Raw genomic sequence first — 56,398 nt, 5'->3', positions numbered from 1 at the left:
AATGGGTGGAAATCATCCCAAATAAATGTAGAAAGTTAAATACAGAACGTTAAGCGTAAATGTTAGGCATAAATGGCTTGGTAAATCTGTAACGCATCCTGCATTTGCATTGCTCTCGGGTTGTTTTGCAATAAACGGCTTTGCAGCATCGCATCTTCTGCCAGTTGTGGCAGCATGTTTTCTGCTATGCCTAGGGCACTGAGTTTTAACACCAAGCCACTTTGATCTAAATGATTTTGTAAATGATCAATAAACAAATCACATAATCCATCTGTGCAGCCTTTACTGCGTGGGTCTAACCAACACATCAGTTCTGCATAATACTGTTTGGCTGCAGGCGCATTAAATTTTAAAACTTCGGTTAGTACCAATGCATTGCTATGCCCATGTGAAATATGGAAATGTCCGCCTAAAGGATAGGCAAGCGCATGTACCGCAGCCACAGGAGCATTGGCAAAGGCTTGTCCTGCCAGCATTGAACCAAACAGCATGTTTTGCCGTGCTTGCATATTGCTGCCATCTTCAAGCACTAATTTTAAGTTTTGATCAAGTAAACGCAGCGCATGTTTTGCCAGAAAATCTGAATACGCATTTTTTTTGATTTTAGAAGTATAGGCTTCAATGGCATGTACCATCGCATCTATACCTGTGGCTGCGGTAATCTGTGCAGGTAGATGACGGGTAAAATTGGCATCTAAAATGGCAACATCGGCATATAAAATAGGAGAAACAATGCCTGTTTTACTGGTTGCACCTGTGGTGACAATGGAAATAGGTGTGACTTCTGAACCTGTGCCTGCTGTAGTGGAAACTAGAATGAGCGGTAAACGTGGTGCTTTCGCATTGCCGACACCGTACAAGTCTGACAGTTGTTGAGTTTGTGCAGGATGACTCAGCACGGCAATAATTTTGGCGACATCCATCGCACTACCCCCACCAAAACCTAATACAACATCAATATTTTGCTGTTTGGCAAAATCAACTGCTTCTAACACAATCTGTTCTGCGGGGTCGGCTTGCACATTCGAGTAAATGGCATAGTCCAGTTGCAGTTGCTTTAAAATTTCTAAAATAGGTTGATGTAATTGTTGTTGTAAAATGCCAGCATCGGTGACCAATAACAAACGCTTATAACTCTTTTCGGTTAAAACCGTTTTTAGTTCAGAAATTGAACCCAATCCAGAAATAATGTTGCCAACTGTTTGAAATTGAAAATGCTGCATCGTCTTTATTCCTAATTTTTATACTTAATTCAACATTATTGTAGGGTCACGATATAGGATTCATATCATAAATAACTTAACATAAGACTCTTAAAAATAAAGTAGCTTTGAGGTTGTTTATGTCATCCAAAACGCCATATAAGGTGTTATGTGTTTGTTTGGGAAATATTTGCCGCTCTCCAACGGCAGAAATTGTACTTCGACATTTTTGTGATGAACAACAACTCAATGTGTTGGTAGATTCTGCTGGAACCAGTAATTATCATCCAGGCAAAGCCCCAGATTTACGCAGCCAAAAACATGCGTTCAAACGTGGTTATGACTTATCTACATTGCGCGCGCGTCAGTTACGTATACAAGACTTTGTCGAGTTTGATTTGATTTTGGCGATGGATTTTGAAAACTTAAGCAATATTCAATCTTTAATGCGCCGTGCTGAAGCTGAACTGGGCAGTTTGCGCGCTGAAATAGCCTTAATGAGCGAACACGATCCGCATTATACGCAGCAAGAATTACCCGATCCATATTATGGCGAAGCCGATGGTTTTGAGCGGGTGCTCGATCAATGCGAGTCGAGTAGTCGCGCATGGGTGAAAGTTTTACAACAACAATTTGAATTGAAGGTTTAAGTCATGCACATTCAACACAACATGCAACTCAAACCGTTCAATACGTTAAATTTAGATGCAACTGCATCGCATTATGTCAAAGTTGAAAATATCCAAGATGTGCAGGATGCTTTGGCATTTGCTCAGACAGAACAGTTAAATGTGCTGATTTTGTCGGGTGGTAGCAATATGTTATTGCCTGAACATATTCATGCCTTGGTCATGCACATGGATATTCAGGGCATCGAAAAATGCGCTGAAGATGATGCAAGTATTACCCTAAAAGTTGGTGCAGGACAAGTCTGGCATGATTTTGTGTTATGGAGCACGGAACAAAAATTATATGGTCTGCAAAATCTGGCTTTAATTCCAGGTTTGGTCGGCGCTTCACCTGTGCAAAATATTGGTGCTTATGGCGTTGAAGTCGGTGAGTTTATTGAATCTGTGCAGGTCTATGATCGTGAATGCCAACAATTCAGCTCAATTGTTGCTGCAGATTGTCAGTTTGCCTATCGACACAGTATTTTTAAAGATCATCCCAACCGTTACATCATTACCCATGTGACTTTTAAACTGTTAAAACAGGCTGCGTTAAAATTAAATTATGGCGACTTAAAAGCTGCTGTAGGCGATGAGCAAACTGCTGAAAATCTGCAGCAACAAGTCATTCAAATTCGCCAAAGTAAGCTGCCTAATCCTGCAGAATATCCAAATGTAGGTAGTTTCTTTAAAAATCCTGTGATTTCGACTCAGCAATTTGACCAAATTGCAGCACAATTTCCAAATTTACCCCATTACCCACAGCCGAATGCGCAAGTTAAAATTGCAGCAGGCTGGTTGATTGATCAAGCTGGCTGGAAGGGAAAACAACTGGGTGTGGTGGGTATGTTTCATAAACAAGCGTTGGTTTTAGTCAATTATGCCGATGCCACTTTGGCAGATGTGCAACACACCTATCGTGCTGTGCAGCAAGATGTTTTGAGTCGTTTTGGTATTTCACTAGAACCTGAACCTGTGTTATTTGATGAAACAGGTTTGATTCGTGCACATCAACCGGTAGGTTAAGTGAAGATGAAACAGAATCATTGGATGCTCAGATTGGTACAAATTGCTGCCGTGCTATTTGTATTGTTTGCAGCGTTCATGATTTTTATCTATTCACCTTTTTATTCTACTTTGGTGGTCAAAACGCTGAACACTTTGGTACCTGTAGAAGTGAATCAAGTGGCAGCAAAAAGTCAGCAAATGGCGGCTTTTAGTGATCAAGACAGCTTGGAACCCGGTTCAGATTTATGGATTGCCCGACAAGCTTATTTGAAGCTGATGGAGCAAGAGATTCAATCTGAAAATTCGAAAAATTTAACTTTAATTCAGGCTCGTTATAAAGCCTTACAAGCGCTTATTTTAGAAGAACAAACGCAAAAAAAATTAGCATCTGAGCAAGAGTTGCCGCAAGTCCCATTGTTGGTGTCTAATGCAGCTTCTGAAGCAGTTGTAGAAGACCCATCCGAAAATGTAAAAGCCTTGCTCAATTTGGATAGTCATGAAAATCAGGTACTCATGGAACAATACTTGGAGTTTTTAAGCACTCATAAAATTGCCGAAACCGAAAGTGAGCCTGTAGATGAAGAAATCTTTAAAGATATTGCTTTAATTCAGCAACAAAATATTCCAAAAATACCTGCAAACTCTAAACCTTATGCGATTGTGGTTTTAGGTGGTGGCTTAACTTTAGATGATAATGGCAAAGATATTGTGGTCAATGACTACACACGTTTACGTTTAGAAACGACCCTAGCGGTGGTAAAACAATATCAATTGCCGATTGTACTGAGTGGTGTAGAAGCACCTTATATGCAGCGTTGGTTAAAAAAATATGATGTCGAAGCAAAATTATTAGAAGATCGCAGCATGAATACTTGTGAAAATTCACGTTTTAGTTCTTTATTATTACAAAAAAAAGGGGGGGCGCCGACAGTGATTTTGATTACAGACCGTTATCACATGCCACGCACCCGCCGTTTATTTGCTTTGAATGGAATTGAAACGATTCCAGTCGAGGCTCCCATGCCGACTCAACTGACTGCATGGCGTCCAAGTGAACAAAACTATGATCATAGCCGCCGTGCCAATTATGAAATGCTTGCCACCATTCGGGATGTCTTGATTGGTTCTAGCGCATGTCGCGAGGTGCCATAATGCCTGATATTCCATTTTTAAACCCAAGCGTGTTGAAGCAATTAGATTTGCCAGTGCCGAGTCGGGAAACCACACCACAAATTCTACAACCTTTAAATTTGAATCGTGGTTTTGAACCGAGTGTTGAGTTACAAGCCTATCGACAGCTTTATGGTTTTCATTTGTTGGACTGTGAACATTGGCAAGGCTATGTGCAAATGCCGTTGTTTAAATTGCATGTGCAAATTTTTCAACCCGATTTAAGCAAAACCAAATTTGATCAGGTGCAGGGCACGGTATTTCTACTGCATGGCTATTTGGAACATAGCGGGATTTATCAACCTATCGTCAAAGAATTATTAGAGCAGGGCTTTAGTGTTTTGACTTATGATTTGCCCGGACATGGATTGAGTGATGGTTATCCTGCCAACATCAAAAATTTTGATCATTATCAGCAAGTATTACATGCGGTTTATCAATATGTAAAAAATGCCGATCAATTGCCAAAACCGTGGTTGGGCATTGGGCAAAGTACAGGTGGTGCAATTTGGATGCATCACTTGTTGGAATTTGCTCAGCGCCGTGAAAATCCATTTGTAGAACGTGTGTTGTTGTTATCGCCTTTGATTCGTCCTGCAAAATCGGCATGGTGGCATAACTCTGTTGGTTTGGGCATTATCCGTCGGATTAAGCGTGAAGTGCCGCGACATTTCCGACGCAATAATCATAATCCTGAATTTTTACGCTTTGTGCGTTTAAAAGACCCGCTGCAACCTAGAATGATGGGCATGGATTGGATTTTAGCCATGTCTAAATGGATGTTGGAGATGGAAGAACGTCCAGCTTGCCGTATTCCTGTTTGGTTGGCACAAGGGGCGCAAGATCAAACCGTAGATTGGCGCTACAACATTGAGTTTATTCGGCGTAAATTCCGCCTGCAAACCTTACTCATGTTAGAAGAAGGCTCGCATCAATTAATCAATGAACGTGCGGATATTCGTGCGGCTTTAACAGGGCTGATTCCTGCATTTTTACATGCACATAGCTCTAAGACTTATTATTAATTTATCAACCATCTTTTAAATACGGCTCTACATTTGCTTTGATGCTGTTCTCGGCATCAAAGCATATTTATGCTGCGCTGCTCATTAAAATGTGAAGCGATTTCTAAAATAAAATAGTACTTCACATTTATTTTTTATTTCATGCTCGAGTTTCATGTTTCAGTGCTATGCTCATGTTTATAAAATAAGCTAAATTTGAAAAACTCCTTAATTCTAGGGATAGTGTTTACATCAAAACGATTGATATATTTACAAACATAATCAAGGGGATGAATGATGGCAGAAATGGAAGCGATATTACCCGTACCGGTTTTAATTGTTGAAGATGAGCCTATTATTCAGTCACGTCTTAGAAAAATTTTGCATGATATTGGCTATCAAGATGACATGCTATTTTTCGTGAGTCATCTTAAAGCTGCAATGACGTGTATAGAAGATCATCCGATTGCTTTAGCTTTAGTCGATTTAGGCTTGCCCGATGGCAATGGTAAAGAACTAATCGAACAATTACATTTTAGAGATCCAAGCGCATTAATTTTGGTGATTTCTGCATGGAGCACCCAAGACAGCTTATTTTCTGCAATTCAAGCAGGTGCAACAGGCTATGTGCTTAAAGAACGTGATGATGCTGAAATTATTATCGCAATACGCAGCATTTTAAGAGGTGGTGCACCGATAGACCCATTTATCGCCCGTGAAATTTTATCGCAAATTTCACATCAAAAATTACCCGTGCTGACCGAAGATTTATCAGATCGCGCCGATGCTCAAGCATTCAACTCACATTATGAACAGCTCACCAATCGTGAATTAGAAATTTTAAATCTGGTGGCGCAGGGCTTAAGTAACCGTGAAATTGCTGAGCAATTATTTGTGTCGCGTTATACCGTTGAAAGTCATATTAAACATATCTATCGGAAGTTGTCGGTCACTAAACGCACTAAGGCTGTCAGTACCGCTAGAACTTTAGGTCTTTTATGATTCAAAGGCTTTGGCAGTGTGGTTTGGGCGTGTTGTTATTGTTCTGTGCGTGGCAAAGCTATGCGCAGCAAGTGGTGTACCCAATTAATCAGTACTGCAATGTGCATGTACTTTCAATCAGCTCTGCCAAAACAGCATCACATAATAAAAAACCTGAAACGGGTTGGGAAAATGTTCAACTGCCCGACGTTTGGGATGATCGCTGGAAAAATTATAATGGTGGGGCGTGGTACAAAATAGAGTGGGAGTGGTTTTGTGAGCGTGATCATCGTTTAAATCAACCCATCGTTTTTGCACTGAATTTTTTAAATAGTGCAGGGGCAGTTTATCTGAATCAAGATTTACTTTGGGCAAGTCAACATTTAGAAGAGCCTTTGTCAAAAAACTGGAATATGCCACGTTACTGGATTTTACCTATTTCAGGCTTAAAACAAGGTAAAAATCAAATATTGGTCTATGTAAATGGATATGCATTTCAAAATGCGGGTATAGGAAAAATAAGTTTTAATAATGTGCATAACAATATTGAACAGCACCAGCAAAGTATATGGAATAAACGTACTTTATTTGAAATTAATGCGATTTTATCTGCCACTTTAGGCATTTTATGTTTGGTTATTTGGCTGTTTTTACGCCGTGATCAGAGTTTTGGTTGGTTCGCGTTGAGTTGCATGTTCTGGTTATTATTTATTTCTCATTTTTTAACCACAGAAACCTTTCCATACCCAAGTGTATTGGTGGCATCTCAAGCCAATTTAAGCTTTTTTATCCTCTATGTTTTAGCTTTTAGTCTGTATTTAATTAGGTTTGTCAATCAACGCTTGCCAATATTGGAAGAAAGTATTTTTATTCTGAGTTTAGCGGTAATCGTTTGTGTGTTTTTAACACCCTTAGATTATGTCAAACTGGTATTTGGGATTGTCTTTTTAAGTTATGCCAGCTTACTAGTCGTGGTTTATTTTTATTTGGCGTATTTAGCGTATAAATCCCCAAAAACAGAAGTATATCTGCTGCTATTTTGTTTAACCTTGATTGGCTTTTTTGCGGGTGTAGATGTATTTCGTTTAAGTAATGCGGCAACGGCAAGTTTATATCAGCCATTATCACCGTATACCTCGCCAGTAATTACTTTATTTATTGCGATTATTTTAGGCATGCGCCTAAAAAGAAATATTCAAAAAATTGAGAAATTTAATCAAGATTTAGAGCTTAAAGTTTTTGAAGTCAGTGATGATTTAAAACGCAGTATGTCAGAAAAGCATTATTTAGAATTGGAAAATGTGCGTTTGCAAGAGCGGATTCATCTATCGCATGATTTGCATGATGGTTTGGGTGCATCTTTGGTACGTTCCATGATTATGGTCGACCAAAGCGAACAGAACATGAGTAATCAGCAGTTCTTATCTATGCTGAAATTACTGCGTGATGATTTACGTCAAATTATTGATAGTGGTTCTTCCATTGGTTCTAAAGTGCCTGAAAATCCTAAAATTTGGGTTGCGCCAGTACGTCATCGTTTTAGTCAATTGATGGATGAAATGGATATTCATTCCAAGTGGGATTTTCCAAATGAATGGGTGATTGAGCCGAATTCGTTACAGTGCTTAACTTTGATGCGGGTATTAGAAGAAAGTTTAACCAATGTGATTAAACACAGCCAAGCCAAGCATGTATCCGTCAGTATGCAATTTGTACCGCCTAAGCAATTGGTACTTAAAATTCAGGATGATGGTGTAGGTTTTGAAGCCAATAGCGTGCTTGAACATGGCATGAGTATTGGGATGCGCAGTATGAAAATGCGTTTAGAACGGGTTGGAGGGCAATTAAAATTAAATTCGACACCTGGCTATACGTTAATTCAGGCAGTTTTAACTTTAGATCCCGCTTATCTAAATTCCCCAAGATGAATTGATCATCTTGAGGGGGCTGAAACGAATATTTTAAGCGTCTTCAGCAGGTAACAACATTAAAATGGATTCATTGAGCAGTTGTACCAAATCTTCCAAAATATTTGCGTCGTAAAGGTTTTCATCGAGCAGCACGCGTTCACCATTGGCAATTTTTTGCAGCGTAGGGATAGATGCTTCTGCGACACAAATCGCTTCACCATTCGCCCAAAATAAAACTTCATCTAGCTGATTTGCATAAAGTAGGCGAGAGGCGGGTTCCAACATGATTTGATAACCCTGATCTAGCGCATCTTCTAAATCGCCTACACCTATTTCATCTACTTCAGGAATATTTTCAGGATATTTCGGTTCAGACATTAAGCTTAAAATCGCATCATCCAACACCGATGAGTTTTGTAAACGCGCCCACAATTCTGCTTTCAGATAATCCAATTCTGTCGCAGTCATTTCGCCAATTTGGGTATTTTTTTTACGAACAAGGTCTTGTAGTGGCGTGCGTAACATTTCATCGGCAGAGAATTTATCGCTCACTCGATCCATCATTTCACTAATATTCGGCATGCGGAAACCGAACGAGAACGTCAGACAATCATCTTCCGCCACGCCATAATGTGCCAAACCCGGTGGCACATAGAGTAAATCGCCAGGTGCAAGAACTTCATCAAAATTGACCTGCATTTCAGGCAATAATTTTAACGGTTGTCCTGCGACAAATTCAGTTTCAGCATCACACATTTGCCCAAGTTGCCAACGACGATGTCCATAGCCTTGTAGCAAAAACACATCGTAGAAATCAAAATGCTGACCTACAGAGCCGCCTTTAGGGGCATAAGACACCATTATGTCATCACGTCGCCATTGCGGAATAAAAGGAAATTTTTTCCAAAGTTCAGCGAGATCAAAAGAGTAATGATCAACGGCTTGTACCAATAGCGTCCACAACTTTGGCATTTTTTGAAAATCAGCCTTAATGAGCGGTGATGATTTCACAGTCCATTGATTTGGATCGCGATCTTTTTGTTTGATTAAACGGGCAGTCACATCTTCTTCAAGTGCCAGTTCCATTACATCACTAGGTTCAAGTAGGTTGGCAATTTCTGGGAGTGCATTGCGTACCAAAAGTGGTTTTTTTTGCCAATATTCACTTAGGAATTGTTCTGCGGTAATTCCGCCCAAAACATCTAAAGGTTGCGACATAAAATAGCCTAAGCAAGTTTTATCAATAATCTCAATATTGTCTGATTTGTCGCTGCAAAGGGCAAGGTGATTTATAGTCTTTATAAATATTCACGGCTGTTAAATTACACAGTTTTAAACTTAAGGAACCTGAATATTCAGCATTCTTAACATGCGGCATAACTGAATCATCGGCAGACCCATCAAAGTAGTTTGGTCATTGCCTTGCATGGCTTCAAACAGACTAATACCTAAACCTTCGCACATAAAACTACCTGCACAATGTAGCGGTTGTTCCTTTGCAACATATCGTGCAATTTCATTGTCGGTTAAGTTGCGGAATTTAACGGTGTAGTGTTCTACAACTGTTTGTTCAAAGCCTGTAGATTGCTGCTGCACACTCAGCGCAGTGCTGAAATAAACCGTTTGACCTGAATTGGCTTGTAATTGTTGTATGGCTTTTTCTGAAGTGAGCGGTTTACCTATAAAAATATCTGGCTGCTGTTCACGCCATGCCACTTGATCTGAACCAATTACAATCGCATTAGGATATTGCTGCGCAATATAGTGTGCCTTTTCAAAAGCCAAGCGTTGCGCTAAATCATCTGCGTGCAATTCACCCTGCGCAGATTCATCAATATCAGGAGAAATTGACTTATAAGCCAAATGCAGACGATTCATCAATTGCTGACGGGTTTGGCTGCTAGACGCTAAAATAATTTCAGGATGTTGCATCAGATCATCACACCGCATAATCCATCAAAATATCTAAAGGCACATAAGACAATACGGACTGATGACAGGCTTGAATTTTAATTGGTGGCGCTTGACCTGCCTGATAGGCTTCAACCCAACGAGTGACGCAAATACACCAAAAATCACCCGGCTGTAAGCCGTTAAAACCAACTTCTGGCACTGGCGTAATTAAATCATTGCCAATTTTTTGCGAGAAATTTAAAAAATCAGAGGTCATTTGCGCACAAACGGTGTGCTGACCTAAATCGGTTGGGGCGGTATGACAAAAACCGTTACGGAAATATCCAGTAATAGGATCAAAGCAACAACTGGCGAGAGGTTTGCCCAAAACATTTAAACGATTGATATTTGGATCGGGATGAATAGACATAAGTGCGAGAAAGATGGTAGCTTTTCTCTATCATAATCAAAACTTTTGCTTTAAACAGCAATTCTACAAAAGTTGCTAACCTTTTTCTGCATAATCATTTAAAATCGTGGCGTTTTGATATCAATAAAGTGAGCTATACATGAACTTTCAGCGTATGACTGACCTCGATTTAGCAGGTAAGCGTGTCCTTATTCGTGAAGATTTAAACGTACCTGTTAAAAATGGTGTGATCACCAGCGATGCACGTTTACGTGCGGCATTGCCAACGATTCAAGCTGCTGTTGCCAAAGGTGCAGCAGTGATGGTGTATTCTCACTTAGGTCGTCCTGTTGAAGGTGAGCCAAAAGCTGAACAATCTTTAGCACCTGTAGCTGCGTATTTAACCCAAGCATTAGGTCAAGATGTTCAACTGATCACTGACTATTTAGATGGTGTAGACGTTGCTCCTGGTCAAGTCGTTTTATTGGAAAACTGCCGTTTTAACCACGGTGAAAAGAAAAACAACCCAGAACTTGCCGCTAAATATGCAGCATTGTGTGATGTATTTGTGATGGATGCATTTGGTACCGCGCACCGTGCAGAAGCCTCTACTGAAGGCGTTGCACGTTTAGCACCAGTGGCAGCAGCAGGCCCATTATTGGCTGCGGAATTAGATGCTTTGGGTCGTGCCTTAAAAACACCTGAAAAACCAATGGTGGCGATTGTTGCAGGTTCTAAAGTATCGACTAAGTTAGATGTATTGACTTCATTGTCTGATATTTGCGATCAATTAATTGTAGGCGGTGGTATTGCCAATACTTTCCTTGCTGCAGCAGGCTATAACGTGGGCAAATCATTATGTGAAAATGATTTGATTGACACTGCCAAAGCAATTGCCGCAAAAGTTTCTGTACCACTGCCAACCGATGTTGTAGTTGCAGATGCCGCTGAAATTAATTTTGAAGATTTCTTGGGTTCATTGGCAGCAGCGAAAGCAACTGTGAAAAAAGTTGAAGATGTTGCAGACAACGATATGATTTTAGACGTAGGCCCAGAAACTGCAAAAGCATTTGCTGAAATTTTAAAAACTTCAAAAACAATTCTTTGGAATGGCCCAGTGGGTGTATTTGAAGTTGATCAATTTGGTGAAGGTACGAAAGCACTTTCATTGGCGATTGCAGAATCTGCAGGTTTCTCTATTGCAGGCGGTGGTGACACTTTAGCTGCAATTGACAAGTATGAAGTTGCAGACAAAATCGGTTATATCTCTACAGGTGGAGGTGCATTCCTTGAATTTGTAGAAGGTAAAACCTTACCTGCAGTTGCGGTATTATTAGAACGCGCTTAAATCTAGAAAATTTATCAATAATTTTTAAAAAGGTTGACTTCGGTCAACTTTTTTATATTTATGTCATGCCGTAGTCATCAAAATGTCATAAATATGCAATAAACTGTAGTAAATGAATGACCTAACTGTAGGAAATGACGATGATTCAAAAACTAACACTTGCTGCTTTAATTGCTGCATCTTTAGCCTTGACTGCTTGTGCAAAAAAAGAAAGCGCACCTGCGACTGAAACTGATGCATCTTCTGCAGTTGTAGATAACGCTCAAGTTACACCAGAACAACAAGCTGCAATCGACGCAATTGACCAACCAATCTTGGATGAAGGCAACACCGATATTCCTGAAGACGTTGCAAATGCACCTGCTGACGTTGCGACTGCAGACACAGAAGTTGCTGCTTCTGAAGCGCAATAAGTGCTGAAAAACGACAAATTGTAGTAATTTGTTTAAAAGTCCCTGCTTTTGCAGGGACTTTTTTTTGAAAAAGGCGATTTGTTGCTGAATTGAAACAAATCACAGGGTAGAATAACCAACATTATTTGGGAGGATATTATGGCTCTTATTTCATTGCGCCAGCTCTTGGATCATGCCGGTGAACATGCTTACGGCGTTCCAGCGTTTAACGTCAACAACTTAGAACAAATGCGCGCAATTATGTTAGCCGCAGATGCAACCAATTCACCTGTAATTGTTCAAGCTTCGGCAGGTGCGCGTAAATATGCAGGTGCGCCATTCTTGCGTCACCTGATTTTGGCTGCAATTGAAGAGTGGCCACATATTCCAGTGGTTATGCACCAAGACCACGGTACAAGCCCTGATGTATGTCAGCGTTCGATCCAACTAGGCTTTTCATCAGTAATGATGGATGGTTCTTTGGGTGAAGATGGTAAAACACCAACGTCGTATGAATACAACGTCGAAGTGACGCGTCGTACTGTGCAAATGGCGCATGCGTGTGGTGTATCGGTTGAAGGTGAGATTGGCTGTTTAGGTAGTCTTGAAACAGGTATGGCAGGTGAAGAAGATGGCGTGGGCGCAGAAGGCGTACTTGACCACTCTCAATTGTTAACATCTGTTGAAGAAGCACGTAGCTTCGTTGCAGATACTAATGTGGATGCTTTAGCGATTGCTGTTGGTACTTCGCACGGTGCATACAAGTTTACTCGTCCACCTACAGGCGATATTCTTGCAATTGACCGTATTAAAGAAATTCATGCTGCGTTGCCAAATACACACCTTGTAATGCACGGCTCTAGCTCTGTACCACAAGAATGGTTGGCGGTGATTAACCAATACGGCGGTGACATCAAAGAAACTTATGGTGTACCTGTTGAGCAATTGGTTGAAGCAATTAAGCATGGTGTGCGTAAAATCAACATCGATACAGATTTACGTTTAGCTTCTACTGGTGCAATGCGCCGTATGATGGCAGAACAACCAAGCGAATTTGACCCACGTAAATTCTTCGCAAAAACTGTAGATGCAATGAAACAAATTTGTATAGACCGTTATGAAGCATTTGGTACTGCAGGTAATGCAGACAAAATTCGCCCAATTTCTTTAGAGAAAATGGTTGAACGTTACAAATAATTCTTAATTTAATTAAGAACTCGAAAGCCCACAGTCCTTGTGGGCTTTTTACTGATGAGTCCACAACTTCCAATCAAGAACAAAAACAATCCTCGAGCGTGTCATGGAACTGATTGTAGCCGCAGCCTTTTGTAGTGTACTGGTCTCTATTTTATTAAAAGTCTGCAAAACGCAGGGTTTTAACCCCATGCAGATGATTACATGGAATTATGTCAGTGCCAGTGTGTTGTGTTTTTACTGGTTTAAACCCAACTTGGGCACGATCTCAATCCAACATACGCCGTGGTGGCTCATTATTAGTTTGGGTGTGTTGTTGCCCAGTGTCTTTTTAGCATTAGCAAAATCGTTGGACAGCGCAGGTATTTTAAAAACTGAAATTGCACAGCGTTTGTCAGTGGTTTTGTCTTTAGCAGCCGCTTATTTTATTTTTCAGGAAAATTTTAGCCAACTGAAAATTGTGGGAATCGCGCTTGGGATTATCGCGGTCTTATGTATTTTGTATTCGCATCGTGCTGCAGGGCAGTCTGCTAAAGCGCAACAAGGCATCTTATATTTGAGCTGTGTTTGGCTGGGTTATGCACTGATTGATGTTTTGCTTAAATACAGCACAGGTTTAGGACTGCAATTTGCAGTTGCGCTGAATTTGATGTTTGTATGTGCTTTTGTTTTGGCGATGGCTTATATCTTAATCCGCGATAAAAGCATGGGCAGTATGCAAAATATCAGTGCAGGTTTAATTTTGGGTGCACTGAATTTTGCCAATATTGCCTTGTATGTCAAAGCTCACATGCTGCTCAAAGACAGCCCTGCAGTGGTATTTGCAGGGATGAATATTTTAGTGGTGCTATTTGGCGTGATCAGTGGAGTATTGTTCTTTAAAGAAAAGCTGAAAAGCACGACCACTATTGGGCTAGGCTTGGCATTGCTTAGTGTGCTTTGCCTCGCTTATGCCATGACGGTTTAAGATAACTCAACATAAAGCGAAAAGGATGTCGCAATAAATCTGCAGTTTCTGCAAGACCATGCAGCATTGTGGTTCTATCGCAGATCGGGCAGCGCAGGGTTGGATAGCTTGGTTTGGCTTGATATAAATACAGTTTTTTACAACGTCGGCATTCTAGTTTTAGCGGCATTAAATTGAGCATCATACACCTCATTTTTATTTTTGATAGAGATTGAGTACAGATTGCAAATATAGATAAAGCAAAATTCAGACCAAAAAATAGGGACAAATTTTGTCCCTAGTGTTATCGCATGTTTGTTTTACAGTTGCGTGAAAATCTCGCGTTTATCAAGGCGTGATTTTGGCAGTTTGGCATTAAAATCTTGTTCACTACGATAGCCTAAACACAATAAAACCGAAGGAATCAGTCCTTGCTCAGTTAGTTGCAGTTCTTGAGTTAAAATTGCTTCATCAAAACCACCAATTGGCGTTGCGTCAATTCCTTCAATGCCTGCAGCCAAAAGCATTTGTCCGAGTGCAATAAAGGTTTGATTTTCTGCCCAACGCTGAATATCGCCTTTTTCATTGCGGTAGTAATCGACATAACCTGTGCGGCTGTCTTTCTGACCTTGTTTAGCGGCTTCATCTTTAAAGCGTCCACTAGCAGCATCCTGATTAAGCAGGTTTTCTAAATGTAATTCGCTAATGTCAGCTTTGGTGCAAAATAAAATGGTATGCGAAGCATCTAAAACTTTAGGGGCGTTATAGGCGTACTTTCCAACTAAAGCTTTAGCAATACGTTGTTTGGCTTCAGGGCGATCTGCAATAAAAAAATGCCACGGCTGAATATTAATGGAAGATGGTGCTAAACGCAGAATTTCTAATAAACGCTCAAATTGTTCTGCAGGAATAGTGCGACTCGCATCATAGGCTTTGGTCGTATAACGAGTTTGTGCAACGTTGAGCAAATCCATGAATCATCTCCATTTAAAGACTATATTTGGGGCAGGTGTGCGCCAAAAGCTTAACATGCCTCGCTATGCTAACGGAATGAATCCATGTGCTATTTATGCGGTTAAGATGAGATGAGCACGACATAAACATCTTTAAACTTAGTGTTAAATTCAATCATGCAAGACGTTTTCACTATTGGTTGTTTATAGCAAATAGGCGTTAAATATAAACTTGAGCATGGTGCATCCCAAAGGTGTATGGATGGAATATATCAATTATTTTAAGCGTAAATTAAAAACTCAGCAGCAAATTGGCTTATGGGTAGGTTTAGCAGATGCGTATGGCACTGAAATTGCCGCCAATGCAGGCTATGACTGGCTTTTAATTGATGGGGAACATGCACCGAGTGATTTAAGAACCACTTTGTCACAATTACAAAGTATTGCGGCTTATCCCTCTCAAGCGGTGGTGCGCCCGCCGATTGGCAGTGTGCAACTCATTAAACAACTGTTGGATATTGGCGTACAAACTTTGCTGATTCCTATGGTTGAAAGCGTTGAACACGCTGAGTTGATGGTCAAAGCGGTACGTTATCCACCTGAAGGTATTCGCGGCGTAGGCGCAGCTTTAGCACGTGCAACTCGCTGGAACAGTATTCCAAATTATTACGCGACAGCGCATGAAAATATTTGTTTGCTCATTCAAATTGAATCGGTCACAGGTTTAGAAAATCTGGATGCTATTTTACAAGTCGATGGGATTGATGGGGTGTTTATTGGTGCGGTGGATTTATCTGCCACGATGGGTTATGAAGGCAATCCGAACCATCCAGAAGTACAAGCCGCTGTGGTCGATGCGATTCAACGGATTCGTGCAGCAGGCAAAGCAGCAGGGATTTTATCGACCCAACATGAAGTGACACAAAAGTATTTGGATTTAGGCACAGAATTTGTGGCAGTTGGGGTAGATACCAGTGTGTTGATGACTTCGCTGCGTGAGTTGTTGGCTAAATATAAAGCTGATGCCGAAGTGATTAAAACGGAAGGTGGGTATTAATCTGCTAGCTGAAGAGATTTTGGCTAAAGAGGTTTTAGTTAGCTATGTTTAGCTAAGTACCTTTAGTGTTGTATCTATTATTTTTATGTAAAGATGTTGCGCTTAATAGTTCCAATGACTCAGTTGCCAAGTTGCTAAGGCTTGATTTGGTTCAACTACTAAAATTTGTGCAGCATCTGCGCGCCAATCGCCTAATACAATTCTAGGTTTGCCGTGTTCATTGTGAATATTTGGACGATGCGTATGCCCATGAATTAACACATCTGCATGCTGCAAGGCTTGTGACACAGCATCTGCATTTACGTCCATGACGTCATAACTTTTGACTTGATTGGCTTGCTGACTTTTTTTGCGGAAACCTTGTGCAAGTTTTTGCCGAAAAGCCAAAGGTGTTTTCTTTAAAATCCCTAAAATGATGGGATTGCGAATGATTTTACGGAATTTTTGATAGGACACATCATCGGTACACAGTGCATCGCCATGTTCTAAACGTACCTGTTGAGAACCAATATGCAGCGTGTACACATCGGGCAGGAGTTGTCCTGAAAACTGATCTAAAAATTTCTGACCCAAAGCGAAATCACGATTGCCGACAATAAAGTAAATTTGATTACCTGCTTGGCTAAATTGCTTTAAACGTGCAACAACTTCATCGAGCCACGCTGCGGTGTAATCATCGCCAATCCATGCATTAAACCAGTCGCCTAAAATATACAGTTGGGTGTTTTTATTTTGATAAGCGTCTAGCAAATCTAAAAACCCCCGAACAAGTCGAGGGTGATTTGGTGACAAGTGTAAATCTGCGATAAACAGATAGGTCACGAATTATTCCTTGGAATCTCCCGAAATCCCTCTTTTAAAAGAGGGATTTCTCCTCCCTAAACGAATTTTAAAGCAGTACTTTAAAATGATGTGCGTAAGCGAGGTCGGGTAAGATTCTTATTCAGCAATGATTTTTGCAGATTCAATCACCACATTTTCTAGTGGAACATCTGCGTGATAACCACGGTTGCCAGTACGCACGCCTTTAATAGCATCTACAACGTCCATACCTTCAACAACTTTACCAAACACGGCATAACCCCAACCTTGTGCAGTTTTGCCTGTGTGGTTCAAGAAAGAGTTATTTTTTACGTTAATGAAGAACTGTGCAGAAGCAGAGTGAGGTGCTTGGGTACGAGCCATTGCAATTGTACCAACATCGTTGCTTAAGCCGTTGTCTGCTTCGTTTTCAATCGCATCACGTGTTGCTTTTTCTTTGAAGTTTTCATCCATGCCACCGCCTTGGATCATGAAACCATCAATAACACGGTGGAAAATTACGCCGTCATAAAAACCATCACGAACGTATTCTAAGAAGTTAGCAACTGTAATTGGTGCTTTTTCAGCGTTCAATTCTAAAACAATACGACCTTTATTGGTGTTTAATTCGACTTGAGGAAAACTCATTGTGTAATCTCCTAAACATGGACACGAATGCCATGGGTTTTTTGGTTGAGAGAAGCATAAGCAAACTGTAAACTACAAGGCAAGTAAAAACGTTATTTTCTTTGTTAAAAACAAGGAAAAGCGTTCTAATGGGTGATGTATGCTTCACTACTGAAGTTTCTGTAACCTAGTTTATCCAATTTTATTTTAGAAGTGATTTTATTGCTATGAAGCCAAATGATGTTGTTGCATCTCTGCCAAACACCCCGACACCAAGTTCAAATGCCTCTGTCGATGCTGTGCAGCAAGAACAACAGCCGGGCTTAGACTTTATACGTCAAGTCATTACCGATGATATTGCGGCGGGTCGCACTCAGCAGGTGGTGACACGTTTTCCACCTGAGCCGAATGGTTATTTGCATATTGGTCACGTGAAAGCAATTTGCTTGAACTTTGGCATCGCACAAGAATATCAAGGGGTGTGTAACTTACGTTTTGATGACACCAACCCAGATGCAGAAGAACAAGAATATGTTGATGGTATTGCCAATGACGTGAAATGGCTGGGTTTTGAGTGGAATGGCGAACCACGCTATGCATCAAGCTATTTCGATCAATTATATACATGGGCAATTCAGCTGATCGAACAAGGCGATGCTTATGTCGATTTGCAAACCCCTGATGAGATTAAGCTCAATCGTGGTTCTTTTGTAGAGCCAGGTAAAAATTCGCCATATCGTGATACGCCAGTAGCAGAAAACTTGGCTTTATTTGAAAAAATGCGCAATGGTGAATTAGGCGAAGGTCAGGCAGTACTCCGTGCCAAAATTGATATGGCTTCACCAAACGTACACATGCGTGATCCGATTTTGTATCGTGTTTTACATTCATCGCATCACCAAACGGGCGATAAATGGAAAATGTACCCAATGTATGATTATGCGCATCCATTATCAGATGCCATTGAAGGCATTACTCATTCACTATGTACTTTAGAATTCCAAGACCATCGTCCATTCTATGATTGGGTGGTGGAAAAGGTGAAATCCGAGGCTGTGCCGCGTCAGTATGAATCTAGCCGTTTGAATATTGATTACACCATCACATCTAAGCGTAAATTGCGTAAATTGGTTGAAGGCGGTTTTGTGAATGGTTGGGATGACCCACGTATGCCAACAGTGGTAGGTATGCGTCGTCGTGGCTTTACACCAGAAGGTTTGCGTGATTTCTGTAAGCGTGTAGGTGTGTCAAAGTCGGATGGTATTGTGGATGTGGCAATGCTTGAATATTGCATCCGTCAATCTTTGGAAAATACTGCAGCGCGTGGCATGGCGGTGTTGAATCCACTTAAAGTGACTTTGACCAATTTGCCTGAAGCACTGGATTTAGTCCATGCACGTCATCCAAATGTAGATATGGGCGAGCGTAGCATTCCACTGACTTCTGAAATTTATATTGACCGTAAAGACTTTGAAGAAGTGCCGCCTAAAGGTTTCAAGCGTTTAGTGCCAGAAGGTGAGGTGCGTCTACGCCATGCTTATGTAATCAAGTGTGATGAAGTGATTAAAGATGCCAACGGCGAAGTTATTGAGCTGAAATGTTCAATTGACCCTGAAACTTTGGGCAAAAACCCAGAAGGTCGTAAAGTCAAAGGCGTGATTCATTGGGTATCTGCAAGCAAAGGCGTTGCGGCAGAAGTTCGTTTATATGATCGCTTATTTACTGAGTCTGATCCAGAAGTGGGTGATGATTTCTTGGCGAATTTAAACCCCGAATCGTTGACTGTGGTACAAGCCATTGTTGAACCTGCATTGGCAACAGCACAACCAGAAGATCGTTTCCAATTTGAACGTGAAGGTTATTTTGTTGCAGATCAGTATGATCACAGTGCGGAAAAACCAGTGTTTAACCGCATTTTAGACTTAAAAGACAGCTTCAAACCTGGCAAGTAACACCTTATTTAAGTTTTAGCTTGCAACTTGAAAGCCCAACTTGATCAATTCAGGTTGGGCTTTTGGTTTTATCTATTTGAGGTTTATAGAATATTTTGTGAGATATACAGTGTCGCTAAAATGACTGCGATTAGCGGTTTTTATGCTGTTCCTGCTTCATCAGGATTTGCGGTAACTGCATTTTGGCTTTATCGCGTAGTTTCTTCTTAATATAGAGCACTAAAGCAAAGCAAGTGGTGGTCAGGGTCAGCATCATACTGTTCATATAACTCATCAATGAACTGACATAACCAATGGTGGTTAAACGATCCATCATCTTAAATACTTGCGGGCTGCTTTCCACACCTGTAATTGCCCAAGTGCATAAATGTTCACAGTTATTCATAATCAGATGATAATTGTTTTCATGCATTCTGGAGCGCATACGGCGTACCACTTTGCGGCCTTTATACTTGGGCGCATGATACGACTGCACAATAATATTTTTGCCGTGACTAAACTTTTCAATACTGGTCATTTCAATCGGGTGTTTTTTAAAAAGATGTGCAAAACCCGAATAGTGAATCACGCGACCACGCCCAGCATAGATACCATGATGGCTATAGCCGAAGTGTTTCACAATTAAATGTGCCCCTAAAGGAAATCGTGTTTTCTGCTTGAGCATCGTACGCTTGACCAATAAAGTAACATGAGTAGAGAAAAGAAATCAGGTTTTATAGTGTACTGCGTCTGAAGCAAATATGCGATAACCCATTCAGTTATATGCACAATTTGTAACATAGCAGGTATGGAGATGATAATGTTTTGTTCTCGGTGGAAGTGCTTATTGCTCTGTTATTTATTCTGCACGCCTACTGCACAAGCGGAAATTCGCGCATGGACGGTTAACAACAGTAAAATCAATGCAGATGTGGTGGAAGTGACACAGTTGTCACAGTTAGGCTTATATCTGAAAGATCGGCAAGGGAAACCATATCTGCAAATTTCACAACTACAAAAAAATCTACAGTCTTGTGAAAACATGCAATTTGCCATGAATGCAGGCATGTTTCATCCAGATTATTCGCCTGTGGGTTTGTATGTGGAACAAGGACGACAACTTAAAAAGCTGAACCGACAGCAACAGGGATGGGGGAATTTTTTAATTCAGCCCAATGGTGTACTGGCGTGGAATCATCAACGGGTGTTTTTAGGAACAACCCAACAATATGCCAATCAAGCGTTCAAAGCGCAGTATGCGACACAGTCTGGCCCAATGTTAGTTATTAATCGCCAGTTAAATTCACGTTTTTTGGCAGACAGTACTTCTTATAAAATTAGAAATGGGGTTGGGTTAAAAGACCAAAGCCTGTACTTTGTGATTAGCAAGACGCCCGTAACTTTTCATCAATTTGCCACCTTTTTTAAAGATGAGCTGCAAACGCCAAATGCCTTGTATTTAGATGGTTCGATTTCTACAGCGTATATTCCGCAATTACAACGTCATACTCATCCACATCGCAATTTAGGTCCAATTTTAGCTTATATAGATCATCAAGGCTGTAAACCCTAACATTGGAATTTGGTTTTGGCTTGGCTGAATTTATTGTCCAATAAAACCTAAGGCTGTGCCTTGCATCCTGCAGATTTTGACTGCTTCTTCGCTTTTCATTTGTTTGACTTCATTTTCAAATTGCTTTTTTTGTTGTTTAAGTTGCTCATCTGAAATACCCATGTTTTTAGCAAAACTTTCCATTTTCTCCCAAGTTTCGGCACATTCTTTCGGCATTGGGCTACAGGCTGTTAAACTTAGGCTGAGTAGGGCAAGACAGCTAAGGCTAGTTTTTTTCATTGTCATTTTCTCTGTTTGAATAATTCGAATTTATTGGTGTAATGATTATGTGTAGAAATATTAGCGCATGATTATGAAGATATGATTGACTGCGTTTGAAAAGATTAGCGTTTTTGTGCAAGTTCAAGCACGTGTCGCGATTTATAAAATTTATCGTTCTAATATATATGCAGCCATTAAAAAAGGCACTTAGTTCAACTAAATGCCTTTTTTATCATATTCCATTACTGGAATGGTAGATGCTGGAGTTCATTTAACTCTTTGCGGCTATAACCTCGCGAAGCGAGAACCTTCTTAATCCCGATAATGACATCTTCATCTGTGGCTTTGGTTAAAGCTTCGAGAAGTTGTTCATTTGTCTTGCAAGAGCAATCATTTTCAACACAAGCAATTTGATTTTTATGCTCGTTTTGCTGTTCTGTAGAGAACAACTTTTGCCAAAAACTCATAGAGCCTTCATTCACAACCTAACATAGATCGAAATATAGCCAATATAAAAAATAAATCAAGTCGACCTAAGTGATAAAAGCAGCAATCGAGTTGCAGAATTTTCGATGATATTGCATTTTTTTAACGAAATTATGACAGTTAAAGGGCTTGTAATGCTTTAACTGATTCATTTACATCATAATATTTACAAGTGCTAAAAAGGAGAACTTGTAAATATTGAAGAATAATGCAACAAATTGTTTAAATCTTTTCCAGTAAAACACCCGACTCAACATGATGAGTGTATGGGAATTGATCAAACAGTGCAAATTGCGTCACTTTATGGTTTTGACACAAGGTTTTTAAATTGTCATGCAATGTGTCTGGGTTGCACGAAATATAAATAATACGCTTAAAACGCTGTAGGAGTTTTAAGGTTGCATCATCAATTCCTGCGCGTGGCGGATCGACAAAGACCGTATCAAAATCATAACTTGCAAGATCAATGTTCGCTTCTTGCAAGCGGCGGAATTCACGCTCACCGTTATAGGCTTGAGTAAACTCTTCAGCCGATAAGCGTGCCACTTGAATATTCTCAATCTGGTTTTGTTCAATATTCCACTGCGCTGCATATACCGAAGATTTAGCCAGTTCTGTGGCAAGTACACGACGGAAACGAGTCGATAGCGGCAGGGTAAAGTTACCATTACCACAATAAAGTTCTAATAAATCTTGCTCAGAATGTTCGGCAACCGTACATGCCCATTCCAGCATTTTTTGGCAAACTTGCGCGTTTGGCTGGGTAAAGCTGCTTTCAATTTGCTTATAGGTATAAGTGTGCTCAAAAACCTGTAATTGTTCAACTACATACTCATCGGATAGCACGAATTTTTGCCCACGGCTGCGTCCAATCAGTTTAATGTTTAATGCTTTGCTCAAAGCTTGGGCTGCAGGCTCCCAATCAGATTCAAGTTTGCGGTGATAAAGCAGTGAAACCAACATTTCGCCACTTAAAGTCGCTAAAAAATGCACTTCAAATAAACGAGCCGATAATACGGGATCGGCTTTCAGGGCGGCTAACAGCTTTGGCATTAATAAGTTAATGCTGCGGTCTGCAATCGGAAACTCATCTACACGAATAACTTTTTTCTGCTTATCTTCACTGCGTTCAAACATGGCATAAAACAGATCATCTTCAATATGCCAAATTCGGAACTCTGCCCGCATACGGTAGTTGTGTTCTGGTGAGGCAAATACTTGCAAGGCAGGCGGGTTATATTCGGCAAATTGGGCAGAAATACGGGCAACTTTTGCATCAAGTTGTTGCTGATAAGATGAGGTCATATGCAGTAAACATCACAAACACAGAGAAAGAGCGATGGTAACAAAGTTTTAAAGAGATACCTAAAACTATTATGAAAATGATGCAATGCTGCAAGATGTCAAAATAGCCTAAGCATGTTGATGACATCTTACAAGTGGAAAAATTTAGATACTGTAATTACTTTAAACTTGATGTAATTGATCGAACAATTGCTGCATGCCCTCAGTGGCAGTTTTGGAAATCCGTTGAAATTGAGCAGGAAGTTGGGCTTGCATGGCTTTTGGGTCAATATAATAAGCCTGACAATTTGCAGGAATTTCGTGTACTAATCCAGCAACAGGGTACACCACCAAACTTGTACCAATCACAATAAAAATATCGGCATCTTGAATCAAATCCAGTGCTTCTTCATAGGCAGGAACTGCTTCGCCAAACCAGACCACATGCGGACGTAAAGGATAGCCTTGTGGGCAAAGATCCTGTTGCAAGTTCAGCGAGTCACCTTCAATTGGAAAAAATTCTGTCGTGTATTGTGCATGAGGCCCTGAGCTTTTGGCTAAACGAATATTGCCGTGTAAATGCAAAACTTCTGAACTGCCTGCACGTTCATGCAAATCATCAATATTTTGGGTGATCACTTGTACATCAAAATCATCTTCAAGTTCAGCAATTAAGCGATGCGCCAAGTTAGGCTGCGCATTAAGAATGTTTTTACGACGTTCATTATAAAAGCGTTGGACTAATTCAGGATTCCTTGCCCATGCTTCAGGACTTGCGACATCCTCCACGCGATGTTTTTCCCATAAGCCATCACCATCTCTAAAGGTGTTGATTCCACTTTCTGCGCTCATACCTGCACCCGAAAAAACCACTAATTTACGCATGTTTTATTCTCTTGATGGATGGTTAGATTTGAGTATAAGTGCCGAAAATAGAAACACAAATCTACAGCTCATTTTTTCAGAATTTTAAGTATCTAAATATGTGAAAGTTTAGTGCTGTCTATAACTTTGCTGAATAATTGAATCAAAGTTCACTTTTTATTGCTTGTTATTTCATTTTAATGATAGAACATAAAGTAAAGTAGTATGACGCTGCAAAATCAAATATTGATGAACCAGAACCTATAATAATGTGCAGAGGATGCCATGTCACAACACAATCCATCGCCAAATCACACGCCTGCAACTCACAGTGAAAAAGTGAAATTTGATTGGAAAGATCCTTTTTTGCTTGAACAGCAATTGACTGAAACCGAACGTATGATTCGTGATAGTGCCTATGCTTATTGTCAGGAAAAATTACTGCCGCGGGTACGTGATCAGTTTAGACATGAAACGGTAGATCGCAGCATCTTCCGTGAAATGGGTGAGCTTGGTTTGTTAGGCTCAACCATACCTGAACAATATGGCGGTGCAGGTTTAAATTATGTGAGTTATGGGCTAATTTCACGTGAAATTGAACGGGTCGATTCAGGTTATCGTTCAATGGCAAGTGTGCAAAGTTCATTGGTGATGGTGCCAATTTATGAGTTTGGCAGTGAAGCACAAAAACAAAAATATTTACCCAAACTCGCTTCGGGTGAATGGATCGGATGTTTTGGTCTGACTGAACCTGATTTTGGCTCCGACCCTGGCAGTATGAACAGCAGAGCACATAAAGTTGCAGGCGGTTATCGTTTACACGGTGCGAAAATGTGGATTACCAATAGTCCAATTGCCGATGTATTTGTGGTGTGGGCAAAAGAAGTTTCAGCAGATGGGCAAGTGGGTGATATTCGCGGTTTTATTTTAGAAAAAGGTTGGGATGGACTTTCTGCACCAATCATTCAAGGCAAGGTTGGTTTACGCGCTTCAATCACAGGTGAAATTGTCATGGACAATGTTTTTGTGCCTGAAGAAAATATGTTACCTGAAGTGCGTGGTTTAAAAGGGCCGTTCACTTGTTTAAATAGTGCACGTTATGGCATTGCTTGGGGTGCTATGGGTGCGGCTGAGTTTTGTTGGCATACTGCGCATCAATATACGATGGATCGGATTCAGTTCGGACGTCCTTTGGCGACCAATCAGCTCATTCAAAAGAAACTTGCCGATATGCAAACCGAAATCGCGCTGGGTTTACAAATTGCTTTACGTTTTGGTCGTATGAAAGATGAGGGTATTGCTTCACTCGAAGGTACTTCGCTGATTAAACGCAACAACTGTGGCAAGGCCTTAGAAATTGCTCGTATGGCGCGCGATATGCTTGGTGGGAATGGTATCAGTGATGAATATGGCGTGGCGCGGCATTTGGTCAATTTGGAAGTCGTGAATACCTATGAAGGGACGCACGATGTGCATGCGCTAATTTTAGGTCGTGCGCAAACGGGTATCGCGGCTTTTGCCAATTAAATCTAGATCTAAACTAAATCTAGGTCTAATGATGCTACGGTGGAAAATATTGCAAACCACATTTTCCACCGTTTTACTTTAGCTGTTTAGTTTTAAAAATTGGCTAATTTCCTGATTAAATTTCAACGGTTCGGTCAGTAAAGGGGTATGCCCAGATTGGTGAAATATGACTTGTTTCGCATTCGGCATAGCTTCTACCACTTGACGTTGTCCTTCTGCCGCATACAAGGTCGATTGTGCGCCTGTAAAAAAGACTGTCGGACAACCCAGTTGAGTTAAAGCCTCACGATAATCTTCCTGATGGTGTAAATAATTGTCGATATACCAGCGTAAATAATCTAAACGCTGTGTAGGTAAAATATAGCGTTGTAAAACAGGACGTTTGACGGCCAGTTTAAATAAAAACGGACTGATTTTATTGCTGGCTTGTAATTCTATAAATTCTAGCCAAAGTTCGACTAAGTTTTTACGCTGCAACACATCCATTTGTTGAATATCAGTATATTGCGCGTGATCATGTAAAAACTCGGACAGATGAATCAATAACTGTTTAAATTGTTGATGTTGATTGCCAAATAAGCCATAAGGCCAGTTTTCATCTACCCCAATTTTTGGTGCTTGGTCAATTTGTAAATAACTGCTTAAATGCGCAGCCAATTGTCCATATTGCATGCCATGCATGGCAGTGGTTGCCCCCATGGAATAGCCAATCAGTTTAAATTGTTGCAGGTTCTGTTGTTGAAGCAGACTGTTTAAATCTTGCCAATGGCTCGAAATAGCATCCAGTTCTGGAACGGCACACAGGTTTGAACCCCCAAAACCACGCCAGTCTGGAATAATAAAACGATACTGCTTTTTATGTTGATACAGAAATGGCAACCATTGCCAACTGTGCATGCCTAAACCTGAAAGCACAACCACAGGCTCACCTTGACCAAATTCACGTACAAATAGAGCTTCGCCATCGGGCATGCGGTAAAAAGGCATCAGCATTTCCTTGCATGGTTGTAATTAAAGATGCGTTATTCTTTATAGCATAGCCTGATCATTTCTGTATGGTGAGCAACCCTGATTTCACATTGATGTGGTTGCTATTACTTAAAAATATACTTTTAAGATGAGGCTTCGGCATCAAACTTTTTCAGTTCAGGAATCACATTTTCTAGCCATTCAATCCAGCCAATTTCCTGATCTATCCCTAGCTGCAAAATCATTTTATGAATATACAGGGTACGGTTGTTCGCAGGTGCTTGGCTAAAGTCTTTGGCAAAAATCTGTTGATAGGTGTGCAACTTGGCTTTGTGAAGCAGCAAATGTCGTTCTAGTTCGGGTAAGACGCTGTTGCCGCCAAGTTGGGCTTCGGCACGTAAACGTACCATAAGTTCTTCGCGTAATTGTGCAGGCGGGCTTTGCTCGACCATCCAGTTTGCCAGTTCATGCCGCCCCAAAGCTTCTACCTGATAGGTTTTGCTACGACTGCTAGAATCTTCATCTTCTAAGGTTGAAATCCAACCTTTTTTCAGCATTGTATTTAGTTCGCGATAAATTTGTTGATGGGTCGCATTCCAGAAAAACCCCATAGAGCGGTCAAAACGGCGTGCCAATTCAATACCGTTACTGGGTTTTTCAATTAAACTGGTCAATAAAACGTGAGCGAGCGACATAAACAGAGCAACTTTATTTTTTTCAGCTTTAATTATGCAACATGTTGCATAAAAATTAAATCTAGAATATAAAAGTATGCAACAAGTTGCATTAAGCATAAAACAGCCAGCATTTTTGCCAGCAGGGAGATTCTATGTCTGACTATCCACATTTACTTGCGCCTTTAGATTTAGGCTTTACCACTTTAAAAAATCGGGTCTTAATGGGTTCAATGCACGTTGGACTAGAAGAAGCACCGGGTGGATACGAACGTATGGCGGCTTTTTATGCAGAGCGTGCCAAAGGTGGCGTTGGGCTGATTGTAACAGGTGGTATTTCACCGAATGATGCAGGCTTAACCTTTGCGGGCGGCAATAAACTTGATACTCGTCAAGAAGCAGAAAAACATAAAGTGGTGACTCAGGCTGTGCATGATGCAGGCGGCAAAATTGCTTTACAGATTTTACATACGGGACGTTATTCCTATCAGCCCGATATTGTCGCACCGTCAGCAATTCAGGCACCGATTAACCCAAGTAAACCACATGCACTAACATCGGCAGAAGTACAGCAAACCATTGCCGACTTTGTGAATTGTGCCAAATTGGCACAATACGCAGGCTATGATGGTGTCGAAATCATGGGTTCGGAAGGCTATTTAATTAATGAGTTTATTGTTGCGCGTACCAACCATCGTGATGATGAATGGGGCGGCAGTTATGAAAACCGTATTCGTTTCCCAATTGAAATTGTTAAACGTACCCGTGCAGAAGTGGGTGAAAACTTTATTATTATTTACCGCTTGTCGATGTTGGATTTAGTCGAAGGCGGTTCGAGTTTTGAAGAAGTGGTGCAATTGGCACAAGCGATTGAAAAAGCAGGTGCAACCATTATCAATACAGGGATTGGCTGGCATGAAGCACGTATCCCAACCATTGCTACCAAAGTCCCTCGCGCAGCTTTTACATGGGTGACAGAGAAATTAAAAGGTTTGGTTAAAGTGCCACTGATCACTTCAAACCGTATTAACACCCCTGAAATGGCTGAGCATGTTTTGGCTGCAGGACATGCCGATATGGTATCGATGGCACGTCCAATGTTGGCAGATGCTTTCTTTGTGCAAAAAGCAGAGCAAGGTCGCAGTGATGAAATCAACACATGTATTGGTTGTAACCAAGCTTGTTTAGACCATATTTTCTCAATGAAGATTGCTTCATGTTTGGTCAATCCACGTGCTTGCCATGAAACAGAACTCATTTTTAAAGAAGCAACACAGACTAAAAAAATTGCGGTGATTGGTGCAGGGCCTGCAGGTTTGAGCTTTGCAACCTATGCTGCAGAACGTGGGCATCAGGTGACGATTTTTGAAGCATCGAATCAAATTGGTGGGCAGTTTAATATTGCTAAAACCATTCCTGGTAAAGAAGAGTTTTACGAAACTTTGCGCTATTTCAAACGCCAAATTGAGCTGCAACCGAATATTAAATTGGTATTGAATCATACGGCTAGTTTTGAACAATTGCTCAATGCTGACTTCGATGATGTGGTTGTGGCAACAGGTGTAACCCCGCGTCAATTGGATATCGCAGGTATTAATCACCCTAAAGTGCTGAGCTATATTGAGGTATTAAAAGAGCGTAAGCCTGTAGGTCAACGTGTTGCGATTATTGGCGCTGGTGGTATTGGTTTTGATACTGCAGAATATTTAAGCCATGAAGGTGAAAGTGGTAGTCTAAATCCTGAAAAATTCTACGATGAATGGGGAATTGATACCAATTATGCGCATGTCGGTGGTTTAAAAGCAGCAAAAGTTGAAGAATCGCCACGTGAAATTTATTTATTGCAACGTAAAGCATCATCCGTGGGTGCTGGCTTGGGTAAAACAACAGGCTGGATTCATCGTACAGGTTTAAAAAACCGTGACGTTAAAATGATTGCAGGGGCAAGTTATGACCTGATTGATGATCAAGGCTTGCACATCACCGTCAATGGTCAAAGTACAGTGCTCGAAGTTGATCATGTGGTGATTTGTGCAGGGCAAGAGTCTTACACCGCCATGTATGAGCAATTACAGGCAGCAGGCAAAAATGTGCATTTAATTGGTGGGGCGAAAGAAGCAGGCGAGTTAGATGCCAAACGTGCAATTCGTCAGGGTGCTGAATTGGCAGCGAAAATTTAATGTAATTCCTTCTCCCTCTCCTTTGGGAGGGGGCTGGGGAGAGAGTTAATAATCGCTTCTGCCCAGTGCAGCAGTGCTTCAGTCTCACTCAGGGACTCTGCATAGAAATGAAATATCAAAACAAAAAAAAGGAACTTAACATGACTTTGGAAACAACAAAATTAGCGGTACAGCGTTGGCATACAATGCTGCAAAACCGTGATATGTCTATTTTGAGTGAATTGCTAGCAGATGATGTGGTGTTTCGTTCACCTGTGGCGTATCAACCTTATGCAGGCAAACAAGTGGTGTTTTTTATTTTGACCAATGTAATTCAGGTCTTTGAAAACTTTACTTATCACCGTGAGTTTTATACTGAAGATGGTTGCAATGTTGTACTTGAATTTTCCGCCAATGTGGGAGATAAAAAACTTAAAGGAATTGATATGATTCAATTCAATGCACAAGGACAAATTGTGGACTTTGAAGTGATGATTCGCCCGAAAAGTGGTTTGGAGGCATTGGCTGTGCAAATGGGACAACGTATGGCTGCCTTTATGCCAACCGAAAAATAAAATAAAGCATGTGTATGGCAATGAAGTTGTTTTATAGAAATCGGTTTCGGGTTGGCATGCTTGAAAGTGCATGTATTGCTTGGGAGTAAAATGATGTCTACATTACAAAAAATAGCGCAAATTACACAAGCGGTTTTAGATCAGGTCACAGGCGCAGATTTACCGACGTTGTATTATCATCCACATGGAGAAATCCGTCGGGTATTGGATTATTTACCACAGCTCAAAGAAAAATACCGTCCAACACCGTGGCTGTCCAATACACATGCGCATCTTTTATATTTTGATTTAATTAAAAAGAAAACCATTCGTCAGCAGTATGATCGGGTTGATCAACTCACTATGCAAGATGGCGGTATCACCGCAGTTGCTTGGGTGGGTTATGACTTACCTGCAGATACTCCCACAATTGTTTTAATGCATACCATTACAGGTTCTTTGGAAAGTATGCGTGAGTTGGTGCGCGATTTACATCAGCAGACACAGTGGCGTATTGCCTTATGTTTACGTCGTGGGCATGGCAATTTACCTATGCCTGTACCACAAATGAATCTGTTTGGTTCGACGCATGATTTGCGTGAACAAATAGTGTTTATTCAGCAACAATTTCCACAATCTGAATTATATGCTGTTGGTTCTTCCGCAGGGACAGGATTATTGGTGCGCTATTTGGGCGAAGAAGGCGAGCAAACCCCAATTAAAGCCGCGTTTGCACTGTGCCCAGGATATAACACTGAACTAGGCTTTCAGCATGTGCATCCTTTTTACAGTAAAGTGATGACCAAAAAATTATTCCAGTTTTTTATTCAGCCCCATCAGGACATTTGGCAAAACGTAAAATCTTTATCGCAAGTGTTAAGTGCGACTACATTGGCAGAGTTTGAAAAGGCGTATTTTGAATTGGCGGGTTTTGAAGATTATGACAGCTACACACAAGCCATTAACCCAATTTATGTGTTTGAGAATGTCAAAATTCCGCTTATGGTTTTAAATGCAGAAGATGACCCAGTGTGCCACATCAAAAACTTTGACCCTTATAAAGAAACCATACGGAAAATGCCAAATATTATGGTAGTGACGACCCGTAAAGGCAGTCATTGTGGTTTTTATGAAGGTGTCGGTTTTACTAAATCTTGGGCATCGCGTTTAATTTCTAATTATTTTAAAGTGCAATCGCAGTTGCTGCAGGCAAGTTAAAGTGAAGCGCACAAACCTATATAGAAATAGGTAGCTGTATTGCAAATGTATTCACGAGTTATCTCAGCGAAGACTCATCCAAATGAATAAAAAACCCAGTACACAATGACTGGGTTTTTTAACGTCAATTCAAATCTAAGATAAGAACTTACACCTTAAAACTGACTTTAACTTAAAGCTTAGTTTTAAGTGAGCACTTAGTTCTCAAGTGCTGGGGTTGCAGCAGCAATCGCAGCGGCAACAGCATCATCTTCAGATTGAGCACCTGTGTTATTGCTTGGACGTGCTTGAGTTGGTTTATCTTCTGCTACAGGAGCTGCCGCTTTCGGCGCAGGCGCAGGTGCAGCAGCAGGTTGTGCAGGTGTTTCACGACGGATTTCAGTTGTGGTGTTCACTGTTTCAGTGCGCTCCACTTCTACCTGTGCAGGCGCTTCTGGTTCAGCATCTTGAATGTTTTCAACAGGTTCTAGTGGTTCAAATTGAGCAGTTTCAGTAGTTTGTTCAGTTTGAACCTCTACTTGTTCTTGCTCATCTTGCTTTGGCTGTTCTTTTTTTACACATGCAGTTAATAACAACGCCGTTGCAATTGCACCACAAATTAAAAGTTTCTTATTCATAATTGCACAAAATAAAAGATCGGATAGACGGACGTATTATAGCAATAAAATGACAGATGAAAATCCTCTCAAGAAGTTCTAATTTTTTATAGGAAATGCTGATAGAATAACCAATTGTTTATTGTTCTATGAATTGATGCGGAATGACTTTGCTTTATTGGTGCAGAGTAAAGTAAAATTGCGCAACATTGCAGGCCGATTTAGGCTCGATTGTACGAGAAACCCAATGACCCATTTTATTTTCGTGACTGGTGGTGTAGTTTCATCACTAGGTAAAGGTATTTCAGCTGCTTCAGTTGCTGCACTTTTAGAAGCCCGTGGTTTAAAAGTAACCATGGTCAAAATGGATCCATACATTAATGTCGATCCAGGGACAATGAGTCCTTTCCAACATGGTGAAGTTTTTGTCACAGAGGATGGTGCCGAAACTGACTTAGATTTGGGTTATTACGAACGTTTCTTGCGTCGTGCGAAAATGACCAAGTTAAATAACTTTACATCTGGTCGCGTGTATCAAGACGTTCTAAACAAAGAGCGCCGTGGTGATTACTTGGGCGGTACTGTTCAGGTGATTCCACACATTACCGATAATATTAAAGAACGTGTACTTCGCGCTGGCGAAGGCTACGATGTCGCAATCGTAGAAATTGGCGGTACAGTAGGCGACATTGAATCTCTCCCATTCATGGAATCTGTACGTCAATTGATGGTGGAATTAGGGCATAAGCGTACTATGCTCATGCACTTAACTTTATTGCCATATATCAAATCTGCGGCAGAGTTAAAAACCAAGCCAACTCAACACTCAGTTAAAGAATTGTTATCTATCGGTATTCAGCCAGATATTCTCATCTGCCGTACTGAACATGATGTTGATGCTGACACTACCCGTAAAATTGCGTTATTTACCAACGTAGAAGCACGTGCGGTTGTGGTATGTAAAGATGCCAAAACCATCTACCAAATTCCGCGTACATTCTATGAACAAGACGTTGATGATTTAATTTGTGAGCGTTTTGGCTTCAATGATCTTCCAGAAGCAGATTTATCTGATTGGGATAACGTAGTTGATGCATTATTGAACCCTGAATACAGCGTTCGTGTGGCGATGGTGGGTAAATATGTTGAACTGCCAGATGCCTATAAATCTGTAAACGAAGCATTATTGCATGCGGGTATTCAAAACCGCGTCAAAGTTGAAATTGACTATGTCAATGCAGAAGACCTTGAAAGCCAAGACGTTAATACTGTACTTAAAGATGCCGATGCAATTTTAGTTCCGGGCGGCTTTGGTGAGCGCGGTACCGAAGGTAAAATGCAAGCCATCAAATATGCACGTGAAAACGGTGTCCCATTCTTGGGAATCTGTTTGGGTATGCAATTGGCTGTGATTGAATATGCACGTAATGTGGCAGGTATTGCCGATGCAAGTTCAACAGAGTTTAACCGTTCGACTAAGTCGCCACTTATTGGTTTGATTACTGAATGGTTAGATGAGCGCGGCGAAGTTCAACAGCGTTCTGTCGATTCTGACTTGGGCGGCACTATGCGTTTAGGTGCACAAAAATCTGAATTGGTTGAAGGTACCAAAACTCGTGAAGTGTATGGTTCTGCAGAAATTGTAGAGCGCCATCGCCATCGCTATGAAATGAATAACCGTTATATTCCTGTGCTTGAAGAAGCAGGTCTTAAAATTTCGGGTTATTCACCAATTCAGCACTTGGTTGAAACTGTTGAAATTCCGCAACATCCTTGGTTTATTGCGGTACAATTCCACCCAGAATTTACCAGCTCGCCACGTGATGGACATCCATTGTTTGCTGGCTTTATCGGTGCGGCAAAACAACAGCATCAAAAAACCAAATAAGATGGCTTTAGGGATAAACTAGGAAGTTGAAATGTCACAATTAAAACCACAAGAAATTGTACGTTTGGGTGATATACAAATGGCGAATCATTTGCCATTTGTATTGTTTGGCGGCATGAATGTACTTGAGTCTAAAGACCTTGCATTTGAAATTGCTGAAACTTATGTGGATATTTGCACACGCTTAAATATCCCGTATGTATTCAAAGCCAGTTTTGACAAAGCCAACCGTTCTAGCCTGAACTCATTTCGTGGTCCCGGTTTAGAAAAAGGTATTGAATGGCTGGCTGACATTAAAAAGCATTTTAATGTGCCAATTATTACCGATGTGCATGAGCCGTATCAGGCTGCGCCTGTGGCAGAAGTGGCAGATATTATTCAGCTTCCTGCGTTTTTAAGTCGCCAAACCGATTTGGTTGAAGCGATGGCAAAAACTCAAGCCATTATCAACATCAAAAAAGCACAATTCCTTGCGCCGCACGAAATGCGTCATATTTTGCATAAGTGTTTAGAAGCAGGGAATGACAAATTGATTCTTTGTGAGCGTGGTTCAGCATTTGGTTACAACAACTTGGTTGTCGATATGCTGGGCTTTGACATCATGAAAGAAATGAATGTACCTGTGTTCTTTGATGTAACCCATGCTTTGCAAACTCCGGGTGGTCGTGCAGATTCGGCAGGTGGTCGTCGTGCACAAATTACCACCTTGGCACGTGCAGGTATGGCAACTGGCTTGGCAGGTTTATTCCTAGAAGCACATCCTGAACCAGAGCAGGCAAAGTGTGATGGCCCATGTGCATTGCGTCTATCACAACTTGAGCCGTTCTTGGCACAGCTTAAAGAATTGGATACCTTGGTAAAAGGTTTCCAAAAGCTAGATACACACTAAATTAGATCCATATTAAATTATAGACTCATTGATGCCTAAAGCATCACGTTATTAATCAACTGAGGAATTGTTCATGAGCCAAATCGTTGACATTCGTGCACGTGAAATTTTGGACTCTCGTGGTAACCCAACCATCGAAGCAGACGTAATCTTAGCATCTGGCGTAGTTGGCCGTGCATGTGCACCATCAGGTGCTTCAACTGGTTCTCGTGAAGCTCTAGAACTTCGTGATGGCGATAAAGCACGTTACTTGGGTAAAGGCGTTAAAACTGCGGTAAATAACGTCAATACTTTAATTCGTGATGCTTTACTTGGTAAGTCTGTGTTTGAACAAAAAGACATCGACAACACCATGATTGCGCTTGATGGTACTGAAAACAAAGAAAAATTAGGTGCTAACGCAACTTTAGCCGTGTCTTTGGCTGCTGCGCGCGCTGCTGCTGATGAAAAGAAAATTCCTCTTTTCCAATACATCGCAGACCTTCGTAACAACAGCATTTTAACCATGCCTGTACCAATGATGAACATCTTAAATGGTGGTTCACACGCAGACAACAACGTTGATATTCAAGAGTTCATGATTGAGCCAGTGGGCTTTACTTCATTCTCTGAAGCATTACGTGCTGGTGCAGAAATTTTCCACTCATTAAAATCTGTATTGAATCAAAAAGGTTTAAACACAGCAGTGGGTGATGAAGGTGGTTTTGCGCCAAACTTACGTTCTAACGAAGAAGCAATCACAGTTATTCTTGAAGCTATTGAGAAGACTGGCTACAAAGCGGGTTCTGACATCATGTTGGCGCTTGACTGTGCATCTTCAGAATTCTACAAAAATGGTCAGTACATTCTTGCAGGTGAAGGCAACAAAGCATTCACAAGCAACCAATTCTCTGACTATTTAGCTGGTCTTGTAAATCAATATCCAATTATCTCAATTGAAGATGGTTTAGATGAGTCTGATTGGGAAGGTTGGTCTTATCTCACTTCGATCTTAGGTGACAAGATTCAATTGGTCGGTGATGACTTGTTCGTTACTAACCCGAAAATCTTACAACGCGGTATCGATGAAAAAGTAGGTAACTCAATCCTGATCAAGTACAACCAAATTGGTACTTTGACTGAAACGCTTGATGCAATTTACCTTGCGAAAGCCAATGGTTACACAACTGTTATTTCACACCGTTCAGGTGAAACTGAAGATTCTACAATTGCGGATCTTGCAGTAGGTACAGCAGCAGGTCAAATCAAGACTGGTTCACTGTGCCGTTCTGACCGTGTAGCAAAATATAACCAATTACTTCGTATTGAAGAATTGACGAATGCTGCATATCGCGGTAAAGCTGAGTTCAAAGGTTTGAACTAAGCGAAATCAGTAGATGTCATTATTAAATGTATTTGACTCCAAAGCGAGTAAAGCATTGTTGGGCCTTGCGATCTTTTTGATCGCAGGGTTTCAATATTTACACTGGTTTGGTGAAGGTGGTTATCGTGACCATGCTGCACTGACAGAAAAAATCCAACAACAAATAGAATTAAATACAGAGCTGAAGGAGCGCAATCGTGTACTTGCAGCAGAAGTTTATGATTTAAAAAATGGGGTAGAAGCCATTGAAGAGCATGCCCGTTTAGATTTAGGCTTAATTAAGCCACATGAAACCTTTGTGCAAATGAGCACCATCAGCACACAATATAAACCAATTTATATTCAACCAAATTCCACAGTAGATTTACGCACCAATGAATCACAACAACCTGCAGCAGCAACCGCCCCGACACCCTAAACTTTGGGCGGTTATTCCCGCAGCGGGTTCTGGTAGTCGTTTTTCTAGAACTGAACTTAAACAATATCAGTATATTCAAGATCAAACAGTCTTAGCGCACAGCATCGCACGTTTAAATCACTTGCCTTTAGCGGGTTATGTTTTGGCGATTGGTCAAGCAGATGATGTGGCGCAAAACCTAAACTTGGCAGAAAAAGAAAAAGCACATTTTTGCGTAGGTGGTGCAGAGCGAGTGGATTCAGTCTTGAATGCACTGCATTATTTATCTGAAATCGCCCATGTAGATGACTGGGTTTTGGTGCATGATGCAGCGCGTCCTTGTGTGACAGCTGCTTGCCTTGAACAGTTGTATCAGACTGCACTGGCAACAGATCAAAGTGCAATTTTGGCTATTCCAGTGCGTGATACTTTAAAAAAGGTAAGCCAAGGCACAAAAATTGAAACCACGGTAAGCCGTGACCAACTTTGGCAAGCGCAAACTCCGCAAATTGCTAAACTTGATGTGCTTAAAACAGCCATTGAATCTGCATTAAAACAGCAATTGACGATTACCGATGAGGCCAGTGCTTTAGAAGCAGCAGGGCAAATTGTAAATGTTGTGCACGGTCGTTCGGATAATATTAAAATCACCTATCCCGATGATTTAGAGCTGGCACGTTTAATTTTAGCCTCACAACAACATGGATGATAAAAATCTAGTGTAATTAACACCGCGTTAAACTTGAATCTTCAACGATTAAGCTTTAATGATTCACTCTGTGCCGCTTTGCTTCTATAATTGTCCATCCTGTCTATTTTAAATACCTTTGAGTCGCATGAATCCATCGCAGCAGTATCGTTTTTTACGTCACTCATTACGTGATGGTAGAAGCATTAAAAATGATTCCTCACGCTGGACTAAATTACATTTAGATCCATGGTTGCTGTGTTTTCTGATTTTAAATGCGATTCTGGGTTTAATGGTGGTATATAGTGCCACCGCGCAAGATATGGGGATGGTGCTGCGTCAAGCAACCAGTTTTGGCATTGGTTTTATCGCCATGATTATTTTGGCGCAAATTCCGCCTAAGGTATATCAAGCTGCCAGTCCATATTTTTATATCTTTGCAGTCATCATGCTGGCTTTGGTTTTGGTCATTGGTGAAACCCGTATGGGGGCAAAACGCTGGATCAGCTTGCCGGGTATTGGCAGTATGCAACCCAGTGAATTTATGAAATTTGCCATGCCATTGATGATGGCGTGGTATTTTTCGCGTCGTGCTTTCCCGCCTAAATTGATCCATATCATTGTCGCTTTAGTGATTATGATGATTCCTTTTGTCTTGGTGGCATTGCAACCCGATTTAAACATTGGTTTGATTATTCCTGGTGTCTTTGCGCTATTTTTAAGTGGCATGTCATGGCGATTAATCTTAGGAGCAATCACTGCATTGGCGCTCGCAGCACCATTGCTTTGGATGTTCTTTTTGCAGGAGTACCAAAAGAAAAGGGTACTCACCTTATTTGACCCAGAGTCGGATGCCTTGGGGGCAGGCTGGAATATTATTCAATCTAAAATTGCCATTGGTTCAGGCGGCTTTACAGGTAAAGGTTATTTAGAAGGAACGCAATCACATTTGGGTTATCTGCCTGAACATCATACTGACTTTATTATGTCGACCTATGCCGAAGAATTTGGTTTTATTGGCGTATTTTTACTGTTCAGTTTGTTTGCTGCCATTATTTTACGTTGTTTGATGATTGGGATGAATTGTTTCCATAATTTTGGACGTTTGTATGCAGGCACGGTTGGTCTGACTTTCTTTTTCTTTGTATTTCTAAACTCAGGGATGGTGAGTGGTATTTTACCTGTAACGGGTGACCCATTGCCGCTGATGAGTTATGGTGGAACGGCTGTTATTTCCATGTTGGCGAGTATGGGGATTGTGATGTCTATCCATACTCATCGTTAATACAGAATCCATCTGAAAGATGATGTAGGTGAGTTTTGCTATTATCATCTTTTTCTTTTTTTGTGGTTTTAAAAAGCCTAAGCAATTAGGATAAACACAAAACAATCCTTATAATATCCAGTAAATTTACTTTATTTATTAAGCAATAATTTAAAAAGAACAGCATAACAGTAACACAGAGCACCCCATGACCCATTTAATTTTTATTGCACTTTTCCCTTTGATTGCCTTAATTGCAATGGGTTATCTGCTTAAGCAATCACGTATGTTGGATGAGCCATTTTGGAAGGGTGCAGAAAAGTTAAATTACTATATTTTGTTTCCTAGCATGTTGTTTTTAAACCTCGCTACAGCAAACATTGAAGCGAAATCAATCGCACAGATTTTGTCGGTCGTAGGGATTATTGTGGCTTTAGTAAGTTGTCTGTTATATGCCTTGCGCGGCTATTTCAAAACACCCGCAGTCCGTTTTGGGGTGTATATGCAAAGCATGGTACGTTTCAATACGTATATCGGTTTGGCTTTGGTCGCAGCATTGTTTCAGGTGCAGGGCATGGCGCTGTTTGCGATTATTTTGGTGTTCTGCATTCCATTGGTGAATGTTTTATCTGTGCTGGCTTTAAGCGATACTAAGACTTTACAGGCAAAGCAAATCTTATGGTCATTAATGAAAAATCCATTAATTTTAGGGTGTATTGTTGGCGGTCTATTTAATTTATCAGGTTTGAGCTTGTGGGAAGGTGCAGCGCATTTTATTCGTCAAATAGCGTTATGCAGTTTGCCTTTGGGATTAATGTGTGTGGGCGCAGCATTACAATTTAATGGCTTGCAACGAGATGTATTCGCATTGGCATTGAATGTGTTCGGGCGTTTGTTATTTATGCCTGCTTTGGCTTGGCTAATTTGTCAGAGCTTAAATGTTCCAGTGTTGGAGTCGCAAATTTTAGTCTTGTTTTTTGCTTTACCTACTGCATCGGCAGCTTATGTACTTACACAAGTTTTAGGGGGAGATAGTCGTTTAATGGCTTCAATTATTAGCTTGCAAACCGTATTCGCCGCATTAACTTTGCCAATTGTGTTGTGGTTGCTCATTTAATCTGTCTAATACAATCTATTGTTCAGCATTAATCGTATAAACGATAGATGCCCGCAAAGCGTTCACAACCTTTTTGTTTGGTTTGAATTTTTAAGATTGCTTTAGAATAATTAAACTCATAACTGCAATCGTGCTCATTGTCGATGATTTTGTTTTTTTGATCAGGTGTTGTATAAGCTAAAAAGGCAATACTTTGGCTTTCAAGGCGGTTATTTGGATTGCGATAAGCAATACCTTCAATTTTAATGCTGTTTTTATTGAGTTGATGAATTTGTAAATGTACGGGTTGTGCAGCAAATTGACCATTTTCATATTTTAAATAATGTTGAGTCATGCTTTGATTCATTGAAGTGAAAAAATTCAGTTGATCAATTCTAAAATCAAATTGCTGAGTATAACAATTTAAGCTTTTGCATTGCTGTAAGCGTTGGATCCACAATTGCTGAGTATCTTCTAACAAGCGAATAGGCGCATCACTCATCAAATAAGCTGTTAAATGTTGATCACTTAATTTTTCACGCAATTCTGAGAAATTTTCTGTGCACACCTGCGCCAACTTTTTATTGGGTGTAGATCTACAATCAATCCCTTGTGCATAAGAGAAAGATGAATATAAACAGCCAAATAACAGCAGTGTACTTAAGTTTTTGATAAGATGAATCTCAGATTTCAACAGCATGATCGCTTATACTTTCACTATGTTGCGCTAGGTCTAATATAGCGAAATCGAAAGTATGAATACAAGATTTCAATGATTTATTTCTACAGGAGTTGAACATGGTTGCACAGATTCGTATTGGACAAGGATTAGATGTTCATGCCTTTGAAGCGGGAGATTTTGTGACGCTTGCAGGTGTTCAAATTCCTCATACACAAGGTTTAAAAGCACACTCAGATGGTGATGTAGTGCTGCATGCACTATGCGATGCATTATTAGGTGCTTTGGCGCTGGGGGATATTGGGCAGCATTTTCCAGATACCGATCCAAATTATAAAGGTGCAGATAGTCGGGTATTGCTTAAACAGGTTTATCAACTCATTTTAGACCGTGGCTATAAACTGAATAACGCCGATATTACTGTGGCGTGCGAACGTCCTAAACTTGCACCGCATACGCTAGAAATGCGCCAAAGTGTCGCTGATGTATTGGATGTAGAGGTCACACAAATCAGTATCAAAGCGACAACCACTGAAAAATTAGGTTTTACTGGGCGTCAGGAAGGTATTTTAGCAATAGCGACTGTATTGATTTCTCATACAAAATAATCGCGTTAGAATTTTATCTATACAATCTGCTGAATTAAGAAAGTTCAGCAGATTCTAAAGCTTGTTGTAAATCTTGCGTGGCTTTACGACCTTGTAATTGCAAAGAAACGGCGTGAATTAAGCCTGTCCAAGTTTCATTGGGTTTCCAGATATCATGTAAAAAGTCTTGAGCCGTTGCAATATCCACATCCATAAAATATTGACGATACAAATACATTAAACTACTGACGTGGTTGTTATTGCTGCAATGTACCCACACCATTTGGCTTTCTAATAAATGATTGACCAAATCGAGCAATAATAAACATTGATCAGAGGATGGTGTTTCCCATGAAATTGGCAGTTGAATATAGTTTAGTCCAACATCCAGACAAATTTTGTCTTCATGGGGAAGGGCGTGTTCCGCATCACTTTCAGCCAAATTAATGACAGTGCCAATACCATATTCTTTAATTTGTTTTAATTCTTCAGCCGTAGGCTGACCTGAAGAAAACAAACGCTCATGAATGAACTGGAAATTTTTAATTTGGCTAAGTTGGGTTTCAATGTCATTCATGCGCGCAGAATTTCCTATGCTACAAATAGAAACGCCATCATGAAGATGGCGTTTTTAAATCTTAACGATTCACTAAAACGTCTTTTAATGCTTCATGCATTTCAAGCAATGCTTTTTCAGTGGTATCCCAGTCGATACAACCGTCAGTCACAGACTTACCATACTCTAAATCGCATAAGTTTTCAGGAATATCTTGACGACCACCTTTCAGGTGACTTTCGACCATAATCCCAACAATAGACTTATTGCCATCTAAAATTTGCTCAGTGATATTTTTTAATACCAATGGCTGTAAGAATGGGTCTTTGTTTGAGTTAGCATGGCTGGTGTCAATCATGATTTTGGTGCTGACTTTGGCTTTGTTTAATGCATTTTCAGCATCTGCAACAGAGCCTGCATCGTAGTTAGGCTTGCCATTACCACCACGTAAAACCACGTGTGCATACGGGTTGCCGCTAGTACGAATTACTGAAACCTGACCTTGATCATTAAGACCCAAGAAGCTGTGACCGTGTTTTACCGACTGCATGGCATTGGTAGCAACTGTTAAGCCGCCATCTGTACCATTTTTAAAGCCGACTGGAGAAGAAAGACCAGATGACATTTCACGGTGCGTTTGGCTTTCTGTAGTGCGTGCACCAATTGCAGACCAAGAAATTAAATCTTGATAATACTGCGGAGAGTTTGGATCAAGTGCTTCAGTCGCACATGGCAAACCTTTTTCATTTAACTCAAGTAAAAGTTTACGACCAAGACGCAAGCCTTTTTCAATGTTAAAAGAGTCATTCATGTCTGGATCGTTAATTAAGCCTTTCCAGCCCACTGTAGTACGTGGTTTTTCAAAATAAACACGCATCACAATATAAAGAGAATCTTTTACTTTTTCGCTTAATACTTTTAAACGATCTGCATATTCATGTGCAGCAGCAGGGTCATGAATAGAACATGGACCAATCACCACAAATAGACGCTTGTCTTTACCATCTAAAATATTGCGGATTGTTTCACGACCACGAAGAACGGTTTGATAAGCATTTTCAGTCAAAGGTAACTCAGTTTTTAATTCTGCAGGAGTCACGAGTGGCTGAATACTTTCAATATTCACGTCATCGATGTCTGATTGTGTAAGAGGATTAGACTGTAAAGTATTCATTGCCGTCACTGGTTTGATCATACAAAAGATTGTTTAATAGTCTGAATATAACATGAATTTCACTGTATTTTGTTATAAAAAGATGAATACTTCTTTAAAAAATAAGTGATGAATCGGGTAGATAAATTAAACGGTCTGTTTTAGCAAAATCCTGTCAGATAAAGCATTCATTATTGGCTGGCTTGTGCCTCAGAAACTGCTGTTGCAGTTTCTAGTGTGCTGATAGGTTTTGATTTCACAGGATTAACCATAAAGTTAATCCCGATAATAAATAAGGTAATACCTAAAACTTTACGAATCACTTTTTCAGGTAAACGTGAACTGACTAAAGTTCCCACCACAATTGCAGGAATCGAGCCAACCAACAGCCAAACCAATAGGTGAAAATCGACATTGCCTGAACTCATGTGACCTAAGCCTGCAACTAGGGTAAGTAAGACGGCATGCACGACATCTGAACCGATAATACGAATCATCGGTAGATTCGGGAACATCAGCACCAATGCCATGATGCCAAAAGCACCTGCACCCACTGAAGAAAGTGTGACAAATACACCCAGTACAACTCCCATAATTACAATGAGGGCACGCTTATCTGCAGCCTGTAGTTTGACCTTTTCAAGGTCTTGGGTCATATCGGGCAATTCTTGTTTATGGTATTTATTAAAAAACGTTTCAATTTGACTGCGAAACACAATTGAGATGCCAGTTAAGGTCAACATAAAGCCCAGTACCACGGTCAGTACCATTTTGTAATGGGTAGATTGGCTTAAATAATTCTCTAAAACCCAGTGGGTCGCAAATGAAGCAGGGATACTGCCCACCGCAAGCCAAATGACAATGGGCCATACAATATTCATTTTTTTGGCATGAACCAATGAGCCGCAGAATTTTGAAATGGCGGCATAAAGTAGGTCTGTTCCAATTGCGATATGCGGTTCAATTTTAAACAAGCTGATCAGAATGGGAGTCATCAGTGAACCGCCACCTACGCCAGTCACACCCACGCAGAAGCCGACCAATACACCTGCCAAAATAAACTCTAAAGGACCAACCATGAAGATATGCCGAAGTCAAAAATCGTGAATATATTATGACTTTTGGCAATAAGCTGTTGTCTTGATTAATGATTTACTTATTCTTAAAACAGATATAGTCAATGTGGAAAATCAGTGCAAAAGATCGCAGATTCAAGCCACGGCTTACTTTCTGTTTCTTACAAAATACAGTGGCTATGCTAAAATGCGAAAATTCATATCCATTAAAATTTAGAGGACAAAACGCTTGCAAAATCGGAAACTTAAAATAGGTATCGTTGTGGGAGAAGTATCGGGTGATACTTTAGGGGCACAACTCATGCGACGTTTTCGTGAGCAAGGCATTGATGCAGAGTTTGAAGGCATTGGTGGCCCACAAATGATTGCGGAAGGTTTTAAAAGTTATTATCCGATGGATATTTTATCGGTAATGGGCATTGTTGAAGTGCTGAAAGATTTGAAAAAACTCTTTGCAGTACGGGATGGTTTGGTCGAAAAGTGGACTCAACATCCCGTCGATGTCTTTGTCGGAGTTGATGCGCCTGATTTTAATTTACGTCTTGCCAAAAGTTTAAAACAGAAAAACTTGCCGATTAAAACCGTGCAATATGTCAGTCCTTCGGTATGGGCATGGCGACAAGGTCGGGTACATGGCATTAAAGCCAGTATAGATTTGGTACTGTGTTTATTTCCGTTTGAAAAAGCCTTTTTTAAAAAATGGGATGTGCCTGCAGCCTTTGTCGGACATCCTTTGGCGAGTCAGTTGCCGTTGGAAAATCCAATTGCTGCAGCAAAACAAGAATTGGGTCTAGACCAACAGCAACAATATATTGCGTTATTACCCGGTAGTCGACGTGGTGAAATTGAGCGTTTAGGGCCGTTAGTTTTAGATGCGGCTTATATTTTGACGCAAAAATATCCGCAGTTTAAGTTTCTAATTCCTGCAATTAATGATGCACGTAAACAACAAATTGAAGCGTTACTGCAGTCTTATCCGAGTGCATTACAAGACAAAGTGCAATTGATAGAAAATCGTGGCACAGAATCCAAAATTGGTCGTCAGGTAATGAATGCGTCCGATATGATTGCACTGGCTTCAGGCACGGCGACGTTAGAAGCGATGCTATTACATCGTCCAATGGTTACGTTTTATAAGCTGAATCGCATTACGTACTGGATTGCGAAACTGTTGGTGAAAATTCCTTATTATTCATTGCCAAATATTATTGCAGGTAAAAAGGTTATTCAGGAGTTAATTCAGGATGATGCAACGCCTGAGCGTTTGGCAGCAGAAATTGAAAAGTTAATTTATATCGAAACTGCACAAATTCAAGTGATGCAACATATCACTATGCATAAGCAATTATTGTCCGATAATAGCGAAGACCCTGCACAAGCAATTTTGGCGATTTTAGATCGTTAAACTGTTCATTTCGTGATTGCATTGTTGTTTTGAAACTGCTGCCGATACTGGCTAGGTGTTAGCTCGAATTGCTTTTTAAAAGTTTGGCTAAAGGCGGTTTCGGAAGAATAACCGACACGATGGGCAATTTGTTGAATCGACAATTGTCCTTGCTGTAAATAATGCGATGCCAAGCGTAGCCGATGTTGTTGTAAGTATGCCAAAGGCGGCTCACCAATTACCTGATTAAACAAATTGGCAAATTTAGAACGTGACATGCAACATTGTTCTGCCAAACTTTCTACCGTCCATGCTTTTTCGGGTTGACCATGAATAGCTGCGAGCGCATTGGAAAGTTCAGGATGTGCCAAAGCGCCGAGCCAGTTATTTGAGTCATCAAGCTGAAAAATATAATCACGCACACATTCAATCAGTAAAATACTGACCAAGTGATCTAATATTTTATCCCGTCCCGGTCGGATTTGATGACTTTCCACCGCTAAAAATTGCAAGCCAATTTGTAACCACTCGGGCGCTGTGCTGCACATGATATGCGGAATATGCAGATATTCGGGTAGGGCACTTAAAAGCGGTTTTGCCATGGTGGTGTCCATGTGGCATTGAATCACCAAAATAAATGCGTCTTCAGCTTGTGTGTGATTTATCGTGCCAAAATTTATTGACTGCTGTGACTGAATTTGAAATAAATCCGAAATATCAAAGTGTTCTGTCCAGTGAGTGTCTGCAGTTGCACTTGCGTAATGACTGCAACCCGATGGAATCAGGACAATATCACCTGCATCAATGTGAAGGTGTGTCTGTGCAGATAAATGGATATGCAGCGAGCCTTGTAGTACTACATAAGCCAGCATTGCCCCTTGGTCACGATATTGAAATGACCAATCTCCATGAGGATTTAAATAGATATATTCTGATTGGTGCAGATGTATATCATCAAAAATTTTACTTAAAGCATCCATATTTTAAGCATAAATCATTATAAAAAATAAACCTGTGATTTCAGGACAATATAGCGCATTTTTGCGCCAAAGACTTTTGCATAGCTTTTTTGGACGTCTGCAACTGTTCATTCTCGTGTCTTTCCTCAAATATATAGGTAGAATAGCGTAGAAGGAAGAAAATAAGATGAACGCACCACTTCATTTGCTTAAAGAGATGGAACAGGATGTTCCTTATAAAAGCGCGGCTCAACTCGATAAAAAGCGTTATTTATGGTTGATCAGCCCATTTTTACCTGTATTGGGGATGGGGATTTTGGCGGGTTATCAATTCGCTCCGAAGCCTGCGAAAAAAGTTTTTGCTCTAGGTGGCCCTTTATTATTGCATGTGATTATTCCAACAATTGATACTTTAATTGGTCAAGATGCCAATAACCCAAGCAATGAAGATGTGAAACGACTTGAGGAAGATCGGTATTATTCGCGTTTGGTGAAAAGTTTTATTCCTTTGCAATATGCCGCCAATATTTATGCAGCTTATTTGGTTGGACGGCCACAAACCTCGTTAGTCGATAAAATTTTTCTGGGTATTTCCATGGGGATGGTGAATGGTATTGCTGTCAATACTGCGCATGAACTCAGCCATAAATCTTCAAAAATAGATCACTTACTGTCACATTTGGCTTTAGCACCAACAGGATATAACCATTTTCGGGTTGAGCATCCGTATGGGCATCATAAACGTGCTGCGACACCTGAAGACCCTGCATCTTCACGTATGGGAGAAACATTTTATGAGTTTTGGCCCCGCACGGTAAAAGGTTCGTTTAAGTCTGCACTGCAAATTGAAACTCAGCGTTTAAAACGTAAAGGCAAAAGTTTTTGGTCGAAAGACAATGAATTATTACAAGGCTGGGGCATGAGTGCGGCATTTCATGCTGCATTGTTGGCGCGTTTTGGTACTGGGATCATTCCGTATTTGGCGACACAGGCTTTTTATGGCATTAGCCTGTTTGAAATAATTAATTATATAGAACATTATGGCTTGCTTAGACAAAAAGATGCGCATGGCAAATATGAGCGCACTATGCCTGAACACAGCTGGAATAATAACAATATTGTGACCAATTTGTTTTTGTATCAATTACAACGTCATTCCGATCATCATGCTTATCCAACCCGACCATTTCAGGCTTTGCGACATTTTGATGAAGCGCCTGAATTACCAAGCGGTTATGCCAGCATGTTGCTGCCTGCCATGATTCCACCTTTGTGGTTTAAAATTATGGATAAACGTGTATTTGAACATTATCAAGGCAATTTAAACAAAGCCAATATTCAGCCTAAACGCCGTGCACGAATTTTTAAGAAATTTGGTGTGGTGGATAATTGATTGAATTATTAAGATTATTTTTTAATATTCATTTTGATATTTCTTTTGTATATATCTTTCAAAGGAAAGATTGAGATGTATACCAGATGTCTATTTTCACTCATCTTACTATGAATTGACTTCATCTCATTTTGGCGCATAATAAAGTTATATATTTATATAATATTGAGGTGGGTATGATTCATACAAACTTGAGAAAAGTAGGTGGTTCGGTCATGCTTGCCGTACCGCCTACATTATTAAAAAGTTTAGGTTTAGATGCGGGAAAGGAAGTTTCTCTGAGCATTGTGAATGGTAAGTTAGTGGTCGAACCTAAAGCGAAGCCATCTTATAAATTGGCTGACTTGCTGCAAGAGCATCAAGCTTTAGCATTAGAGCAAGATGCGTGGCATGATGTAAAAGCAGTTGGGCGAGAAGAAATCTAATGAATCAAGGCGATATTTATTTGATTTCATTAGATCCAACACTTGGACATGAACAACAAGGTAAGCGACCTGTATTTGTTATTTCACCTAAGTCATTTAATCTTATTACTAAAATGCCGATTGTTTTGCCTATTACTTCTGGTGGAAACTTTGCACGAAATATGGGTTTCGCTGTAGAGCTTATTGGTGGGAAAACTACAGGTATTGTGCGTTGTGATCAATCTAGAGCTTTAGATTTTGAAGCTAGACACGCGCGGTTTTTAGAATCCTCGCACGCAGATGTTTTGGATGAGGTTTTAGCAAGATATATCGCAATTTTTTCACCTGAAGATTAATTTATATAGAAAAAGACAGAAATTTATAGCAATATTTCTATGAAAATCTGTCTTTTATCTTACTTTACTATATGCCTTAAATCATAAAATCACTTGAGCTCACTCGAACTTTTACCTAATTCACGACGGGCAATAATCAATAGCTGAATCTGTTGCGTACCTTCAAAAATATCTAAAATTTTCGAATCACGTGCCCATTTTTCCAATAACTCATCTTCGTTATAACCCACCGATGCAGCTAACTCGACACACCTGAGCGTGATTTCATTACACACGCGACCAGCTTTGGCTTTGGAAATAGAAGCTTCGCGTGAGTTAGGCTGTTTATTGTCTGCCATCCATGCTGCTTTGAGCATCAATAAACGTGCGGCTTCCCATTCTGCTTCCATCCGATAAGTCTGTGCTGCGATATGTGAACACTGTAAATAGGGCGTGGCATAATTTGCATCTAATTGGTCTTTAAAAATTTCCTTAATCCGCTCTAAAGCGGCTTTGGCACAACCAACGGCCATAGCTGCCACCAAAGGGCGAGTGTTATCAAAGGTTTCCATCACACCTGCAAACCCTTTGGCAACATCAATTTCTGTATTGCCTAAAAGGTTGCTCGCAGGAACACGGCAATTTTCAAATCGAATTGTTGCTGTGTCCGAGGCTTTAATCCCTAATTTATATTCTAAGCGTTCCACGGTCATGCCAGGTGTGCCCTTAGTCACAACAAAGGATTTGATCGCAGCACGTCCCAGTTTTTTGTCTAAGGTTGCCCACACAACAACGGCATCGGCGCGGTCACCAGAGGTCACAAAAATCTTTTCACCATTTAAAATATATTCATTGTCTACTTTGGTGGCAGTGGTACGAATAGCCGCAGAGTCAGAACCACAGTTGGGTTCGGTAATTGCCATGGCTGCCCAAACACCATTAAAGCGTTGTAATTGTTCTTCATTGGCCACCGCAGCAATCGCAGAATTACCTAAACCTTGGCGTGGCATACTGAGTAATAAACCTGTATCGCCATAACACATTTCGACAATACTCAGTGCGGTAGACATATTTACGCCATTTTTGTTACCTGTAGATGTGTCACCACGTTTGTTGACTGCTGCACCTGCATTCATGCCATCGCCCGCTTGGTTCATACCATCAACTAAGGCGGCAAGCATGTCTAATTCTTTCGGGTAGGCGTGTTCGGCTTTATCATATTTCCTTGAAATGGGACGTAATACATTTAAAGTAACTTCATGTGCCTGATCGACCAACATTTTGAATTTTTTTGGATTTTGTAAATTCATGGATGTATTCCTTATTTTTCTAGCTGGCTATCGTTTATTGATGGTGTGAGATTAAGCATGCAAGCCTGAATGCATAATTGCAGTCGCACGTAAATCACGATACCAACGCTCTACAGGATGTTCTTTGGTAAAGCCATGACCACCTAAAATTTGCACGCCATTGGTGGCAATTTGCATAGATTTTTCTGCACAGAGCAGACGTGCTAAATATGCTTCTCGATGAAAGTTTTTACCCGATTCGGCAAGACTCGCTGCATTCAGCAACAGCATGCGCATGGCTTCAATTTCAATGGCCATATCTGCAATCATAAAAGCCACACTTTGACGATGTGAAATTGGTTCGCCAAATGCAGTGCGCTCATTGGCATAGCGAATACAATAACTTTTCACTGCTTCACAGCAACCAACTGCCATGGCGCACCACATGAGATTGCCTAAATCTAAAAATGCGCTGTAATCGAAATCATCTGTGCCTAAACGCTCCGCAGGGGTTTGATTAAACTTTAAAGTCGCCGTTTCGCAGGCTTTTAAGCCCATTGCAGGCGCTGCTTTAAATTGAATAGAAGCATCACGTTGCACAATGAACACATCGGCTTGACCATTTAGCTCTGCACTAACCAAAAATAAATCTGCTGTTTCGGCCAAAATCACCAGCGTTTTTTCACCTGTAATTAGGTACTGTCCATTTTGCAAAGTCGCTTTGGTTTTTAGCTGATACGGATTAAACGCAGCAGTATTTTCCTGAATCGCAAAAGTGGCTTGAAGTGGCGTTGGATGGTTCGCGTCTGTTTCGGAAAACGCAGATAAATACTGATTTTGAACCTGTTCTGAACCCCAGCGAGTTATGGCATTCATTACGCCAAATGTGGAAAGTAATCCTGCGGTTAAGCCAAAGTCGCCACGTGCCAATTGTTCGGCAATTAAAATATGGCTGACAATATTTTGTTCAGTGGCAACACCGCCTAAAGCTTCGGGCAGAGCATAGGTGTTCAAACCTAAATCTGTGCTGTATTGCCATAATACTTGTGGGAATTTCGCATCATGATCTGCCTGATGTGCCAATGGATAGATCACTTCTGTAGCAAATTGCTGCATGGCATCGACCAGCATTTGCTGTTCTTCACTCAATGACAAATCAAATAAATCTTTGGATTGACGTGTCAGTCGTTGTTGCGGTAATTTTTGTGTGCTTTTAAAATTTTTTTGAGTGGTTTCAAAGGTTTTAAAACCTGCTTTGGCTGAGTGATATAGAGATTGTTCAACCCATTTGCGTAATTTGAATTGATCGAGCAGATCACTCGATGCCATTTTAGTGAGTAGCGCTAAGCCGAATCCTTGGGCTTTGTTTATCATTTGACTCATGATTGTGTTGTCCTACACAGAGAATGCTTGTTTTTTATGCTGACATGCAGACTATAAAAAAACTATGTCATTGCTGACATGCAGAATTGTCAAAGATAAACGGTAAAAATTTTCTTATAACTGGACTAATATGTGGATTTTTATAGATTATTAATTTTATAGAAATCTACGCTTTTAAAATAAATTGACCTAAATGACAATTGCATCGAGTGGGCAACAATCATTTAGGTCTATATAACAGCTTTGATCAAAGAAATAAAAGTTGGGACTTAAATAAACTTTTGAATCATTTTGCGGACATTGGTTTTCGCATCAATCACGGTCATAAAGGTGTAGGCACCAATAAATTTACGGCTAATAAACATAAATTCTTTAGGCGGCACACTAAAGTAACGCGAAGCCATCGATTTAGATGCTTGTTGCATGACACGGCTATGCAGCTGACTTTTTTTCCAGTCATAGCGCGATTGTTCATCCATCACGCCTGCAGGTAAATCGCGGTTATTGTCTAAGTGACTAAAGGCTTCGGTTGCCAATAGAAACACTTTTGCCATGTCAGGTTTAATGCTTTCAGGGATGATGTCAAAAAACTCATAACCCGTCATGGCATTCACCATCATTTGTGGGTCGTGGTAATAACCCGCCTTGATCAAATTACGCGCCACAGTCAGCAAGTGTTGATCAAATTGACGAATAGCACCAAAGTCGAGCAGTACAATTTTATCGTGAATATCTTCACCATTACCTAAGCGAACTAAGTAGTTGCCAAAGTTCGGGTCAGTCTGCATTTCGCCCCATTCAAATACTTCACGCACAGCAATTTCTAAAGAGGCTTCGCCTAATTGGTTACGGCGTTCTTGAGGTAATGAAAGCATGACAGGGCTGTTAATCGGTACGCCACGTTCAAAGGTCATACACAGCACTTGGTCGCTACAGTATTCATCCACAATTTGCGGCACAATGTAGCGCGGATCATCTTTTAAACGGGCAGCAAAACGACGTGTCGTTTCCGCTTCAATTTGATAGTTGACTTCACGATGCATCATTTCACGCACTTCATCAAACCACTGATCAAATTCACGGGTTTGCGGCACCATGCGTGTCAATTTGAGCATATTTCTAAATAGGCTCATGTCTGAGTCAATCGCATCTGCTACGCCTGGATATTGGATTTTTAATACCAACTCCAAACCATCCGACTTGCGGGTCGCGCGGTGAACTTGAGCCAAAGAGGCTGTACCTAATGGCTCATGATCAATGGTGAGATCATCAAGTTTGGCACCTAACTGTGCCTGTAATTGCTGTTTAATTGCAGGCCATGCCAATGCGACAGTCTGGTTATTCAGCGTGTTGAGTGCTTGCGTAATTTCTTCAGGTAAAAAATGTTCGCCGTACAGCGCCATCATTTGCCCAATCTTCACGATAGAGCCTTTGAGTTTGCCAATTTCAGCCACCAAGTAATCGGCTTGTTCTTTCATGGCTTTTTTTCGTTTACGTTCTTTTTCTTCTTCGCTTGAAAACATAGAGGTGGCATTCGAGGCTGCCCATCGTGTTCCTGCAAGTAAAGATGCCTTTGCGATGGATAAGCGTCGATCCATAGAGGAAGTCTTGAGTTGTTTAAGCTTATCGTTCTGATCTGACATTAAAATCAATCCTTAAATCAGCAATACGCAGGAAAATTAGATTGTAACGGATATTAGCGCGTCTTAACGTATTAAAAAAGTTCAACTTGCTGAACGACGAGTTTCCTCGTGAAAAAAGTATGAAAAACGGCTTAAAAGTACTTTTACATCCGATATTGCACTTTGGTTTCGGCTTTTTTCATCAATTGCGCTTTGTTGTCTTGGATAAATTTGAGAATCATCAATTTTACAGAATCGTGTAAAAAACCATGCGCATATCCCTTAACAATAATCACGCTGGGCAAACTAAAAAATAGATATTTGGCATCATCTAATGACGCATTTTCAAAAATGCCGTTTTCAATCAAAATTTGCTGAAAAAATTGTTTTTCAATCAAGACTGCATCAGAGTGGTTGTCGTTCCAATAGCTTTGGCGCATGGCCATCAAATTATTGTGTTTGTAGCTCATAAGGCTGAAAGCTTCATCTATAAAATGAGTAATTCAATTATTGGGATATTGTCACATTTTTCAATGATTATTGTGCATTTATCATCGACTCAGCTATAAAAAGCAGGAGATTGACTATATGCTTTTTAACCTGAATCTTGTAGCATCAATACAGCAATTTGGGTTTTTTAAAATTATAAAATATTGAAAATTTACCGCGCTTTAAAAACAGACTACGCTCAGGGGAAAATATGAAAGTTTGGACATTTACACTATTGGGGATGCTGACTTTGGGTACAGCTCAAGTTTGGGCGAATGGCGTTTCACAAGGCTATACGCAATGTATGAACAATAGTTATGGCAAAATTTCTCAATCGCAAAAATGTATTAAAACTGAGCAAAAAGCACAAACTAAACGACTCAAAAAACACTATAAAGCCTATGTGAAACGCAGCGCAGGCAATGCCAATAATATTCAACAACAGCATCAACTTTGGGAAAACCGTGTAAAACAGCGCTGCTATTTATCTACTCAAAGTGATTTTGCGGAATTGCAGCGCGCGCAATGTGTTTTGCTACAGACAGTAGAGCGTGCAGATTATTATCAAGGGCAGTTTGTGGGAATCAAATAAGTAAAACCATAGCAAATAAATTACTTGGAAACTGCTTAAACATTATAAAACCGAGCAAAACAAGGTATCATAAGGCGTTTTAAAATTTGACCTTGGAGCGCCTTAAGTGGATCGACCGACAATTAGCCCTGAACATTTGCAGGAAGCTGCTGAAAACCTATCAACCATTCGTGATTTTATTCGCTTTGGGGTTACAGCACTACGTCAATACGATGCACATTTAGGTCAAGGTACAGAAGATTATTTTGCAGAAAGTTCTGCATTGGTGTTACAAACTTTGTCTTTAGACTGGAATGCAGACGCTGAAATTTTAGATGCAAAATTATTGCCGAGCGAAGCAGCTGAATTTTTAAGCTTGCTCGAACGCCGTATCAATGAAAAAGTACCAACTTCTTACTTATTAAACTTGGCGTATTTCTTCGGAAAACCATTTTATGTAGATGAGCGTGTTCTAATTCCACGTTCACCTATTGCCGAGCTAATTGAAAATCGTTTTGCGCCATATTGCCTAGATGAAGAAGGTCAAATGCGCGAAGCAGATAACAATTTACCAGCCAATGCTGCGCCTAAAACCCCACAACGTATTTTGGATATGTGCACGGGTTCAGGTTGTATTGCGATTGCTTTGGCTTATGCTTTTCCAGATGCTGAAGTCGATGCAACTGACATTTCAAAAGATGCTTTGGAAGTCGCACAAATTAACTGTGAACATCACAACAAACAATACCAAGTGGCGTTGCTTGAGTCTGATTTATTCGCCAAAATCCCAGCCGAAAATCAGTATGATTTAATCGTATCTAACCCGCCGTATGTTGATGCGGAAGATATGGCAGATTTACCTGAAGAATTCCATCATGAGCCAGAATTGGCATTGGCAGCAGGGCAAGACGGCTTAGATTTAGTCCGTAAAATGTTGGCGCAGGCGGCAGATTACTTAACTGAAGATGGTCTGATTGTGATTGAAGTAGGTAATTCTGAATGGGCGATGAAACAGAATTTCAACACGGTTGATTTGCACTGGTTAAAATTCCAAAAAGGTGGTTCAGGTATTTTTGCATTGACTGCAGCACAATGCCGTGAATATCGCGATTTATTTATTCAATCTGTTCAAGCATAAGGAGTCGTTGGACGTGGCAGGTAATAGTATAGGGCAACTTTTCCGTGTAACGACTTGTGGTGAATCTCATGGCGTAGGTCTGATGGCGATTGTCGATGGCGTGCCACCGGGGATTGAACTGTCCGCAGAAGATTTACAAAAAGATTTAGATCGCCGTAAACCGGGTACGTCTAAGTTCGCGACACAGCGCAAAGAACCCGATGAAGTTGAAATTATTTCAGGTGTTTTTGAAGGTAAAACCACTGGAACTTCAATTGGTTTACTGATTCGCAATACCGACCAAAAATCGAAAGACTACGGCAATATTGCAAAGACTTTCCGCCCTGGGCATGCAGACTATACCTATACGCAAAAGTATGGTTTCCGCGATTATCGTGGTGGTGGACGTTCAAGCGCACGTGAAACAGCAATGCGCGTTGCAGCAGGTGCAATTGCAAAAAAATACCTGTTCGAAAAATTTGGAATTGTGATTCGTGGTCACGTCACTCAAATTGGCACAGAAAAAGCTGAAAAGCTAGATTGGAACGAAGTACCAAATAATCCATTTTTCTGTGGCGATGCCGATGCTGTACCACGTTTTGAAGCATTGGTAACGTCATTGCGTGAACAGGGTACAAGCTGTGGTGCAAAACTGGAAATTGTAGCTGAAAAAGTGCCTGTGGGTTGGGGCGAACCTGTTTTTGATCGTTTAGATGCCGATATTGCCCATGCCATGATGTCTATCAATGCTGTGAAAGGCGTTGAAATTGGAGATGGTTTTGCAGTGGCAGCGCAGTTTGGGCATGAAACCCGTGATGAACTGACCACTGACGGCTTTTTGGCGAACCATGCAGGCGGTATTTTAGGCGGTATTTCTAGTGGTCAAGATATTCGTGTTGCGATTGCTTTAAAACCAACAGCTAGTATTACCACGCCAGGCAAAACCATTAATTTAAACCGTGAAGATACAGACGTACTGACCAAAGGACGCCATGATCCTTGCGTAGGTGTGCGTGCAACGCCAATTGCAGAAGCTATGCTTGCGATTGTGTTGATGGATCATTTCATGCGTCATCGTGCGCAAAATGCCGATGTGGTTGCACCGTTTGCACCCATTGAGCCAAAATAACAATATGCTTTAAGCAAGACGTATTGTCATCGATAGTTATAAAAATATTGTTGAGAAAGAAGCCAAACCACAGCGTTTGGCTTTTTAATACCTGAATTTTGAGATTAGTTCATCTTTTAGATTGTGCGTTTTAAAATTTTGTACGCTGTTTTTTATAATGAAGATGCAAGGAATGATCTGCGGCTCCTAAAATTAGGCCAATAAAAAAGAGCGCATATTGCGCTCTTTTTAAGGAACTTATTTACACTTCATTAAAGGAACCAAGTGTAATAACCCCAAATCATCAATGGCCAAGCCACAAATGGGCTAAATAACCATTTCCAAAACCAGAAGCGTGGAATAAAACCAACACCGTGTACAAAGCCACCTGAAATACCAATCATAATAAACATCATGGCACGGTGGCTATATTCACCGTTGGCATCCAGCATTGCTGCTGGATGAAGAAGCAGAACGGCTGCGAGTGGGAATGCCAATAAACATGAAATAACCATCGCAATCTTGTTCGGTTTTTGAACTGTTGTTTCAGCGTTCACTGCAGTGTCTGTCATCTAATTATTCCTCGTCAAGGTCTTGATGAGATTCAATATACAGGGCACTCAAGACACCTGCAAAGCATGCCATCAGAATACCGAGAATCCATGCAAAGTACCACATAATTTATTCTCCTTAGACACAGCCTTAGTAAAGGCTGTGTGAATTCTCTTTAATGTGCTTGTTGGTGATAACGCCCCACATTTTGTAGTAACACCAAGTGGTGTATAGCAAAATAATTGGTACGAAGATACATGCTGCAACAGTCATTACAGTTAATGTGTTTTTACTTGATACCGCATCCCACATGGTCAAGCTTGCAACTGGGTTGAGGCTTGATGGCATTAAGAATGGGAACAATGCAAAACCTGCAGTTAAAATCGCACCGATCACCGCTAAAGATGAACCTGTGAAACTTAAACCAGCTTTGTTTTTACCTGCTGCAAGAATAATCAAAATACCGCCCAAGATGCCCATAATTGGTGCAATCATGG

60 protein-coding genes (1 of these 60 only partly in view) are annotated in these 56,398 nt (G+C 40.6%); 32 read left to right on the top strand and 28 right to left on the bottom strand.

The genetic code is table 11. The features are described from left to right. Positions 1–62: 62 nt before the first annotated feature. Complete coding sequence (locus FTU92_RS03465; RefSeq protein WP_180095637.1) at positions 63–1,223, bottom strand: iron-containing alcohol dehydrogenase; 1,161 nt, start codon at positions 1,221–1,223, stop codon at positions 63–65. Between the two features lie 119 nt (positions 1,224–1,342). Between FTU92_RS03465 and FTU92_RS03460 the strand changes: the two genes are divergently transcribed. From FTU92_RS03460 to FTU92_RS03435, 6 genes are all read left to right on the top strand, one after another. Beyond that, on the top strand, positions 1,343–1,852 hold the full coding sequence (locus FTU92_RS03460) for a low molecular weight protein-tyrosine-phosphatase (protein WP_004973278.1): 510 nt from the start codon (positions 1,343–1,345) through the stop codon (positions 1,850–1,852). Positions 1,853–1,855: 3 nt separating this feature from the next. Then, a complete protein-coding gene (gene murB / locus FTU92_RS03455; RefSeq protein WP_180095635.1) occupies positions 1,856–2,896 on the top strand; it encodes a UDP-N-acetylmuramate dehydrogenase in 1,041 nt (346 codons plus the stop codon). 6 nt (positions 2,897–2,902) lie between these two features. Continuing rightward, positions 2,903–4,030, top strand: coding sequence for a YdcF family protein (locus FTU92_RS03450; protein WP_004973281.1), 1,128 nt, complete (start codon positions 2,903–2,905; stop codon positions 4,028–4,030). Then, positions 4,030–5,073: an alpha/beta hydrolase gene (locus FTU92_RS03445; RefSeq protein ID WP_096900878.1), complete on the top strand. Its 1,044-nt coding sequence runs from the start codon at positions 4,030–4,032 to the stop codon at positions 5,071–5,073. The genes FTU92_RS03450 and FTU92_RS03445 overlap by 1 nt, the downstream gene beginning before the upstream one ends. Before the next feature lie 276 nt (positions 5,074–5,349). After that, positions 5,350–6,054 (top strand): response regulator transcription factor, encoded by a 705-nt coding sequence (locus FTU92_RS03440; protein WP_180095633.1) that lies wholly within the window; start codon positions 5,350–5,352, stop codon positions 6,052–6,054. After that, entirely contained in the window at positions 6,051–7,961 is a 1,911-nt protein-coding gene (locus FTU92_RS03435) for an ATP-binding protein (RefSeq protein WP_178318678.1), read from the top strand. The genes FTU92_RS03440 and FTU92_RS03435 overlap by 4 nt, the downstream gene beginning before the upstream one ends. 33 nt (positions 7,962–7,994) lie before the next feature. Here the strand turns inward: FTU92_RS03435 and FTU92_RS03430 are convergent, their stop codons facing one another. From FTU92_RS03430 to FTU92_RS03420, 3 genes are all read right to left on the bottom strand, one after another. Further along, on the bottom strand, positions 7,995–9,161 hold the full coding sequence (locus FTU92_RS03430; protein ID WP_154320704.1) for a cupin domain-containing protein: 1,167 nt from the start codon (positions 9,159–9,161) through the stop codon (positions 7,995–7,997). A 120-nt stretch (positions 9,162–9,281) separates the two neighbouring features. After that, on the bottom strand, positions 9,282–9,875 hold the full coding sequence (locus tag FTU92_RS03425) for a nucleoside triphosphate pyrophosphatase (protein WP_136144482.1): 594 nt from the start codon (positions 9,873–9,875) through the stop codon (positions 9,282–9,284). A 7-nt stretch (positions 9,876–9,882) separates the two neighbouring features. Then, positions 9,883–10,266, bottom strand: coding sequence for a DUF2237 family protein (locus FTU92_RS03420; protein WP_180095631.1), 384 nt, complete (start codon positions 10,264–10,266; stop codon positions 9,883–9,885). Between the two features lie 139 nt (positions 10,267–10,405). On the opposite strand from FTU92_RS03420, the gene FTU92_RS03415 reads away from it, so the two are divergent. From FTU92_RS03415 to FTU92_RS03400, 4 genes are all read left to right on the top strand, one after another. Further along, positions 10,406–11,593 (top strand): phosphoglycerate kinase, encoded by a 1,188-nt coding sequence (locus FTU92_RS03415; RefSeq protein WP_004973295.1) that lies wholly within the window; start codon positions 10,406–10,408, stop codon positions 11,591–11,593. A 140-nt stretch (positions 11,594–11,733) separates the two neighbouring features. Further along, positions 11,734–12,006, top strand: coding sequence for a hypothetical protein (locus FTU92_RS03410; RefSeq protein ID WP_131260911.1), 273 nt, complete (start codon positions 11,734–11,736; stop codon positions 12,004–12,006). A 138-nt stretch (positions 12,007–12,144) separates the two neighbouring features. Further along, positions 12,145–13,182, top strand: a complete 1,038-nt coding sequence (gene fba, locus FTU92_RS03405; protein ID WP_004973298.1) for a class II fructose-bisphosphate aldolase — start codon at positions 12,145–12,147, stop codon at positions 13,180–13,182. Positions 13,183–13,285: 103 nt separating this feature from the next. Further along, entirely contained in the window at positions 13,286–14,146 is an 861-nt protein-coding gene (locus FTU92_RS03400) for a DMT family transporter (protein WP_178865732.1), read from the top strand. Here the strand turns inward: FTU92_RS03400 and FTU92_RS03395 are convergent. Together FTU92_RS03395 and nfsB are read right to left on the bottom strand one after the other, a co-directional pair. Then, positions 14,109–14,330, bottom strand: a complete 222-nt coding sequence (locus FTU92_RS03395; protein WP_081402487.1) for a hypothetical protein — start codon at positions 14,328–14,330, stop codon at positions 14,109–14,111. The genes FTU92_RS03400 and FTU92_RS03395 overlap by 38 nt on opposite strands. A 115-nt stretch (positions 14,331–14,445) precedes the next feature. Beyond that, positions 14,446–15,099 (bottom strand): oxygen-insensitive NAD(P)H nitroreductase, encoded by a 654-nt coding sequence (gene nfsB, locus FTU92_RS03390; RefSeq protein ID WP_004973304.1) that lies wholly within the window; start codon positions 15,097–15,099, stop codon positions 14,446–14,448. Between the two features lie 241 nt (positions 15,100–15,340). Here nfsB and hpaI point away from each other — a divergent pair, with 241 nt between their 5' ends. Further along, positions 15,341–16,135, top strand: coding sequence for a 4-hydroxy-2-oxoheptanedioate aldolase (gene hpaI, locus FTU92_RS03385; protein ID WP_096900940.1), 795 nt, complete (start codon positions 15,341–15,343; stop codon positions 16,133–16,135). Positions 16,136–16,237: 102 nt separating this feature from the next. Here the strand turns inward: hpaI and FTU92_RS03380 are convergent, their stop codons facing one another. Both FTU92_RS03380 and FTU92_RS03375 read right to left on the bottom strand, forming a co-directional pair. Further along, positions 16,238–16,957 carry a UDP-2,3-diacylglucosamine diphosphatase gene (locus FTU92_RS03380; protein ID WP_096900870.1) on the bottom strand — a complete coding sequence of 240 codons (720 nt, stop codon included), beginning with the start codon at positions 16,955–16,957 and terminating at the stop codon, positions 16,238–16,240. A gap of 117 nt (positions 16,958–17,074) precedes the next feature. After that, on the bottom strand, positions 17,075–17,584 hold the full coding sequence (locus tag FTU92_RS03375; protein WP_004973310.1) for a peptidylprolyl isomerase: 510 nt from the start codon (positions 17,582–17,584) through the stop codon (positions 17,075–17,077). Between the two features lie 206 nt (positions 17,585–17,790). On the opposite strand from FTU92_RS03375, the gene FTU92_RS03370 reads away from it, so the two are divergent. Beyond that, positions 17,791–19,515 (top strand): glutamine--tRNA ligase/YqeY domain fusion protein, encoded by a 1,725-nt coding sequence (locus FTU92_RS03370; RefSeq protein ID WP_154320707.1) that lies wholly within the window; start codon positions 17,791–17,793, stop codon positions 19,513–19,515. Positions 19,516–19,645: 130 nt separating this feature from the next. Here the strand turns inward: FTU92_RS03370 and FTU92_RS03365 are convergent, their stop codons facing one another. Then, positions 19,646–20,179: a lecithin retinol acyltransferase family protein gene (locus tag FTU92_RS03365; RefSeq protein ID WP_096900868.1), complete on the bottom strand. Its 534-nt coding sequence runs from the start codon at positions 20,177–20,179 to the stop codon at positions 19,646–19,648. Positions 20,180–20,314: 135 nt separating this feature from the next. On the opposite strand from FTU92_RS03365, the gene FTU92_RS03360 reads away from it, so the two are divergent. Next, positions 20,315–21,067, top strand: a complete 753-nt coding sequence (locus FTU92_RS03360) for a phosphodiester glycosidase family protein (RefSeq protein WP_225530198.1) — start codon at positions 20,315–20,317, stop codon at positions 21,065–21,067. Positions 21,068–21,097: 30 nt separating this feature from the next. On the opposite strand, the gene FTU92_RS03355 is transcribed toward FTU92_RS03360, so the two are convergent. From FTU92_RS03355 to FTU92_RS03340, 4 genes are all read right to left on the bottom strand, one after another. Beyond that, a complete protein-coding gene (locus FTU92_RS03355; protein WP_004973320.1) occupies positions 21,098–21,346 on the bottom strand; it encodes a hypothetical protein in 249 nt (82 codons plus the stop codon). Between the two features lie 224 nt (positions 21,347–21,570). Beyond that, a complete protein-coding gene (locus tag FTU92_RS03350; protein ID WP_004973321.1) occupies positions 21,571–21,795 on the bottom strand; it encodes a hypothetical protein in 225 nt (74 codons plus the stop codon). A 241-nt stretch (positions 21,796–22,036) separates the two neighbouring features. After that, the gene (gene trmA, locus FTU92_RS03345; RefSeq protein ID WP_180095629.1) at positions 22,037–23,119 is read right to left on the bottom strand and encodes a tRNA (uridine(54)-C5)-methyltransferase TrmA; all 1,083 of its coding nucleotides are present in this window, start codon (positions 23,117–23,119) and stop codon (positions 22,037–22,039) included. A gap of 162 nt (positions 23,120–23,281) precedes the next feature. After that, on the bottom strand, positions 23,282–23,983 hold the full coding sequence (locus tag FTU92_RS03340; protein ID WP_004973326.1) for an NAD-dependent deacylase: 702 nt from the start codon (positions 23,981–23,983) through the stop codon (positions 23,282–23,284). Between the two features lie 264 nt (positions 23,984–24,247). Here FTU92_RS03340 and FTU92_RS03335 point away from each other — a divergent pair, with 264 nt between their 5' ends. Continuing rightward, on the top strand, positions 24,248–25,489 hold the full coding sequence (locus FTU92_RS03335; protein ID WP_096900865.1) for an acyl-CoA dehydrogenase: 1,242 nt from the start codon (positions 24,248–24,250) through the stop codon (positions 25,487–25,489). Positions 25,490–25,567: 78 nt separating this feature from the next. On the opposite strand, the gene FTU92_RS03330 is transcribed toward FTU92_RS03335, so the two are convergent. Together FTU92_RS03330 and FTU92_RS03325 are read right to left on the bottom strand one after the other, a co-directional pair. After that, positions 25,568–26,476, bottom strand: a complete 909-nt coding sequence (locus tag FTU92_RS03330) for an alpha/beta fold hydrolase (protein WP_096900864.1) — start codon at positions 26,474–26,476, stop codon at positions 25,568–25,570. Positions 26,477–26,601: 125 nt separating this feature from the next. Beyond that, on the bottom strand, positions 26,602–27,153 hold the full coding sequence (locus tag FTU92_RS03325) for a PadR family transcriptional regulator (RefSeq protein ID WP_004973333.1): 552 nt from the start codon (positions 27,151–27,153) through the stop codon (positions 26,602–26,604). A 134-nt stretch (positions 27,154–27,287) separates the two neighbouring features. Here FTU92_RS03325 and FTU92_RS03320 point away from each other — a divergent pair, with 134 nt between their 5' ends. From FTU92_RS03320 to FTU92_RS03310, 3 genes are all read left to right on the top strand, one after another. Beyond that, the gene (locus FTU92_RS03320) at positions 27,288–29,312 is read left to right on the top strand and encodes an NADPH-dependent 2,4-dienoyl-CoA reductase (protein WP_004973335.1); all 2,025 of its coding nucleotides are present in this window, start codon (positions 27,288–27,290) and stop codon (positions 29,310–29,312) included. 140 nt (positions 29,313–29,452) lie between these two features. Beyond that, on the top strand, positions 29,453–29,866 hold the full coding sequence (locus FTU92_RS03315) for a nuclear transport factor 2 family protein (protein ID WP_180095627.1): 414 nt from the start codon (positions 29,453–29,455) through the stop codon (positions 29,864–29,866). A gap of 90 nt (positions 29,867–29,956) precedes the next feature. Continuing rightward, positions 29,957–31,063 (top strand): YheT family hydrolase, encoded by a 1,107-nt coding sequence (locus FTU92_RS03310; RefSeq protein WP_180095624.1) that lies wholly within the window; start codon positions 29,957–29,959, stop codon positions 31,061–31,063. 197 nt (positions 31,064–31,260) lie between these two features. Here the strand turns inward: FTU92_RS03310 and FTU92_RS03305 are convergent, their stop codons facing one another. Further along, positions 31,261–31,680, bottom strand: coding sequence for an internalin (locus FTU92_RS03305; protein WP_096900861.1), 420 nt, complete (start codon positions 31,678–31,680; stop codon positions 31,261–31,263). A 226-nt stretch (positions 31,681–31,906) separates the two neighbouring features. Here FTU92_RS03305 and FTU92_RS03300 point away from each other — a divergent pair, with 226 nt between their 5' ends. The 7 genes from FTU92_RS03300 to FTU92_RS03270 all read left to right on the top strand — a co-directional run bounded on the left by FTU92_RS03300 (position 31,907) and on the right by FTU92_RS03270 (position 39,265). Then, on the top strand, positions 31,907–33,547 hold the full coding sequence (locus FTU92_RS03300) for a CTP synthase (RefSeq protein WP_004973343.1): 1,641 nt from the start codon (positions 31,907–31,909) through the stop codon (positions 33,545–33,547). A 31-nt stretch (positions 33,548–33,578) separates the two neighbouring features. After that, a complete protein-coding gene (gene kdsA / locus FTU92_RS03295; RefSeq protein ID WP_004973345.1) occupies positions 33,579–34,436 on the top strand; it encodes a 3-deoxy-8-phosphooctulonate synthase in 858 nt (285 codons plus the stop codon). A 73-nt stretch (positions 34,437–34,509) separates the two neighbouring features. Beyond that, entirely contained in the window at positions 34,510–35,799 is a 1,290-nt protein-coding gene (eno, locus tag FTU92_RS03290; RefSeq protein WP_004973347.1) for a phosphopyruvate hydratase, read from the top strand. 13 nt (positions 35,800–35,812) lie between these two features. Next, positions 35,813–36,217 (top strand): septum formation initiator family protein, encoded by a 405-nt coding sequence (locus FTU92_RS03285; protein WP_167846043.1) that lies wholly within the window; start codon positions 35,813–35,815, stop codon positions 36,215–36,217. Further along, positions 36,174–36,905 carry a 2-C-methyl-D-erythritol 4-phosphate cytidylyltransferase gene (gene ispD, locus FTU92_RS03280; protein ID WP_167846042.1) on the top strand — a complete coding sequence of 244 codons (732 nt, stop codon included), beginning with the start codon at positions 36,174–36,176 and terminating at the stop codon, positions 36,903–36,905. The genes FTU92_RS03285 and ispD overlap by 44 nt, the downstream gene beginning before the upstream one ends. A gap of 127 nt (positions 36,906–37,032) precedes the next feature. Then, entirely contained in the window at positions 37,033–38,169 is a 1,137-nt protein-coding gene (gene rodA / locus FTU92_RS03275; protein ID WP_154320713.1) for a rod shape-determining protein RodA, read from the top strand. A gap of 187 nt (positions 38,170–38,356) precedes the next feature. Next, positions 38,357–39,265, top strand: coding sequence for an AEC family transporter (locus tag FTU92_RS03270; protein ID WP_154320714.1), 909 nt, complete (start codon positions 38,357–38,359; stop codon positions 39,263–39,265). Between the two features lie 28 nt (positions 39,266–39,293). On the opposite strand, the gene FTU92_RS03265 is transcribed toward FTU92_RS03270, so the two are convergent. Beyond that, on the bottom strand, positions 39,294–39,944 hold the full coding sequence (locus FTU92_RS03265) for a hypothetical protein (protein WP_004973366.1): 651 nt from the start codon (positions 39,942–39,944) through the stop codon (positions 39,294–39,296). A gap of 98 nt (positions 39,945–40,042) precedes the next feature. Between FTU92_RS03265 and ispF the strand changes: the two genes are divergently transcribed. Beyond that, positions 40,043–40,531, top strand: a complete 489-nt coding sequence (ispF, locus tag FTU92_RS03260; protein ID WP_180095622.1) for a 2-C-methyl-D-erythritol 2,4-cyclodiphosphate synthase — start codon at positions 40,043–40,045, stop codon at positions 40,529–40,531. A 34-nt stretch (positions 40,532–40,565) separates the two neighbouring features. On the opposite strand, the gene FTU92_RS03255 is transcribed toward ispF, so the two are convergent. From FTU92_RS03255 to FTU92_RS03245, 3 genes are all read right to left on the bottom strand, one after another. Next, positions 40,566–41,087, bottom strand: coding sequence for a protein tyrosine phosphatase family protein (locus tag FTU92_RS03255; protein ID WP_004973370.1), 522 nt, complete (start codon positions 41,085–41,087; stop codon positions 40,566–40,568). A 61-nt stretch (positions 41,088–41,148) separates the two neighbouring features. Continuing rightward, complete coding sequence (locus FTU92_RS03250; protein WP_042068745.1) at positions 41,149–42,240, bottom strand: 3-deoxy-7-phosphoheptulonate synthase; 1,092 nt, start codon at positions 42,238–42,240, stop codon at positions 41,149–41,151. A gap of 170 nt (positions 42,241–42,410) precedes the next feature. After that, positions 42,411–43,298, bottom strand: coding sequence for a sulfite exporter TauE/SafE family protein (locus FTU92_RS03245; protein ID WP_179990756.1), 888 nt, complete (start codon positions 43,296–43,298; stop codon positions 42,411–42,413). Positions 43,299–43,524: 226 nt separating this feature from the next. On the opposite strand from FTU92_RS03245, the gene lpxB reads away from it, so the two are divergent. Then, complete coding sequence (gene lpxB, locus FTU92_RS03240) at positions 43,525–44,700, top strand: lipid-A-disaccharide synthase (protein ID WP_180038100.1); 1,176 nt, start codon at positions 43,525–43,527, stop codon at positions 44,698–44,700. Between the two features lie 5 nt (positions 44,701–44,705). Here the strand turns inward: lpxB and FTU92_RS03235 are convergent, their stop codons facing one another. Beyond that, positions 44,706–45,659, bottom strand: coding sequence for an AraC family transcriptional regulator (locus tag FTU92_RS03235; RefSeq protein WP_180060085.1), 954 nt, complete (start codon positions 45,657–45,659; stop codon positions 44,706–44,708). A 166-nt stretch (positions 45,660–45,825) separates the two neighbouring features. On the opposite strand from FTU92_RS03235, the gene FTU92_RS03230 reads away from it, so the two are divergent. The 3 genes from FTU92_RS03230 to FTU92_RS03220 all read left to right on the top strand — a co-directional run bounded on the left by FTU92_RS03230 (position 45,826) and on the right by FTU92_RS03220 (position 47,791). After that, positions 45,826–47,031: an alkane 1-monooxygenase gene (locus FTU92_RS03230; protein ID WP_004973378.1), complete on the top strand. Its 1,206-nt coding sequence runs from the start codon at positions 45,826–45,828 to the stop codon at positions 47,029–47,031. A gap of 176 nt (positions 47,032–47,207) precedes the next feature. Next, positions 47,208–47,456, top strand: coding sequence for an AbrB/MazE/SpoVT family DNA-binding domain-containing protein (locus FTU92_RS03225; RefSeq protein ID WP_004973383.1), 249 nt, complete (start codon positions 47,208–47,210; stop codon positions 47,454–47,456). Then, positions 47,456–47,791 carry a type II toxin-antitoxin system PemK/MazF family toxin gene (locus tag FTU92_RS03220; RefSeq protein WP_096900853.1) on the top strand — a complete coding sequence of 112 codons (336 nt, stop codon included), beginning with the start codon at positions 47,456–47,458 and terminating at the stop codon, positions 47,789–47,791. The genes FTU92_RS03225 and FTU92_RS03220 overlap by 1 nt, the downstream gene beginning before the upstream one ends. An 89-nt stretch (positions 47,792–47,880) precedes the next feature. Here FTU92_RS03220 and FTU92_RS03215 read toward each other — a convergent pair whose 3' ends face one another. The 4 genes from FTU92_RS03215 to FTU92_RS03200 all read right to left on the bottom strand — a co-directional run bounded on the left by FTU92_RS03215 (position 47,881) and on the right by FTU92_RS03200 (position 52,534). Next, on the bottom strand, positions 47,881–49,080 hold the full coding sequence (locus FTU92_RS03215; RefSeq protein WP_180095620.1) for an acyl-CoA dehydrogenase family protein: 1,200 nt from the start codon (positions 49,078–49,080) through the stop codon (positions 47,881–47,883). A gap of 51 nt (positions 49,081–49,131) precedes the next feature. Beyond that, positions 49,132–50,442 carry an acyl-CoA dehydrogenase family protein gene (locus tag FTU92_RS03210; RefSeq protein ID WP_004973388.1) on the bottom strand — a complete coding sequence of 437 codons (1,311 nt, stop codon included), beginning with the start codon at positions 50,440–50,442 and terminating at the stop codon, positions 49,132–49,134. 269 nt (positions 50,443–50,711) lie between these two features. Next, positions 50,712–52,085, bottom strand: coding sequence for an AarF/ABC1/UbiB kinase family protein (locus FTU92_RS03205; RefSeq protein ID WP_180095618.1), 1,374 nt, complete (start codon positions 52,083–52,085; stop codon positions 50,712–50,714). 143 nt (positions 52,086–52,228) lie between these two features. After that, positions 52,229–52,534, bottom strand: a complete 306-nt coding sequence (locus FTU92_RS03200) for a hypothetical protein (RefSeq protein ID WP_004973392.1) — start codon at positions 52,532–52,534, stop codon at positions 52,229–52,231. 230 nt (positions 52,535–52,764) lie between these two features. On the opposite strand from FTU92_RS03200, the gene FTU92_RS03195 reads away from it, so the two are divergent. From FTU92_RS03195 to aroC, 3 genes are all read left to right on the top strand, one after another. Beyond that, positions 52,765–53,145 (top strand): DUF1311 domain-containing protein, encoded by a 381-nt coding sequence (locus FTU92_RS03195; RefSeq protein ID WP_081406292.1) that lies wholly within the window; start codon positions 52,765–52,767, stop codon positions 53,143–53,145. Between the two features lie 106 nt (positions 53,146–53,251). After that, positions 53,252–54,262, top strand: a complete 1,011-nt coding sequence (prmB, locus tag FTU92_RS03190) for a 50S ribosomal protein L3 N(5)-glutamine methyltransferase (RefSeq protein WP_178318690.1) — start codon at positions 53,252–53,254, stop codon at positions 54,260–54,262. Between the two features lie 13 nt (positions 54,263–54,275). After that, the gene (aroC, locus tag FTU92_RS03185; RefSeq protein ID WP_180095616.1) at positions 54,276–55,370 is read left to right on the top strand and encodes a chorismate synthase; all 1,095 of its coding nucleotides are present in this window, start codon (positions 54,276–54,278) and stop codon (positions 55,368–55,370) included. A gap of 251 nt (positions 55,371–55,621) precedes the next feature. Here aroC and FTU92_RS03180 read toward each other — a convergent pair whose 3' ends face one another. The 3 genes in view from FTU92_RS03180 to cydB are tightly spaced (at most 24 nt apart) and all read right to left on the bottom strand, a layout consistent with a single transcriptional unit that may run on beyond the window. Further along, positions 55,622–55,921, bottom strand: coding sequence for a cyd operon YbgE family protein (locus tag FTU92_RS03180; protein ID WP_004973403.1), 300 nt, complete (start codon positions 55,919–55,921; stop codon positions 55,622–55,624). A 4-nt stretch (positions 55,922–55,925) separates the two neighbouring features. Further along, entirely contained in the window at positions 55,926–56,027 is a 102-nt protein-coding gene (gene cydX / locus FTU92_RS03175) for a cytochrome bd-I oxidase subunit CydX (RefSeq protein ID WP_004860610.1), read from the bottom strand. Positions 56,028–56,051: 24 nt separating this feature from the next. After that, positions 56,052–56,398, bottom strand: partial view of a cytochrome d ubiquinol oxidase subunit II gene (gene cydB, locus FTU92_RS03170; RefSeq protein ID WP_180095614.1) — the final stretch only. The gene runs 799 nt beyond the window's last position; 347 of the gene's 1,146 nt are visible here — the last part of the coding sequence; its start codon lies off the right edge, out of view; its stop codon occupies positions 56,052–56,054.

Origin of the sequence: Acinetobacter sp. YH12205 (assembly GCF_013418125.1) — a bacterium.
Lineage (GTDB): Bacteria > Pseudomonadota > Gammaproteobacteria > Pseudomonadales > Moraxellaceae > Acinetobacter > Acinetobacter towneri.
This window is presented reverse-complemented; position numbering and strand designations above follow the sequence as displayed.

What these genes read in the sequence shown, in the direction of transcription:
- FTU92_RS03310 (WP_180095624.1), top strand. Translation starts at nt 29,957, where the DNA reads ATGATGTCTACATTACAAAAAATAGCGCAAATTACACAAGCGGTTTTA.
- FTU92_RS03335 (WP_096900865.1), top strand. Translation starts at nt 24,248, where the DNA reads ATGTCACAACACAATCCATCGCCAAATCACACGCCTGCAACTCACAGT.
- FTU92_RS03425 (WP_136144482.1), bottom strand. Translation starts at nt 9,875, where the DNA reads ATGCAACATCCTGAAATTATTTTAGCGTCTAGCAGCCAAACCCGTCAG.
- FTU92_RS03320 (WP_004973335.1), top strand. Translation starts at nt 27,288, where the DNA reads ATGTCTGACTATCCACATTTACTTGCGCCTTTAGATTTAGGCTTTACC.
- FTU92_RS03450 (WP_004973281.1), top strand. Translation starts at nt 2,903, where the DNA reads ATGAAACAGAATCATTGGATGCTCAGATTGGTACAAATTGCTGCCGTG.
- FTU92_RS03370 (WP_154320707.1), top strand. Translation starts at nt 17,791, where the DNA reads ATGAAGCCAAATGATGTTGTTGCATCTCTGCCAAACACCCCGACACCA.
- FTU92_RS03420 (WP_180095631.1), bottom strand. Translation starts at nt 10,266, where the DNA reads ATGTCTATTCATCCCGATCCAAATATCAATCGTTTAAATGTTTTGGGC.
- FTU92_RS03285 (WP_167846043.1), top strand. Translation starts at nt 35,813, where the DNA reads ATGTCATTATTAAATGTATTTGACTCCAAAGCGAGTAAAGCATTGTTG.
- FTU92_RS03375 (WP_004973310.1), bottom strand. Translation starts at nt 17,584, where the DNA reads ATGAGTTTTCCTCAAGTCGAATTAAACACCAATAAAGGTCGTATTGTT.
- FTU92_RS03430 (WP_154320704.1), bottom strand. Translation starts at nt 9,161, where the DNA reads ATGTCGCAACCTTTAGATGTTTTGGGCGGAATTACCGCAGAACAATTC.
- murB (WP_180095635.1), top strand. Translation starts at nt 1,856, where the DNA reads ATGCACATTCAACACAACATGCAACTCAAACCGTTCAATACGTTAAAT.
- FTU92_RS03255 (WP_004973370.1), bottom strand. Translation starts at nt 41,087, where the DNA reads ATGAATGACATTGAAACCCAACTTAGCCAAATTAAAAATTTCCAGTTC.
- FTU92_RS03410 (WP_131260911.1), top strand. Translation starts at nt 11,734, where the DNA reads ATGATTCAAAAACTAACACTTGCTGCTTTAATTGCTGCATCTTTAGCC.
- FTU92_RS03245 (WP_179990756.1), bottom strand. Translation starts at nt 43,298, where the DNA reads ATGGTTGGTCCTTTAGAGTTTATTTTGGCAGGTGTATTGGTCGGCTTC.
- FTU92_RS03180 (WP_004973403.1), bottom strand. Translation starts at nt 55,921, where the DNA reads ATGACAGACACTGCAGTGAACGCTGAAACAACAGTTCAAAAACCGAAC.
- nfsB (WP_004973304.1), bottom strand. Translation starts at nt 15,099, where the DNA reads ATGGATTTGCTCAACGTTGCACAAACTCGTTATACGACCAAAGCCTAT.
- ispD (WP_167846042.1), top strand. Translation starts at nt 36,174, where the DNA reads ATGAATCACAACAACCTGCAGCAGCAACCGCCCCGACACCCTAAACTT.
- FTU92_RS03350 (WP_004973321.1), bottom strand. Translation starts at nt 21,795, where the DNA reads ATGAGTTTTTGGCAAAAGTTGTTCTCTACAGAACAGCAAAACGAGCAT.
- ispF (WP_180095622.1), top strand. Translation starts at nt 40,043, where the DNA reads ATGGTTGCACAGATTCGTATTGGACAAGGATTAGATGTTCATGCCTTT.
- FTU92_RS03330 (WP_096900864.1), bottom strand. Translation starts at nt 26,476, where the DNA reads ATGCCTTTTTACCGCATGCCCGATGGCGAAGCTCTATTTGTACGTGAA.
- FTU92_RS03200 (WP_004973392.1), bottom strand. Translation starts at nt 52,534, where the DNA reads ATGAGCTACAAACACAATAATTTGATGGCCATGCGCCAAAGCTATTGG.
- FTU92_RS03225 (WP_004973383.1), top strand. Translation starts at nt 47,208, where the DNA reads ATGATTCATACAAACTTGAGAAAAGTAGGTGGTTCGGTCATGCTTGCC.
- FTU92_RS03230 (WP_004973378.1), top strand. Translation starts at nt 45,826, where the DNA reads ATGAACGCACCACTTCATTTGCTTAAAGAGATGGAACAGGATGTTCCT.
- fba (WP_004973298.1), top strand. Translation starts at nt 12,145, where the DNA reads ATGGCTCTTATTTCATTGCGCCAGCTCTTGGATCATGCCGGTGAACAT.
- eno (WP_004973347.1), top strand. Translation starts at nt 34,510, where the DNA reads ATGAGCCAAATCGTTGACATTCGTGCACGTGAAATTTTGGACTCTCGT.
- FTU92_RS03415 (WP_004973295.1), top strand. Translation starts at nt 10,406, where the DNA reads ATGAACTTTCAGCGTATGACTGACCTCGATTTAGCAGGTAAGCGTGTC.
- FTU92_RS03440 (WP_180095633.1), top strand. Translation starts at nt 5,350, where the DNA reads ATGGCAGAAATGGAAGCGATATTACCCGTACCGGTTTTAATTGTTGAA.
- rodA (WP_154320713.1), top strand. Translation starts at nt 37,033, where the DNA reads ATGAATCCATCGCAGCAGTATCGTTTTTTACGTCACTCATTACGTGAT.
- FTU92_RS03400 (WP_178865732.1), top strand. Translation starts at nt 13,286, where the DNA reads ATGGAACTGATTGTAGCCGCAGCCTTTTGTAGTGTACTGGTCTCTATT.
- FTU92_RS03210 (WP_004973388.1), bottom strand. Translation starts at nt 50,442, where the DNA reads ATGAGTCAAATGATAAACAAAGCCCAAGGATTCGGCTTAGCGCTACTC.
- FTU92_RS03395 (WP_081402487.1), bottom strand. Translation starts at nt 14,330, where the DNA reads ATGATGCTCAATTTAATGCCGCTAAAACTAGAATGCCGACGTTGTAAA.
- FTU92_RS03265 (WP_004973366.1), bottom strand. Translation starts at nt 39,944, where the DNA reads ATGCTGTTGAAATCTGAGATTCATCTTATCAAAAACTTAAGTACACTG.
- FTU92_RS03235 (WP_180060085.1), bottom strand. Translation starts at nt 45,659, where the DNA reads ATGGATGCTTTAAGTAAAATTTTTGATGATATACATCTGCACCAATCA.
- FTU92_RS03305 (WP_096900861.1), bottom strand. Translation starts at nt 31,680, where the DNA reads ATGAATAAGAAACTTTTAATTTGTGGTGCAATTGCAACGGCGTTGTTA.
- FTU92_RS03205 (WP_180095618.1), bottom strand. Translation starts at nt 52,085, where the DNA reads ATGTCAGATCAGAACGATAAGCTTAAACAACTCAAGACTTCCTCTATG.
- FTU92_RS03300 (WP_004973343.1), top strand. Translation starts at nt 31,907, where the DNA reads ATGACCCATTTTATTTTCGTGACTGGTGGTGTAGTTTCATCACTAGGT.
- FTU92_RS03270 (WP_154320714.1), top strand. Translation starts at nt 38,357, where the DNA reads ATGACCCATTTAATTTTTATTGCACTTTTCCCTTTGATTGCCTTAATT.
- FTU92_RS03315 (WP_180095627.1), top strand. Translation starts at nt 29,453, where the DNA reads ATGACTTTGGAAACAACAAAATTAGCGGTACAGCGTTGGCATACAATG.
- FTU92_RS03365 (WP_096900868.1), bottom strand. Translation starts at nt 20,179, where the DNA reads ATGCTCAAGCAGAAAACACGATTTCCTTTAGGGGCACATTTAATTGTG.
- hpaI (WP_096900940.1), top strand. Translation starts at nt 15,341, where the DNA reads ATGGAATATATCAATTATTTTAAGCGTAAATTAAAAACTCAGCAGCAA.
- FTU92_RS03340 (WP_004973326.1), bottom strand. Translation starts at nt 23,983, where the DNA reads ATGCGTAAATTAGTGGTTTTTTCGGGTGCAGGTATGAGCGCAGAAAGT.
- FTU92_RS03220 (WP_096900853.1), top strand. Translation starts at nt 47,456, where the DNA reads ATGAATCAAGGCGATATTTATTTGATTTCATTAGATCCAACACTTGGA.
- FTU92_RS03360 (WP_225530198.1), top strand. Translation starts at nt 20,315, where the DNA reads ATGTTTTGTTCTCGGTGGAAGTGCTTATTGCTCTGTTATTTATTCTGC.
- FTU92_RS03195 (WP_081406292.1), top strand. Translation starts at nt 52,765, where the DNA reads ATGAAAGTTTGGACATTTACACTATTGGGGATGCTGACTTTGGGTACA.
- FTU92_RS03465 (WP_180095637.1), bottom strand. Translation starts at nt 1,223, where the DNA reads ATGCAGCATTTTCAATTTCAAACAGTTGGCAACATTATTTCTGGATTG.
- kdsA (WP_004973345.1), top strand. Translation starts at nt 33,579, where the DNA reads ATGTCACAATTAAAACCACAAGAAATTGTACGTTTGGGTGATATACAA.
- FTU92_RS03435 (WP_178318678.1), top strand. Translation starts at nt 6,051, where the DNA reads ATGATTCAAAGGCTTTGGCAGTGTGGTTTGGGCGTGTTGTTATTGTTC.
- FTU92_RS03215 (WP_180095620.1), bottom strand. Translation starts at nt 49,080, where the DNA reads ATGAATTTACAAAATCCAAAAAAATTCAAAATGTTGGTCGATCAGGCA.
- cydX (WP_004860610.1), bottom strand. Translation starts at nt 56,027, where the DNA reads ATGTGGTACTTTGCATGGATTCTCGGTATTCTGATGGCATGCTTTGCA.
- FTU92_RS03445 (WP_096900878.1), top strand. Translation starts at nt 4,030, where the DNA reads ATGCCTGATATTCCATTTTTAAACCCAAGCGTGTTGAAGCAATTAGAT.
- FTU92_RS03325 (WP_004973333.1), bottom strand. Translation starts at nt 27,153, where the DNA reads ATGTCGCTCGCTCACGTTTTATTGACCAGTTTAATTGAAAAACCCAGT.
- trmA (WP_180095629.1), bottom strand. Translation starts at nt 23,119, where the DNA reads ATGACCTCATCTTATCAGCAACAACTTGATGCAAAAGTTGCCCGTATT.
- FTU92_RS03355 (WP_004973320.1), bottom strand. Translation starts at nt 21,346, where the DNA reads ATGAAAAAAACTAGCCTTAGCTGTCTTGCCCTACTCAGCCTAAGTTTA.
- FTU92_RS03250 (WP_042068745.1), bottom strand. Translation starts at nt 42,240, where the DNA reads ATGAATACTTTACAGTCTAATCCTCTTACACAATCAGACATCGATGAC.
- FTU92_RS03460 (WP_004973278.1), top strand. Translation starts at nt 1,343, where the DNA reads ATGTCATCCAAAACGCCATATAAGGTGTTATGTGTTTGTTTGGGAAAT.